Source organism: Pseudomonas sp. HMSC063H08 (genome assembly GCF_001813645.1).
Taxonomy (GTDB): Bacteria; Pseudomonadota; Gammaproteobacteria; order Pseudomonadales; family Pseudomonadaceae; genus Pseudomonas; species Pseudomonas aeruginosa.
Genome location: NZ_KV813346.1, coordinates 1 through 51,190, shown reverse-complemented (window position 1 = coordinate 51,190; position 51,190 = coordinate 1). Strand labels below are relative to the sequence as shown.

The 51,190-nt window shown below is 68.7% G+C and carries 38 protein-coding genes; 12 read left to right on the top strand and 26 right to left on the bottom strand.

The window, feature by feature from the left end; all coding sequences use genetic code 11:
- The 5 genes from migA to HMPREF2924_RS03635 form a co-directional block, all read left to right on the top strand.
- Positions 1–637 (top strand): alpha-1,6-rhamnosyltransferase (gene migA, locus HMPREF2924_RS03655; RefSeq protein WP_070700351.1); only part of this gene is annotated, 637 nt, incomplete at its 5' end.
- Between the two features lie 33 nt (positions 638–670).
- A complete protein-coding gene (locus tag HMPREF2924_RS03650; protein ID WP_003085401.1) occupies positions 671–1,291 on the top strand; it encodes a CatB-related O-acetyltransferase in 621 nt (206 codons plus the stop codon).
- A gap of 126 nt (positions 1,292–1,417) precedes the next feature.
- Complete coding sequence (locus tag HMPREF2924_RS03645) at positions 1,418–2,812, top strand: amidase (protein WP_003134433.1); 1,395 nt, start codon at positions 1,418–1,420, stop codon at positions 2,810–2,812.
- 70 nt (positions 2,813–2,882) lie between these two features.
- Positions 2,883–4,199, top strand: coding sequence for a citrate-proton symporter (locus HMPREF2924_RS03640; protein WP_023094978.1), 1,317 nt, complete (start codon positions 2,883–2,885; stop codon positions 4,197–4,199).
- A 78-nt stretch (positions 4,200–4,277) separates the two neighbouring features.
- Positions 4,278–5,183, top strand: a complete 906-nt coding sequence (locus tag HMPREF2924_RS03635; protein WP_003134437.1) for a sterol desaturase family protein — start codon at positions 4,278–4,280, stop codon at positions 5,181–5,183.
- On the opposite strand, the gene HMPREF2924_RS03630 is transcribed toward HMPREF2924_RS03635, so the two are convergent.
- From HMPREF2924_RS03630 to gspG, 21 genes are all read right to left on the bottom strand, one after another.
- Complete coding sequence (locus HMPREF2924_RS03630) at positions 5,166–5,831, bottom strand: helix-turn-helix transcriptional regulator (RefSeq protein ID WP_023094979.1); 666 nt, start codon at positions 5,829–5,831, stop codon at positions 5,166–5,168. The two genes, HMPREF2924_RS03635 and HMPREF2924_RS03630, sit on opposite strands and share 18 nt — an antisense overlap.
- Before the next feature lie 71 nt (positions 5,832–5,902).
- The gene (locus HMPREF2924_RS03625) at positions 5,903–6,889 is read right to left on the bottom strand and encodes a LysR family transcriptional regulator (RefSeq protein ID WP_003085384.1); all 987 of its coding nucleotides are present in this window, start codon (positions 6,887–6,889) and stop codon (positions 5,903–5,905) included.
- A gap of 9 nt (positions 6,890–6,898) precedes the next feature.
- Complete coding sequence (locus HMPREF2924_RS03620) at positions 6,899–7,324, bottom strand: hypothetical protein (protein ID WP_003134439.1); 426 nt, start codon at positions 7,322–7,324, stop codon at positions 6,899–6,901.
- Complete coding sequence (locus HMPREF2924_RS03615) at positions 7,324–8,268, bottom strand: peptidylprolyl isomerase (RefSeq protein ID WP_003134441.1); 945 nt, start codon at positions 8,266–8,268, stop codon at positions 7,324–7,326. The genes HMPREF2924_RS03620 and HMPREF2924_RS03615 overlap by 1 nt, the downstream gene beginning before the upstream one ends.
- A 4-nt stretch (positions 8,269–8,272) precedes the next feature.
- Complete coding sequence (locus HMPREF2924_RS03610; RefSeq protein WP_003098446.1) at positions 8,273–8,752, bottom strand: YbjN domain-containing protein; 480 nt, start codon at positions 8,750–8,752, stop codon at positions 8,273–8,275.
- 28 nt (positions 8,753–8,780) lie between these two features.
- The gene (locus tag HMPREF2924_RS03605) at positions 8,781–9,443 is read right to left on the bottom strand and encodes a hypothetical protein (protein WP_003085372.1); all 663 of its coding nucleotides are present in this window, start codon (positions 9,441–9,443) and stop codon (positions 8,781–8,783) included.
- A gap of 34 nt (positions 9,444–9,477) precedes the next feature.
- The gene (locus HMPREF2924_RS03600; RefSeq protein ID WP_003110840.1) at positions 9,478–11,184 is read right to left on the bottom strand and encodes a putative porin; all 1,707 of its coding nucleotides are present in this window, start codon (positions 11,182–11,184) and stop codon (positions 9,478–9,480) included.
- Between the two features lie 67 nt (positions 11,185–11,251).
- Positions 11,252–11,998 carry an energy transducer TonB family protein gene (locus HMPREF2924_RS03595; protein ID WP_003098450.1) on the bottom strand — a complete coding sequence of 249 codons (747 nt, stop codon included), beginning with the start codon at positions 11,996–11,998 and terminating at the stop codon, positions 11,252–11,254.
- 8 nt (positions 11,999–12,006) lie between these two features.
- A complete protein-coding gene (locus HMPREF2924_RS03590) occupies positions 12,007–12,426 on the bottom strand; it encodes an ExbD/TolR family protein (RefSeq protein WP_003085366.1) in 420 nt (139 codons plus the stop codon).
- Positions 12,427–12,436: 10 nt separating this feature from the next.
- On the bottom strand, positions 12,437–14,284 hold the full coding sequence (locus tag HMPREF2924_RS03585) for a DUF2341 domain-containing protein (RefSeq protein WP_003134444.1): 1,848 nt from the start codon (positions 14,282–14,284) through the stop codon (positions 12,437–12,439).
- Positions 14,285–14,307: 23 nt separating this feature from the next.
- Positions 14,308–15,942 carry a ShlB/FhaC/HecB family hemolysin secretion/activation protein gene (locus tag HMPREF2924_RS03580; protein ID WP_015503474.1) on the bottom strand — a complete coding sequence of 545 codons (1,635 nt, stop codon included), beginning with the start codon at positions 15,940–15,942 and terminating at the stop codon, positions 14,308–14,310.
- Between the two features lie 164 nt (positions 15,943–16,106).
- Positions 16,107–16,709, bottom strand: a complete 603-nt coding sequence (locus tag HMPREF2924_RS36870) for a transposase (protein WP_003085362.1) — start codon at positions 16,707–16,709, stop codon at positions 16,107–16,109.
- Between the two features lie 391 nt (positions 16,710–17,100).
- Entirely contained in the window at positions 17,101–29,634 is a 12,534-nt protein-coding gene (locus tag HMPREF2924_RS03570) for a filamentous hemagglutinin family protein (protein WP_004364190.1), read from the bottom strand.
- 199 nt (positions 29,635–29,833) lie between these two features.
- A complete protein-coding gene (locus HMPREF2924_RS03565; protein ID WP_004364192.1) occupies positions 29,834–31,012 on the bottom strand; it encodes a substrate-binding domain-containing protein in 1,179 nt (392 codons plus the stop codon).
- Positions 31,013–31,525: 513 nt separating this feature from the next.
- Positions 31,526–32,740 carry a type II secretion system inner membrane protein GspF gene (gene gspF, locus HMPREF2924_RS03560; RefSeq protein ID WP_004364195.1) on the bottom strand — a complete coding sequence of 405 codons (1,215 nt, stop codon included), beginning with the start codon at positions 32,738–32,740 and terminating at the stop codon, positions 31,526–31,528.
- On the bottom strand, positions 32,740–34,149 hold the full coding sequence (gene gspE / locus HMPREF2924_RS03555) for a type II secretion system ATPase GspE (RefSeq protein WP_004364198.1): 1,410 nt from the start codon (positions 34,147–34,149) through the stop codon (positions 32,740–32,742). Before gspE ends, gspF begins: the two co-directional genes overlap by 1 nt.
- Positions 34,146–36,557, bottom strand: coding sequence for a type II secretion system secretin GspD (gspD, locus tag HMPREF2924_RS03550; protein WP_004364200.1), 2,412 nt, complete (start codon positions 36,555–36,557; stop codon positions 34,146–34,148). Before gspD ends, gspE begins: the two co-directional genes overlap by 4 nt.
- Positions 36,554–37,147, bottom strand: coding sequence for a type II secretion system protein M (locus HMPREF2924_RS03545; protein ID WP_004364202.1), 594 nt, complete (start codon positions 37,145–37,147; stop codon positions 36,554–36,556). Before HMPREF2924_RS03545 ends, gspD begins: the two co-directional genes overlap by 4 nt.
- Positions 37,134–38,345 (bottom strand): type II secretion system protein GspL, encoded by a 1,212-nt coding sequence (gene gspL, locus HMPREF2924_RS03540; RefSeq protein ID WP_023094980.1) that lies wholly within the window; start codon positions 38,343–38,345, stop codon positions 37,134–37,136. Before gspL ends, HMPREF2924_RS03545 begins: the two co-directional genes overlap by 14 nt.
- Positions 38,342–39,307 carry a type II secretion system minor pseudopilin GspK gene (gspK, locus tag HMPREF2924_RS03535; protein ID WP_003085351.1) on the bottom strand — a complete coding sequence of 322 codons (966 nt, stop codon included), beginning with the start codon at positions 39,305–39,307 and terminating at the stop codon, positions 38,342–38,344. Before gspK ends, gspL begins: the two co-directional genes overlap by 4 nt.
- A 7-nt stretch (positions 39,308–39,314) precedes the next feature.
- Complete coding sequence (gene gspG, locus HMPREF2924_RS03530) at positions 39,315–39,764, bottom strand: type II secretion system major pseudopilin GspG (RefSeq protein ID WP_003085349.1); 450 nt, start codon at positions 39,762–39,764, stop codon at positions 39,315–39,317.
- A gap of 233 nt (positions 39,765–39,997) precedes the next feature.
- On the opposite strand from gspG, the gene gspI reads away from it, so the two are divergent.
- Positions 39,998–40,372, top strand: coding sequence for a type II secretion system minor pseudopilin GspI (gene gspI / locus HMPREF2924_RS03525; protein WP_003085347.1), 375 nt, complete (start codon positions 39,998–40,000; stop codon positions 40,370–40,372).
- A 2-nt stretch (positions 40,373–40,374) separates the two neighbouring features.
- Here the strand turns inward: gspI and HMPREF2924_RS03520 are convergent, their stop codons facing one another.
- Positions 40,375–40,806 (bottom strand): type II secretion system protein N, encoded by a 432-nt coding sequence (locus tag HMPREF2924_RS03520; RefSeq protein WP_004364205.1) that lies wholly within the window; start codon positions 40,804–40,806, stop codon positions 40,375–40,377.
- Between the two features lie 147 nt (positions 40,807–40,953).
- Here HMPREF2924_RS03520 and gspH point away from each other — a divergent pair, with 147 nt between their 5' ends.
- Complete coding sequence (gene gspH, locus HMPREF2924_RS03515) at positions 40,954–41,403, top strand: type II secretion system minor pseudopilin GspH (protein ID WP_003111910.1); 450 nt, start codon at positions 40,954–40,956, stop codon at positions 41,401–41,403.
- Positions 41,387–42,028, top strand: a complete 642-nt coding sequence (locus HMPREF2924_RS03510; protein ID WP_004364208.1) for a PulJ/GspJ family protein — start codon at positions 41,387–41,389, stop codon at positions 42,026–42,028. The genes gspH and HMPREF2924_RS03510 overlap by 17 nt, the downstream gene beginning before the upstream one ends.
- 9 nt (positions 42,029–42,037) lie before the next feature.
- On the opposite strand, the gene vreR is transcribed toward HMPREF2924_RS03510, so the two are convergent.
- From vreR to vreA, 3 genes are all read right to left on the bottom strand, one after another.
- Positions 42,038–42,997 (bottom strand): anti-sigma factor VreR, encoded by a 960-nt coding sequence (gene vreR / locus HMPREF2924_RS03505; RefSeq protein ID WP_004364210.1) that lies wholly within the window; start codon positions 42,995–42,997, stop codon positions 42,038–42,040.
- Between the two features lie 69 nt (positions 42,998–43,066).
- Positions 43,067–43,612 (bottom strand): RNA polymerase sigma factor VreI, encoded by a 546-nt coding sequence (gene vreI / locus HMPREF2924_RS03500; protein ID WP_003085329.1) that lies wholly within the window; start codon positions 43,610–43,612, stop codon positions 43,067–43,069.
- Positions 43,609–44,325 carry a TonB-dependent outer membrane receptor VreA gene (gene vreA / locus HMPREF2924_RS03495; protein WP_003120815.1) on the bottom strand — a complete coding sequence of 239 codons (717 nt, stop codon included), beginning with the start codon at positions 44,323–44,325 and terminating at the stop codon, positions 43,609–43,611. The genes vreI and vreA overlap by 4 nt, the downstream gene beginning before the upstream one ends.
- Positions 44,326–44,490: 165 nt before the next feature.
- On the opposite strand from vreA, the gene HMPREF2924_RS03490 reads away from it, so the two are divergent.
- Positions 44,491–44,811 (top strand): hypothetical protein, encoded by a 321-nt coding sequence (locus HMPREF2924_RS03490; protein WP_003116538.1) that lies wholly within the window; start codon positions 44,491–44,493, stop codon positions 44,809–44,811.
- 117 nt (positions 44,812–44,928) lie between these two features.
- Here the strand turns inward: HMPREF2924_RS03490 and pigA are convergent, their stop codons facing one another.
- Positions 44,929–45,525 carry a biliverdin-producing heme oxygenase PigA gene (gene pigA, locus HMPREF2924_RS03485; protein WP_004364213.1) on the bottom strand — a complete coding sequence of 199 codons (597 nt, stop codon included), beginning with the start codon at positions 45,523–45,525 and terminating at the stop codon, positions 44,929–44,931.
- Positions 45,526–45,776: 251 nt separating this feature from the next.
- Here pigA and imuA point away from each other — a divergent pair, with 251 nt between their 5' ends.
- From imuA to dnaE2, 3 genes are read left to right on the top strand one after another with little or no spacing between them, the layout of a single operon-like run.
- On the top strand, positions 45,777–46,382 hold the full coding sequence (imuA, locus tag HMPREF2924_RS03480; RefSeq protein WP_031690711.1) for a translesion DNA synthesis-associated protein ImuA: 606 nt from the start codon (positions 45,777–45,779) through the stop codon (positions 46,380–46,382).
- A gap of 7 nt (positions 46,383–46,389) precedes the next feature.
- Entirely contained in the window at positions 46,390–47,805 is a 1,416-nt protein-coding gene (locus HMPREF2924_RS03475; RefSeq protein ID WP_004364217.1) for a Y-family DNA polymerase, read from the top strand.
- Positions 47,781–50,876, top strand: a complete 3,096-nt coding sequence (gene dnaE2 / locus HMPREF2924_RS03470; protein ID WP_004364218.1) for an error-prone DNA polymerase — start codon at positions 47,781–47,783, stop codon at positions 50,874–50,876. The genes HMPREF2924_RS03475 and dnaE2 overlap by 25 nt, the downstream gene beginning before the upstream one ends.
- Positions 50,877–51,190 lie beyond the last annotated feature (314 nt).

The window sequence follows — 51,190 nt, the reverse complement described above, 5'->3', positions numbered from 1 at the left end:
TCTACTGGGTCAGTTTTCGGTCAGCGGCAACACCACGCCGGACCTGGACGACATCATGCTGCCACACTCGTTGAGCGTGCGCGCCGCGTACCTCGACCAGCACTCGGAAGTCGGCTGCGTCGGCGCCCTGGTGATCTACATCGACAGCGAAGGCCAGGAAACCAAGCGGCAGAACGGCAATCGCATCCGCCAGCTGGACTTCGACTACCTGCTCGGCAACGCCTACGTTTGCGGCGCCCCGGTGTCCCTGTACCGCATGGAGGCCCTGCGCGCAGCCGGCTTCTACGATCCCGAGATCAAGGTGCAGGACTTCCAGATGACCCTGCGCATCGCCAGCCAGGGCTACCAGATCCACAAGCTGCCGGTGCTGGTCACTCGCTACCGGCGCCACCCCGACAACCTGTCGCGGCGCTACAAGGTGCTGCTCGATGCCGACCTGCGCACCATCGAGCCCTACCAGTCGCATCCCGCCTACGAGCGCGGCCGCACGGAACTGGTCAACAAGGCCCTGAAATACGCCGTGGTCGCGGACAAGCGGCATGCCTGGCAACTGCTCCGCTCGCTGCCGCTGCGGCAGTGGAACCGCACCACCTTCCGCCGGTTGAAGCGCTTCCTTCTCCATCACGAGACCACCTGAGCCCCGCGGACTCCAAGGTGGCAAGGTAATTCGATGAAATTCCTGGAAAAACTGAAAAAACGCAAAGAGCGGAAGTACTTCCGTGGCTGGGAAAAGATCTTCAAGGCCCCGGAGAAGATCCGTCTTGCCTACCCACATTACGAGGTCGGCGTGGGCACCTACGGGATCCCGGAGGTCACCGAGTTCGGCGACAAGGCCACCCTAAGGATCGGCGCCTACACCTCGATCGCTGCCGGCGTGAAGATCCTCCTCGGCGGCGAGCACCATACCGACTGGCTCACCACCTACCCCTTCCCGAAGATGATCGATGAGGTCGCCGACATCCCTGACAGCACCACGACCCGCGGCGACGTGGTCATCGGTAGCGACTGTTGGATCTGCACGAACGCGCTGATCCTCTCCGGGGTCACCATCGGGCATGGTGCGGTAGTCGCCGCCGGCGCGGTGGTGACCCGCGACGTGCCGCCATTCGCCATCGTCGGCGGCAACCCGGCCCGGCAGATCCGCTGGCGCTTCGAGGAAGACATCCGCGAAGCCCTGCTGGCTTCGTCCTGGTGGGACTGGCCGGTGGACGAGGTGAAGCAGGTCGCCCGGACCCTGTGCAGTACCGACATGACAGCCTTCCTGCGCTACATCGAGCAACGCAAGGGCTGATTCCCCGGCGGGAACGATCGCCGGTCATGGGCTATACCTCCCCGATACACCTTGGTTTCGAATCGCCGCCCGACAACGGGTAGGCCGGCCGCTTGACGCCCGCGGCCGTTCTTCGAGGGAGCTTGAATGACCGCGCTGCACGACCTTCCGGGAACCCGCCTGCTGGCACTGTTCGCCCGCCGGGAACTCTCGCCCAGCGAGTACTACGAGCATCTGCTGGCCCACATCCAGCGCTGGGAACCGCATCTCAACGCGCTGTATCGCTTCGACCCGCAACGGATTCGCGAACAGGCCGCGGCGGCCACCGAGCGTTGGCGCAAGGGACAGCCCAAAGGCCCGCTGGACGGGCTGCCGGTAACCATCAAGGAGCTGATCGCCACCGCTGGCGAACCTATCCCATTGGGCAGCGCCGCCACCGCCCTGCAACCCGCGCCCTGCGACGCGCCGCCGGCCGCTCGGCTGCGCGAAGCCGGCGCGATCGTCCTGGCCAAGACTACGGTTCCAGACTTCGGCATGCTTTCATCCGGCCTCTCCAGCTTCCACGGAGTCACCCGCAATCCCTGGAACCTGGCCAACAATACCGGCGGCTCCAGTTCGGGCGCGGCAGCGGCGGCCGCCGCCGGCTACGGACCGCTGCACCTGGGCACCGACATCGGCGGCTCGGTGCGACTGCCGGCGGGCTGGTGCGGCCTGGTGGGCTTCAAGCCAAGCCTCGGGCGGATCCCCATCGACCCTTACTACACCGGTCGCTGCGCCGGTCCGATGACCCGCTGCATGGACGACTGCCTGCTGCTGATGCGCTACCTCGCGCAGCCCGACGCCCGCGACGCCACCAGCCTGCCGCCGGAAGTGCTGGACTGGAGCGCCGAGCCGCTGTCGGTGCGCGGCCTGAGGGTCGGCCTGCAACTCGACCCCGGCTGCGGCCTGCAGCCCGACGCGGAAATCCGCGCCGCGATCGAGGCCGCGGCGCGGCTGTTCGAGGAGCACGGCGCCCAGCTCAGGATCGTCGAACCGCTGATGGACCGGAGCCTGCTCGACGGCCTGAACGACTTCTGGCGCGCCCGCCTGTGGAGCGAACTGCTGCTCCTCGACGAGACGCGGCGGGCCAGGGTGCTGCCCTATGTCCACGCCTGGGCCGAGGGCGGCGCACGGGTCAGCGGGGTCGATGCGGTGCGCGGTTTCAACCAGACCTTCGAGATGCGCCGGCGCGCCGCCCGGCTGTTCGGCGAGATCGACCTGCTGCTGACGCCGACCAACCAGGTCGAGGCCTTCCCCGCCGACTGGGCCTCGCCGCTGAACGATCCGCAGCGGCCGTTCGAGCACATCGTCTTCACCGTGCCGTGGAATATGGGCGAACAGCCCGCGCTCTCGATAAACTGCGGCTTCACGGCCGCCGGCATGCCGATCGGCCTGCAACTGGTCGCGCCGCGCTTCGCCGATACCTGGCTGTTGCGCATCGGCAAGACCTACGAAGGCTGGCGCGGTCCGATCCACGGCTGGCCACGGCCGCCGGCTGACTGAAGCCGGCAGCCGCTCGTCGCTCGGCTCCAGGCCTGAGTGTTTCAGTCGTCACTCCGAGAGGGCCTTCGCCATGCGCTCCCCCACCCGTCCCCCGGCGGCCGCCGATCCGGCCAGCCGCCGCAGCGTCTTTGCCGTGGTCCTTGGCAACGCCGTGGAATTCTTCGACTTCGGGGTCTATGCCACCTTCGCGGTGATGATCGGACGGACTTTCTTCCCCTCCGACAGCGCCTTCGTCAGCCTGCTCCTGTCGGTCACCGCGTTCGGCGTCGGCTTCGTCATCCGCCCCCTCGGCGCGATCCTTATCGGCGCCTACGCCGACCGCGCCGGGCGCAAGCCGGCGATGCTCCTTACCCTGTTCCTGATGGCGCTGGGCACCGGCGGCATCGCGGTGCTCCCCGGCTACGACAGCATCGGCCCGGCCGCGCCGCTGCTGCTGGTGTTGACCCGCCTGCTGCAAGGCCTGGCCTGGGGCGGCGAGGCCGGGCCGGCGACCACCTACATCCTCGAGGCGGCACCGCCGCACAAGCGCGGCACCTACGCCTGCTGGCAGGTCGTGGCGCAAGGCATCGCGGCGGTCGCCGCCGGGCTGATGGGCTACCTGCTCACCCTCTGGCTCGACGAGCGCCAACTGCAGGAATGGGGCTGGCGGATTCCCTTCGCGGCCGGCCTGCTGGTCCTGCCGATCGGCCTGTACATCCGCCTCAACCTGGCCGAGACCTTTTCCGGACGCGGCCGCCAGGCCAGCACCCGGAGCCTGCTCGGCGAGTTGTTCGGCAATCATCGGCGGGCCCTGCTGCTCGGCCTGCTGATCCTCTCCGGAAGCACCATCACCCAGTACTTCCTCAACTACATGACCACCTTCGCCCTTACCGAGCTACACCTGCCGGCGGGCATCGCGATGCTCTCGACGCTGGTCGCCGGCGCCGCACTGGCGCTCTCGGCGTTGCTCGGCGGCGTGCTCTGCGACCGCTACGGGCGCCGCGCCGTGCTGATCCTGCCGCGCCTGGCGCTGCTCGCGGTGCTGTTCCCGGCACTGCAGGCAATGACCCGTCACCCCGAGCCGGCAGTCTTCCTCACCGTCCTCGCCCTGCTCTCGGCCCTGCATGGCATGAGCGGCGCGGCGCTGATCGTGCTACTGGTAGAAAGCTTCCCGCGGGCGCTGCGCTCCACCGGTTTTTCCCTGGTCTATGCGACCGGCGTCGCCGCGTTCGGCGGCACCGCGCAGATCGTGGTGACCTGGCTGATCGGCGTCACCGGCAATCCGCTGTCGCCGCTGGGCTACCTGCTGCTGGCCAACCTGGTCTGCCTGGTTGGGGCCTGGCTGGCCCGCGAGACCTGGCCGGGTCGCGGGGACATGGGAGGCGCGCCGCTGGTGCTGCGCGACTGAGAACTTGCGCGGTTCGTTCAAGCGCCGCCGGCCTGTCGCGGGCGACGCTGGGGACCTCATTCATCCGGAGGTCCCACCATGCAGTTCTTCCTGCGCTACGCCTACGCGCCCCTCTTCTGGTCCGGCTTCATCGGCCTGGCGACCTGGCAGGTCGGCTATCGCCAGGCTTCCCACGCCTGGCTGGTCGCCCTGTTCCTCGGGGCGCTCGGCCTGTCCTTTCTCGCCGAACGACGACTGCCCTACCAGCCACGCTGGAACCGGCCGCACGCCGACCGCCTGCGCGATGTCCTGCACGCGTCGGTCAACGAAAGCCTGAACGCACTTGGCATCCTCGCCCTGCCACTGCTGGCCGGAGTCCTGGGCTTCTGGCCGGTGTGGCCGCAGGCCTGGCCGCTGTGGCTGCAACTGCTGCTGGCGATCGTCCTGGCCGATCTCGGCATCACCCTGGTGCACTACGCCAGCCACCGTTCGGCGCTGCTTTGGCGGCTGCACGCGGTGCACCATAGCGTGCAGCGCCTGTACGGTTTCAACGGTCTGATGAAACATCCCCTGCACCTGGTCCTGGAAGCGCTCGGCGGCACCCTGCCGCTGTTGCTGCTCGGCGTGCCGCAGACGGTCGCCGCGCTGCTCGCCTTCGCCATCGGCATCCAGTTGCTGCTGCAACACAGCAACGTCGACATGCGCATCGGCGGGTTACGCCATGTGTTCGCCTGGGCACCGCTGCATCGCCTGCACCACATCCGCTACGGGCGCGCCGGCGACGTCAACTTCGCGCTGTTCTTCAGCGTCTGGGACCGCCTGCTCGGCACCGCCCTCCATCGTCCCGACTACCGCCTGGACAGCACCGACATGGGCATCGGCGACCAGCCTGACTATCCCCGCGACTATGCCGGCCAGTTGCTCGCGCCATTCCGCGACCTGCCACGCAGCAGGCACGTCCCACAGCCGCCGGAAGGATTGGGGCGTTCAGCCGGCCAGGCGTAGGTGCGGCAGCGACAGGCCGGCGCGGATACCGAGCAGGCTGCGTACGCTGCGCGACAGGTGCGCGGCGTCGGCGAAGCCGGCGTGATGGGCCGCCTCGGTCAGGCTGCGCCCCTGCAAGGCCAGGGCGAAGGCCAGGTACAGGCGGCGCCAGAGCACCAGGCGGCGCACCGACAGGCCGACCTGGACGGCGAACAGCCGCTCCAGTTGGCTCAGCGAAAGACTGGCGCTGCGCGCCAGTCTTTCCGCCTCGACCCGCGCCGCGAGTTGCTCGTCGAGCGCCGCCAGGGCCTTTTCGACGCGGCGGTCGAGCCGTCGACGAGGCAGCCGCGCAAGCCGCCCCAGCAACGCCTCGGGCTCGCCGGGAGCGTCCTCGAGAAGCTGATGCAGGTCGTCGCTGTCGAACGCCAGCGGCTCGGCGTACAGCGCCAGCAACGGCTGCGACGCGTCGACGCGATGGGCTTGCAGCGAGGGCACCAGCAAGCGCCGGGCCTCCAGTACCTGGCCAGCGACGCGCACCCGCAGCGGCGTCTCCGCCAGCAGCAACTGGTGGGCATAGTGAGCGTGCTCGCGGGTATCGCCGTTGACCCCGGCGAACAGCGCGTGGTCCCGCGCCAGCCAGACCTCGCCCTGCCAATGCCGCTCCGTCATCGCGTACCTTCCGTCAACCGTTCCGTGGCGAAACGGTGTCGGCTATGGCGACCGCCGTCAAGCCCGCAAGGTCAGCGTCCGAACCAGTCGCGCCGGTCGTCGAAGGCGTGCTCGATCAGATCGAGCAAGGCACGCACCTCCACGCGGTTCTCCGCTTCCGGCTGCACGCTCATCCAGACTTCCCGCCGCATCGGCTCGTCGAAGACCTGCGGCAACGCCGCCAGGTTGCGCTCCAGGCGTCCGGCGTAATGCGGCAGCAGGCCGATGCAGGCGCCCCAGAGGATCGCCTGTAGCAGCAGGTCGTGGCTCTGTACCTCGATCACTCCCGACTGGCGAGCCGCCACCCGCCGGTTCCAGGGTGCCAAGGCGGCGCTGGCGGCCTGGCCGTGGAGCTGCGCCAGCAGGTAGTCGTCCAGCTCGTCCTCGCTGGCCGGCCGCGTGCGCTCGCGCGAATAGCGCTTGCCGATGTGCGGCTGGTACTCCAGCTCGGCGATGCGCGTCGGTGCGGCGAAGTGGCCTTCCATCGCCGGATGCGGCTGCCCCGGATCGGCGATCCAGATGGCGATCTCCGCCGGCCCTGCGCTTTCCGGCCAACCCTCGCGCAACTCGGCGAGGGCTACGCGCAGGTTGGCGTTCTTGCGCAGGTAGCCCCACAGCTCGCGACTGAGCACATCGTGCAGGACGCTTTCGGCCACCGCCAGGCGCACCAGCGGCTGTTGCCGGTGAAGATCGGCGTGGCTCTGGCTGTCCTCGACCAGGCGCTGCCCGGCGGCCTGGACGATGCGGCCCTCGCGGGTCAGCGAGAGGGCGTTGCCCTCATGCACGAACAGATGCAGGCCGAGGCGCTCCTCGAGCCGGGCCAGGGTCTTGCGCAGCAGCGTCGGCTTGACGTCCAGGCTGCGCGCAGCCTGCATGAAACAGCCGCAACGGGCGGTGACCAGGAAGAAATGCACCACCTCCAGGGAGCCGAACAGCTCGTGCCAATAGGCACGGTCGTCGCGTCCCTGCGCGGGCCTGAGCAGTGCCGGGCGCTGCCCGGCGGACTCCGATAGGGCCATGCTTCCTCGCTAGCGTCCAGGCATGAGGCGAATCCGCAGTTCGATCGGCTGCGGCATGTGTTCCGGCGGCGGCAGGCGCAACGAACGGTCCATCAGCGCGCGCCGCAGTTCATTCTCGATCGGCTCGGCGTCGCTGCGCAGGCAAGCGAGACGGACGATCCAGCCGCGTTCGTCGAGCCAGACCCGCAGGTCGATGTCGGTATTCGGCAACTGCCCCGCCGCACGCCGCGACTCCAGGAAGGCCAGCAGCCGCGGCGCGGTTTCGGCATCTTCGCCCAGGCGCTGCTGGACCTGTTCGCCGAGCCATGCGGCGTAGGCGACCCAGAGCCGCTGGCGTTCGTCGCGGAACCGTTCGGGCTCGCCGAACAGCCAACTGCGCAGGTGCCGCCAGCGGCTCGCGCGCGGCCCATGCCTGGCCTCCGGCGTGCCGCCCATCAGTGCAGTTCCGCCAGGGTCTTGCCGAGCAACGCGCCGTCGATGCTCAGGGTAGCGTTGTTCACCAGGCCATCCAGGTAGGCCTTGGCGATCTGCTCCTGGCGTTGCGCGCGCAGGCTTTCGCGCAGGCGACCACGGACCTCGTCGAGGGTGGCGAGGCGAGCGTCGCGACGCTCGGTCAGCTTGACCAGGTGGAAACCGTTGGCGCCCTGGATCGGCTCGGACACCGCGCCGACCTTCAGCCGTTCCAGCGCCGGACGGATCGCCGGCAGCAGTTGCGCCTGCGCCAGCAACCCACCGATGTCGCCGCCGTTGCGGGCGGTCTGCGGGTCGTCGGAATGCTTGCGCGCCAGTTCGGCGAAGTCGCCGTCCGCGGCCTGCCGGTAGAGTTCCTGGGCGCGCTTGCGCGCTTCGGCAAGCCCGCCGGCCGCAGAGGCGGCGATGAAGATCTGGCTGACCCGGTACAGCGCCGGTACAGCCAGTTGCGCCTTGTTCGCCTGGTAGGCGGCCTGCAGTTCGGCATCGCTGGGGTAGTCCTCGGGCACCGTGCTCACCGACTCCAGGTAGGTACGCAGGACGATCTGCCGCGCCGCCGCATCGATCAGCGTCTTCACCTGCGGACGCTGTTGCCAGTCCTGGGCGCTGGCCTGCTCGTAGAGCGCCTTCTCGGCCAGTCGCGCACGCATCCAGCGCTCCAGCGCGTCGCGGTTCTCGCTCAACTGCACGCGGGTTTCCGCCGGCACCTCGGCCAGCAGCACCTTCAGTTCGTCCGGCGCCACCTGCAAGGCGCCGAGGCGGGCCACCGCGGGCTCCGCGGCGGCGCTGGCAGATGGCTTGGCAAGCGCGGCCTGGGCCTGGCCCGCGCCGCCGTCCTCGCGCTGGCCACAGCCGGCGAGAACGGCAAGCGCGAACGCCAGGACACCGCAACGAAATGCCGGCCGCATCGGCTCAGGCCTCGCCATCGACGGGTTGACCGGCATCCTGCGCCATGCCCTGTTGCTCCGCGGCCAGGCGGCTGTAGTCGCGCAGGTAGGCGATGAACTCCTGCAGCAGGCGATCCCACAGTTCGATATGGCTACGCAGGTTGGCCGGGCTGACGCCGCCGGCGACGATCACGTCCATTTCCATCACCAGGAACTCGCCCTGCTGCGACAGGCGGCCGAAGCGCCGGCTGAGATTCCAGCGCTCGGTCAGCCCGGCGGGCAACTCGCCCTGCACGCGCAGGGCGCAGCTGAAGGTGAAGTCGAGGTAGCTCGCCGGCGTCGCTGCCGGATTGCCGAAGCGCACCGCGTAGCCGATTCCCTGGCTGGCGCTGAGCAGTTGCACGACGCCGTTCTGCTCGCTGCGGTTGACCCGGTAGCCGGCCTCCTGCAAGGCCTCGGTCAGGCTGTCGACGGAAAGGTGTTCGATCAGGGTGATGTCGTTCATGTCCGGGTTCCTGGTTTGCTATCGGATTTCACTGGGCGAGCGCCGCCTGGCGGTTCTCGACCTGGGTCTTGTAGAGGTCGTCGCCGAGCTTCTGCGCCATCTCTTCGAATTTCACCCGCGCACCGCTGGCGAACGGTTGGCGGATCTTCATCACCTCGGCGACGCTGACGTTCTCGTAGGCGCCGAGGATCTCCTTGGCCACGCCATACATTTCCCGGTTCTTCGCGGTGCACTGCTGCAACTGCTGGTCGTGCTCGCGGAACGCCAGGTCGAGCTTCTGCCGCTCGGCCTCCTTGGCTCGCGCCATGACCAGCAACTCGTCGTAGGCCTGCTTGTACTTGCCCAGTTGCTCGTTGCTCGCCTCGACCATCTGCCGCGCCCGGTCGTGCAAGCCCTGTTGCTGGGCCGAGAGCTGCTCGGCCTGGCCCTTGGCCCGGGCCAGCTCGGCGCTCAGTTGCTTGACCTGGGCCAGCGCCGCATCGCGCTGGCTTTCCAGCGCGGCTTTCGCCGCGGTGGCCTGGGCCTGTTCGGTCTGCAGCGCCTGGAGTTGCTGGGTGGTGCTGCGCAACTGGGCGCGCAGGCGTTCCTCCAGGCTGTCGGCGTAGGCCGCCTGGCTGGCGTAGGCGGCGAAGGCGGCCCCGGCGAGCAGCGCCTGGGCCCAGATCGGTAATGAGAAAGGTCGCGTGTTCATGGTCTGCCTCTTCATGGTCTGCCTCGAGGAGCGCTCAGAAGCGCGTGTTGACCTCGAGTTGCAGGACGTCGATGGAGAACGGTGCGCCGTAGACCTCGTCGGAGCTGAGCCAGCGCGCGGTACCGTAGACGCGCTTGTCGAAGCCATAGCTGGCGCCGAGGATGTAGCCCTTGGCGTTGGTCCCGCCAAGGTGGAAGGTGGAATCGTTGAAACCGTCCGGCAGGGCATCCGGCTGGATGTACTTGTAGGCGGCGAAGACCTGCCAGTCGCCGGCGTCGCGCATGTCCAGGGCGTTGCCCAGGGTGAACTGGAGCATCCAGGCGTTCGCCCCGCTCTTGATGTCGCCATCGGAGCCGAGGTTGTTGGCGATCTGCGCCACACCGCCGGCGCGCTTGCGCATGTCGCCCTCGTCGTAGCCCAGGTTGTGCACGTAGTTGCCGGCCACCCGCAGCTTGAAGTCGTTGGGCAGCTCGGCATCCCAGCCGAGGTTCAGGTCGAGCAGGTTGAACTCCGAGGCCAGGCCGACGTACTGCGGGTTCGGCGTGTTCGCCGGGTCGGCCGGGTTGGGCACGATGTCGCGCAGGAGGAACACCGTGTTGCCCTTCTGCATGAAGGTCGGACGGCTGCCGTCGGTGTCGCACTCCGGATCTCCGGCCCAGGGCCGGCAGGGGCTGGAACGCCGCCCTTCGATATCGTCGAAGCGGTAGTAGGCCAGCGCGCCGGTAAGGCTGTGCTGCGGGTTGATCTTCCAGGTGGCGCCCAATTGCGCGCCGTACATCCACTTGTTGTCGCTGTCTTCCTTGTCGAAACCGTTCGACGAGGCGGTGTCCGAGCTGTACTCCACGGGGAACGCGCCGACCGTGCCGAACAGCGAGACATCGCGGCTCAGCGGCTGGTTGAAGATCGCCGCCACGCCGTCGAAGTTGAGGTCGTTGGAATACAACAGGTCGGTGGACAGGAACGGATTGGCGATCCGCCCGCCGGTCAGGCTCAGGCGCTCGCTGGGCTTCCAGGTCAGGTAGCCCTGGTCGAGCCAGAGGTCCTTCTTGCCGAAGCCGCCGCCGAGGGTCTGGGTGGTCGACACCGGGTTGTTGTCCGAACCGGTGCCGATGCGGATGCCGGCGCTCCAGCTTTCCGACAGCGCCGCCTTGAGGCCGAAGCGCGCGCGCAGGCGCAGCAGGCTGTCGCGGTCCTCGCGGGTGTTGAGCAGCGGCGGCAGGCCCGAGCTGGTATTCGGGTTGACGTCGTACGGACCGTCGTCGTTGAGTTCGGCGAAGTCGGTGATCTGGTTGCTGTTGCCGTTGCCGAAGGAGCGCGACTCGTAGCGCAGGCGCACGTCGCCGTCGAAACTGATGCGCGAGGCCCAGTCCGGGAAGGCGTTGGGCTGCGCCCAGTTCTCCGCCTTGGCCTGGGTCATTACCTCGGCCTTCACTTCGTCGCGGATCTGGTCGCGCACCACCTGCGGGATATAGGGTACGCGGACCTCCCCGGGGACCGCGGCGACGGCCGCCGCGGGCGCCACGGCCTGGCGCGCCTGCTGGGCCTGCAACGCCTCGGCCTCGGCCTGCCTGACCAGCGCATCGGCCTGTTCCTTCTTCAACACGCCCTGCTGTACCAGCAGGCGGATCAGGTTGATCGTGGCGTTCTCCGAGGGCGCCGGCGGCTGGGCCTGCGCCTGGCCGGCCAGCGCGGCGAGCATGACGCCCATCCCCAGCGCCAGTCGGTTCACTTTCGCGTTCATCTGTGTACGGCTCCTAAGGTCCTTCAAGGCAGTCGCCTGCCGGAAATCGTTCTGGGTTGGCGTCTTCTCATCCCGGCCGCTTGCCCTGCAGGGCGATGCGCACCGGCAGGGTCAGCGAAGCCGGCGGGCGTTCTTCCAGGCGGCCGGCGGCGCGCAGCGCGGCCAGCACCTTCTGGTCGGTCTCGGGGTCGCCGCTGGAGCGGGTCAGTTCGGCCCGGGTGATATCCCCCGAGGAACTCAGCCAGATCTCCGCCTGCAGGCGGAACGCCAGGTTGCGCAGCTCCGGGTTGTCCCGCAGCAGGCGCTGGAAGGCGTAGGCCAGGTACTGGCTATAGCTGGCGTTGCCGGCGCGACCGCCGCCGGAACCGGCCATCCCGCCGCCCTTGCCGGCGCCGATGTTGAAAGCGTCGGAGCCGGACTGGGCGTCGCCATCCATCTGCATCGGGTCGGCCAGGTCGTCGGCCGGCGACGGCGGCGCTTCCTCCTGCGGCTTGACCTCCTCCAGTTCGGGTTGCGGTTCCGGCTCGACGATCTTTTCCTCTTCCACCGGCTGCTCCGGTTCCGGCGGTTTTTCCGGCGGCGGCGGAGGCGGTGGCGGCAGCGGGATGATCGCCGGCACCTTGGGCGCCTCGCGGCGCACGCCGCTCATGTCGTTGGCCCACTCCCAGACCAGCCAGGCGAGGCCGGCGAGCAGCAGCGCGCCGAGGCCCCACTTGAGGTAGCGCAGGGTCGGGTTCGCCGGGCGGCCGTCGATGGACAGCGGCGCGGCATTTTTCGGCTCGGGGGTGTGCTTGGGATCGGCGGACATGTTCATCCCGGGCCTCAGGTCGGTTTGCCGGTGACCAGGCCGACCTGGGACAGCTCCAGGCGGCGCAGCAGGTCGAGGACCTCGATGACCTTCTGGTACTGCACCGTGGCGTCGCCGCGGACCACTACCGGGAAGTCGGGGTTGAGGGCCTTCTCCGTACGCAGGCGGTCCTCGAGCTCGGGCAGGGTCACCGGGTAGGCGTCGAGGAACACCTGGCCGGCGTCGTTCACCGAGATCGCCTTGGTCTTGGGCTGCGACAGCGCCACGGTGGCACTGGCCTTCGGCAGGTTGATCTGGATCCCGGCGACCTGGGCGGTGGCGGTGAGGATGAACATCACCAGCACCACCATCAGCACGTCCACCAGCGGGGTGATGTTGATGCTGTCGACGGCGCCGTCGTCGTCATCGTCGTGGCTGCTGTTCACGGAAGCCATGGCGTTCTCCTCAGGCCGGCAACGGCTGGCCGTTGCGACGATGGGCCACTTCGCTGAGCTGGCTTTCGCCATGCACCTCGGCGAGGCGGGTGACGAACTCGTCGACGAACACCCGCATGTCCGCGCTGACTTCCTTGTTCCGCGTGACCAGGCGGTTGTAGCCGAACAACGCGGGGATCGCGACGAACAGGCCCATGGCCGTGGCCAGCAGGGCGGCGGCCATGCCCGGGGCGATGGCATTGATGTTGACGTCGCCGGCCATGGCGGTGCCGAGGAACACCACCATGATCCCCAGCACGGTGCCGAGCAGGCCGATGTAGGGGCCGCCGGCGATGGCGTTGGACAGGCTCGACAGGCGCGAGCCGAGCTGCTGGTTCTCCTTGGTGCGCACGCCGTCCATGGAGGCGCGGATCGCCTCGATGGTGGCCGCGGAGACGGAAGAGGTGTCGGCGCCCTGCTCGCGGCGGGTGCGGATCTCCTTCACCGCCACCTGGTACAGGCGCCACAGCGAGGAGTGTTGCAGGCGGGCAGCCAGCTCGCGGTCGTCGGCGAGCAGTTCCAGGCGCGTGCCGACCTCGGCGAAGCGCTCGCGGAACAGCCCGTTGGCGCGACTGACGCGGCCGACGTTCTGGTTCTTGCGGTACATGATGACCCACGACTGGACCATCATCAGCGCCAGGATCGCGATGATCACCCAGGCATCCAGCGGCACTGCGTTGAGCAGGAAGCCGAGCTTGCCGAAGCCGAAGCCGGACTGCTTCTCGTCGACCCCGTAGGCCACCAGGCGCGACTCGGCGCCCTGGGCGGTGGCGTCGGCGAGGAGCAGCGCCGCCGGGCGGGCGATCTTCGACAGGCGCAACTCGTCGATGGCGCCCTGGAAGGGTTGCAGGGTCGGCGCCGCGGCGCTCGCCTCACCTTCCCCGCTTGCCGCCTCGGTGGCGGCCGCAGGCGCGGCCTGGCCTTCCGCGCCGATGGCGATCGCGCCGCTGAACGCCGGCAGCGCCGCCGCCAGGCTGGCGACTTCGCGACCGCCGAGATACAGCGCCAGCCGGGTACCGTCGGCGACCAGCGCCAGGTGCTGCCATTGCCCCTGCGCCAGGGCCTGGCTGGCGGCAGCGCGCTGACCGTTCAGCTCGACGAAGGGCGCGCCCTGGGCCAGGCCGACCAACAGGGCGTTGCCACCTTCGCGGCGCGACAGCAGGACCTGTTCGCCGGCCAGTTGGTCGGGACGCACCCAGCCGCTGAAGCTGAAGGTGCCACCGGCGCTCACCGCCAGCGATGGGCTGGCCGGCAGCAGCAGCGGCTGGCCCAGCAGTTGCGCGGAGCGACCGATGACGCCCTCCACCGGACTGCCGGCGGCGGTCTGCGCATTGTTGGCGTAGGCGGTGGAGTCCCGCGGCGGAGTGCCCGGCGCACCGTCGAAGTGATAGACCAGGGTGTAGTCCGGGTCGAACACCGACTGGCCGTTGCCGCTCTCCGGCGCCTTGGCGTTGCCGTAGTACATCCAGATGTCCTGGCGCTGGCCACCCTCCACCCGCGGCACGTCGACCCAGATCAGGGCCATGCCCATCAGCGGGTCGAAGCTCTCGACCTGGTGGCGCAGCACGGTCTTGTCGTCGGCGGCGACGAAGCGGATGTCCGAGCCGTTCTCGTTGACCCCGTCGAAGGTGAAGTTGCCGGTATGCAGGCGCACCAGCAGCGGCAGGCGACCGAGACTGTCGTTGATCGCCGCGCCTTGCGGGGTGGTATCGACCGAGACCTGCTTGCGGTACTGCCAGTCGTCCTGCCACCAGGCACTGGCGCTGGCCGGGGCCAGCAGGCCCAGGCAGATCAGCGATGTCAGCAATAAGCGATACATGTGGGGTTACTCCGGGGTCAGCGTCAGAAGCTCGCCTGCACGCTGAAATGCAGGCGCGAGTCGTGTTTGTCGGTGTTCGTCCCTTCCAGCAGCGGGAAGGCCCAGTCGAGGCTGCCGGACAGCCAGTCGGCGAGTTGCGCGCGGGTGCCGATGCCGACGCTGGCCAGGCTGAAGTCGTCGTCCTGCTCGGGCAGCGCATCCTGCAGGCGCAGTTGCGCGCCCTCGGCGAACACGTAGAAGCGCCAGTCGTTGACATAGCTGCCGGCGCGCTTGCCGAGGAAGCGTCCGAGGGACGGCGTACGCCATTCCTGGGAGAGCAGGTAGCCGTCGTCGGCGGTGTTCTCCGCCGCCAGGTAGCCACGCACGCTGGTGGCACCGCCGGCAGCGAACTGTTCGTTGGAGATCAGCGGCCCGGAGGCGAGCTGGAAGGCCGCCTTGGTCGCCACCTGCCAGTCGCCGCCGAAGGTCAGGGTGTGGTTGAGATCGCCCTTGAGCACACCGAAGCCGGACTTGGCGCGATAACGCTTGCGGTCGAATTCCTCGTCGTCGTCGCCGTAGCCGAGGAGACTGCCGGTACCGGCCACCAGGCTCAGGCCGAGGGCCAACTGGGAACGTTCGGTGTAGCGGAAGCCGTTGTAGCTGAGGGTCAGCGGGGCGTACTTGATCGGCACCCTGTCGTTGTTGCCGCCGATCCGGGTCTGTTCCTCGAAGTCCTTGAAGTCGACGCCGAAGGAGAACGAGTGCGACCAGAGGCCGGTGACCGGCAGGCTGTAGATCGCCGCGACGCCATAGGAATGGCCCTGGCCGACCACATTCATGCTGCCCACCGTGGCCACGTCGCTGTCGGACTGGTAGCCGGACAGCTGCACGCTCCAGCGCTGGCTCAGCGGCGCGGTGTAGGAGCCGGACCAGACCTTGGCGTTGTCCTGGTCCTGCGGCGCGGTGAAATAGGTCAGCGAGATGGCGTGGCCGAGTTGCCAGAGGTTGTCGTAGCCCAGCGAAACCACCGAGCGCAAGTGACGGGTGTCGGCGCTGTAGTCGTTGTTCAGGCCGATGCTGGCGTGCCAGGGATTCTTGTCTTCCACCTGCAGGTCGACGTCCATGGTGCCGGGCCGCTGGCCCTCGCGCACCATCGGCAGCACCTGGCGGCCGGGGGTGCGGTTGACCTGCGCCAGCTCGCGCTGGACCTGGGCGAAGTCGGGTACCTTGCCCTCCTCCAGGGCCGGCACTTCCTCGCGCAACTCCACCGGCGAATAGTGCTTGGCACCAACCACCCGGACGCGACCGACAGTGGTCTCGGTGACCTGCAGGTAGACCACCCCGCCGCTCACCTGCTGCTCCGGCAGCTCGACGTAGACCGACTGGTAGCCCTTCTCCTGGTAGGCGGCCTGCAGCGCATCGCGCGCCCCCTCGATGTCGCCCAGGCTGCGCTGCGGTCCAAGGAAGGGATACACCGCCGCCTCGATGGCGCGGTTGTCCAGCACGGTGTTGCCGCGTACCACGTACTCGTTGATGTCCACCAGACGCTGGGGCTCGGCTCCCGCCGCGGCGGGAGGGGCCTCGTCGGCCAGCGAAGCGCACGACAATGCGACAGCCAGGCAACCGATCGACCAGCGCTGGCGAAACGGGTGCGCACAATTGAACAGCGAACGCTTCACACGGTCCCCCGAAGTTCCATCGGGACTTATTGTTCTAATGCAACAAGTCCGTTCATCGAACAGTTCTATGAAAGACAACAAACTAGCGATGACGCATGAACAACCTGTTAAAAACAGCGCCCCGCCCTTATGAAATTTCGTTCTTCTCTATTTTCACTTTCGCGCTAGATATTCAGCCGTCGCGCTCCGCCATGGCGCGCTTGCCATGTATGCAACAAGGCGAAGTTCAGGGAGAATTCCGGCATCTGCATGAGATCCCCGGAAATCACTTCCCCGATAATCCTGCCTATTATCCTTACCGCCTCCGCGCTGTTCAGCAGGACGGTTATATCGCCGACGAAAACCGGAAAACTCCAGATCTTCTGCTTCATTTCCAGGCCGACGAACCAGCGATACAGCAGGTTGTAGTTCAATTGCTCGTACAACTGCTGCTCGCTGGGAATCGCGTACAGCAGTTGCAGCAGCAGCGCATGGATCAGCGGCTCCGGGGCCAACTGCATGCCATGTTCGCGGGCGAGCGCCGAGAGGACTTTCGCCTCTTCGCCAAGGAGACTTTCTATTTGCGGTTTCAGCAACGCCAGGGAATGTCCCGGCGGTATATAGCTGGACACTTCCTTGAGCGCACCCTGCCAATCTTCCTGGGACACTATCCAGACCCATGGCGCCCCATATCGATAAACCGATACCGGTTTCTTGCGTGCGGCTTCGACGATCTTCGATAGGCGCTGGTCAAGTTCCTGCATACCGACTTTCGAGTAACTTTCCATCAATACTCACCGTCCTTCGCCGTATTCACCGGTGTGACCACGGCCGTTAGCGGATACTGTTCTCTTGTTTCAGAGCGGAACGCGTCTTGCTCGAACGACACGCTCATTTCCAGCAACCGGTCAGCGCAACCGGGAAATGGCCGATTCCTTTCGTTCCCGTCCCTGCCTTTCACCACTGAATTCCGTTTTCCTCATTCACACCTGTTTGACGGCAACCCCGCCGCACCACCGAACTTTTGTCATGAAAACTTCATGCGACCGGCCGTTCGCGCGCCGCCGGCGGGGACGAACGGGCATTCACCCGAGAATCGACCAGCACCTCGGAAGTTCGCCGAAAAAAAGGCCCTCCGTGGGGAGGGCCTGGCGGGTATCGTGCCTCCGCGGCGGTGCCTTACAGGATCAGGTTGCCGCGCTCTTCATCGGTCAATTGGCTGCGCGCCTGTTCGCCGAGGGCTCCGGCGCCGAGCACCTGCACGGCGCTGTCCGGGTTGTAGCCCGGCGAACGACTGGCGCCGTCGCGCGAAGGCTCCAGGCGCTCGTTGCCGAACCCGAGCACCTGCACCGTGATCACCGACGGCATGCGCTGCCGCGCGGCGGCCTGCTGCTGGCGACTGACGTCCTCCGCCGCCTGGGTCGCGGAACTCGCCGCGGCGCTGGCGGAGGTCAACGCACCGGTATTCACCGAAGCCACCAGCGGAATGCCGCTGGACTGGCCCTGGGTCTGGATGTTCGCCGCGTTGACCACCTGCAGCGCCGCCACGTTGACGTTGCCGGAGACCCGGATGCCCGCCTCGCCGGCATCGATGGTGCCGAGCGGGGCGATCAGGTCGATGTCGCCCGGCGCCACTTCGGGAATCGGGTTGAGGGTGGCGATACCGGCGCCGGTGCTGGGCACCTGCGGCGACAGGCTGACGTTGCCCCAGGCGTCGTAGATGCGCCGCGGCGGGGTGTACACCACGGTGGTCTTGCTGCCGCGCCCGGCGTTGATGTCGCCCTCGGCCGACCAGATCTGGATATCGCCACCGAAGGTGGTCATCACCCGGCTCTGGCCGAGCAGGATGCTGCTAAGGGCGTAGGAACGGATATTGCCAACGCCCTGGGTCACCACACCGGCGGTGGACGGCGGCGCCTCACCTTCGATACCGAATACCTGCTGCCCACCCGGGGTGAGCAACTGGATGTCGCCACCGAAGTTGGTATGCACGCCGGCACCGCCGTACATGACGATATCGCCTTCGTAGCTGATCGGATTGCCCGCCGGATCGCGGTCGGGGAACAGCGCGGCGATCGCGTTGCGCCCGCGCAGGTAGCTGCCCTGGCGCACTCCGCCGACCTCGTTGTACTCGCGGCCGCCGGCCTTGAGCTCGGCGAAGTACACCTCGCGGGCGAAGATCCGCTGCTGCTCCGCCGAGAGGCCGGCGAGGAACTCCCGCGCCTGCTGGGCGTCGCCGCTGAAGCCATAACGCCCGCTCAACCATTCGATCAATTCGTTTTCGTAGGTCCGTACCACCTTGCCGGGCTGTTCCGCCAGGGGCGTTCCTGCCTGCGCCAGGTTGTCGAGCTCCAGGTAACGCCGGAGGAAGCCGGAGTAGTCCGCCTGGCTGGCGCCCGCCTGCAGGACGATGCTGGCGCCGGAGCGCGTGTCGCCCGCGGCGACCGCCCCCAGGCTGGTGACCGCCACCTCGTCGTTCATCAGCAGGTTGCGTCCGGCGCTGATCTCCAGGCTGCCCGGTCCCGCGACGTTGAAGTTGCCGTAGAGGATGTCGCGCCCCGCCTGCACCAGCGACACGTCGGTAGCCGAGGTATTGACGAACAGATTGCCGCTGCTGGCGTAGACCCCCATGTTGTCGCTCGCGGTCCGCTCGGAGCCCAACCTGGTGCCGCTGCTGACGATGTCACGGCCGGCGATCATGCGCACCGCACCATGCCCCTCGTAACGCAACTGGCCGAAACGCACATCGCTGGTCCCGGTGTAGCGCAGCAGCCGGCCACTGTCGACACCGACCAGATCACCCGCAAGGGCGTAGAAGCGCGACGGTTCCAGCGCCGCCCCCCATTCGCCGGAGACGCTGTTGGCGCCGAAGGCGAACAACGGGAAGTGGTTCGTGTCGGCGCGGCTGCCGTCGCTGGACAGGTTGTCGACCTGCCGCGTGATCCCGGTATAGCCCTGGTAGCTCGGATTCAGCGGCGTGGCCAGGCTGCCGGTGCTGGCGCCGGAACGGCTGATGCTGTAGCCGCCGGCGTAGATGGAGTCGCCGGCCAGCAGGTCGAGACGGCCCTGACTCGACGGCGCCAGGACCAGCGCGGTCCTGTCGCTGCGAGCGTTTTCGCGGAGTGTCGCGTTGCCATAATAGAGGCTGCCGGTCAGCGCCACGGCCGACAGCTTCGCCGGATAGACCAGCGCGGAATCGGTGTCCTGTTCCGTCCTGCCTTGGGAAACCGGGGTCAGGTTGCCTCCCGCCGATGTCAGGTCGATCGCCGTGCGTTCGGTCCACAACGAGAAACCGCTCAGGCCGTAACCCTCGACACCGCTGGCGCTGGTATAGGGGGTGCCGTTCATCAACGGCGTCCGCCCGGGATCGACCACCCCTTGCAGCACCAGGTCACCCAGGCTGTTCAGGCTGAAGGTGGCGTCGCCCGGCACCAGCGTCGGCCCGCCGTTGGCCAGGCCGAGGGTCGAGACGAAGGGATCGTAGGCGCGCCGTTCGCCCGGAACCTGATCGCTATCCAGACGACCATAGATCAGATCGATACCACCCAGGCTCGTCGCCCGGACCTGAGCATTGCCGCGCAGGTTGACCATCGCGCCGTACAGTGAACTGCCCTGATCGAAGGGCGTCAACGGGTTGAGCGCACCGCCGATACGTACGTCCATGTCTCCGCCGCCGCTCAGGGTCAGTTGGCCATCGGCGCCTACCCGGCCGCTACCGCCCACCGCCAGCACCAGCCCCTGGCTGCGCTGCGACGTTTCCTGCGGAACGCTGGACGTGCGCGCCTCGATGACGCCCGCATCGCCCGCTACCTTCAGGCTCAGATCGCCACCGCCCAGGGTGCCGATGCCGGTGAAGCCCACCTGCTGCGTGGCGGCAGCCGCTCCATCGCCGCCCGGCTGGCGCGCATAGGTGCCGAAATTGATCCACCAGGCGGTGCGGTCGGCCGTACCGGCGGTCGAACCGCTGCCCTGGCGCCAGAGCCAGTTGCCGACGGCCGCCGAGTCGTAGCCGGCGTTGGGTACGGCGCCGGACAACCGACCCAGCACATCGCCGCGCAGATCGCCACCGACCGCCAGCGTCAGGTTGCCGCCCAGGGTCGGGTACCAAGCGCTGTAGAGGCTCTGTTCGCCGCCGTCCACCCATTGCTCGTAACCGCCCAGCGCCGGATCGCGCAGAACGCTGCCGCCGTCCCTGGCACGCGCCAGGTTGTAGCTGGAATCGACCGCGCTCGCGGTACCGGCGGTGTAGACTCCGAATGGCGAATCCATACGCAGGTTGCCGGCGGCGAACAGGTCGAGATCGCCAGTGCCGGTGCGCAGCACGCTGAAGCGCGAAGCGTAGGGTTCGGCTTCCAGCGCATAGTCGTCGCTGGACGCAGCGCACCAGGTCGGGAAATCGTCACAGATGGTCGGGTAGCCCAAGGCCTCCGGGTCCAGTGGGTCGCCCGGCTTGATGCCGGGGTCGCCCCATCCTGCCACCCCTTCCTCGGTCCACACCATGCCGCCCGAACTCGCGGCGCACCAGGTCGGGAAATCGTCGCAGATGGTCGGGTAGCCCAAAGCCTCCGGGTCCAGTGGATCACCGGGCTTGAGGCTAGGATCGCCCCAGTTATCCACCCCTTCCTGGGTCCATACCAGCCCACCACCCGCCGCCGGTATGCGCCGCATGCCGTAGTGCGTATCGGCGAGGCGCATCTGCCCGCTGGAACGCGGATCGGTCAGCCGCGGATCGGCCGCCTGCAGATCGGCGCCAGCCACCAGGCGCACGCTCCAGGACTGCGAGCCGGCCGCCAGCATCGGCGCGATGGCCCAATTGTGCGAAACCGCACCGGCCGGGCGTACGTCCACCGACGCGGCGCCATCGGGCAGGCGGATATCGCTGCCGGCCGGCAAAAAGGCCCCGGCGCGCAAGGCCAGTCCACCGGCCAGGCGCACGCCGTCGACTTCGCCGCTGGCCAGCGTGGCGCGGCCGGGCAGCGGCACGCCGCCCGGCCAGGTCATCCCCGTCACGGGCGTCGCCAGCGGCAGACGGCTGCCGGCGCCGAGGCGGGTGCCGGCGGGCAGGTCCAGAGCCTCGCCGAGCAGACTGCCGGCCGGCCGGAGCAGGTTGCCGGCGGCATCCAGCAACGCCCCCTCGAGCACCGTCCCCGCCGGCAGTTGCAGCGGCTGGCTGAGCACCGCCTCGACCGGCAGCCGGGTACCGGCGGCCAGGGTCATGGCCTTGATCGGCAGTTCGAAGTTGAGCGTCTTGCCGGCCGGGAAGAAGCTGTCGTCGTCCAGCCGCACGCCAGCCGTCGGCACCACCCGATCGCCGCCCAGGTGATCCTGGCCGGCTAGCAGCAACCAGCCCTGATCGTCGTCGGTTTCCGGCGGCGGGGCGAAACCGTCGGTGACGCTGCCGTAGATGTTCAGGTCGCCGCCGGCGCGGATCGCCAGCGAACCGGCCTCGCCGGAGCCGTATACCGAGGTTTTCGCCGTCCGCGGGTTGAGGCTGGCGTAGCGATGGCCCGACAGGTCCAGGTCGCCTTGCACCACCAGATCGCCATCGGCCGTGGCGCTGACGATCTCCAGCCCGGGGCGCAGGTGGAAAGCTTCCGCGTAGGCGGCATTGTTCAAACCGGCCAGCTTGCCGTCGAGCAGGGCGCTATTGGCCAACGCCGCCTGCATGAACAGTTCGCTCTGCTGGTGCTTGCCATCCAGGTAGGCCTGGGTGATCTCCTGGTACGGCCGGCCGTTGCTCGCCGGCAGCGCGGCGACCGGCGCGTCGTCGTAGCGCTGCACGGCGCTGAGGGTGATGGCGCGGGCACCGAGGATCTGCAGCGGCCCCCCGGCGTCGATGGCGATATCGCCCGCCGTCGCCCCGCCCAGACGCGGCGCGTACAGGTCGAGGGTGCCGCGGGCGACGCCGTCGTTCTGCCCGGGCGCGCTTCCCGCTGCCGCCTCGGTGCCGTGGCGCAGGTCGATACGGGCACCGGCGCCGAGGCTGAGCAGCCCGTCTCCGGCGTTCAGCTCGATCAGCGCGCGGTTCGGCGAATCGATGATCTTGCCGTAGCTGTCCACCCGCAGCCGCCGCCCATGGGCATCGAGCAGCGCCTCGCCACCGATGCTCAGGCCCTGCTTGGCGGCCAGGCGGATACTGCCGACCTGCTCGCCGCTGGCGTCAAGCACGCCGTTCACGCTCAGATGGCCACCATCCAGCGACACCTCGATCGTCGAGGCCCTGACGTCGTTGCCGATGTTCAGGTCGCCCTGCTTGATCTGGAAACTGCGCGCACCGAACACCTGACCGGCATTCAGGCGCTGGTTGAGAGCGGCGAACCGGCTGTCTGGCGTACCGTCCTCGCCCAGCCGCTGGGCACGGATCTCGACGCTGCCCGCGGCGTATGGCACCAGGGTGCCGCCAGCGTCGTATTCGCCGCTGCTCGCCGCCAGGATCTGCCCTTGTAGGTCGACCACGCCGGCCGCGCTGTCCAGCGCCACCGCCGTCAGGCTACCGGCCTGGTTGTTGCTCGCCGACAGGTCGATGCGCGAAGCGCCGGCCTGGCGGATATTGCCGCCGTGGCTCAGCAGGTTGACTTCGCCACCCCAGCTGTAGCGGATCACGTCGTCGAAACGCAGCGCGCGCCCGGCTAGGTCGAGCTGGGCGCCGGCGCCCAGTTCCAGGTCCTCCTGCGCGGTCAGGCTCAACTTGCCGCTGGGCAGGCCGACGCGGGTGTCCAGCAGGAGGCTGGCGCCCTCCAGGGCCAGTTCGGCGCCCAGTGCGCCGTTGGCCAGTTCGACCGGGGTGGATGCCGCGCCGCCGCCCCCCGCGCTGACCCGCAACGCACCACCCGCCAGCAGGCTGTTGCGCGAGCCGGCCTCGCCGGTGAGCAAGGGTGTGATCAGGTTGAGATCGCCGCCGCTGTATGCGTAGCCGCTACCAGCCCGATACTCGCCCTGGCTCTGGTAGACCGCGAGGCTACCCTTGTGGTTGGCGGTGATCCGCTCGCTGGCCGCCAGGTTGACCGTGGCGAAGCCCAGCGCCAGGCGCTGGTAACTGTCGATGGCGCTGGGCTGGCTGAAGGGACCGTAGCCGAACTCCAGGCGTTCGCTGCGGATGTCCAGCGTGCCCTGGCCACTGCCGGCGCCGCCGGTGATGACCCCGGCGGCCGGCGTCTGCGCGCCGTTCCAGATCAGGTTGGAGGTGCGGATCGAGGCGACGCTGTCGCTGTCGCCGTAGCCATAGATCGCCGGGGTGCCCAGCACCAGGCGCGACAAGCGGGAGCGACCGCTGCTCGGATCGTAGGAATCGAGGCTGACGTCGCCGTAGAAGTTGAACGCGTCGCGGGCGTTCAGCACCAGCGTCTCCAGGGGCGGCGCGCCCTCCGACGCATCACCCTGCAGCAGGCGGTCGAGCACTTGCTGGTCGAGCGCCAACCCGGTCGGCAGCACACCGCGCTCGGCCAGTTCGGCCAGCAGCGCCTGCTCGCCGACATTGAAGCCGCCCGCCGCCAGGGTCAGGTTGCGGGTGCCGTAACGCACGCTGCCGTCGAGCACGAAGCGCTTGTCGGTGGCCGCGACCAGACTGCCCTCGGAATACAGCCGGGTTTCGCCGGCCACACCATCGGCAGCGGGAACGCCAAGCAGGATGTCGCCGGGACCACTGTCCGGCGTTCCGGCTTCCGGTGGCAAGACGTTCAGCACGCCGTTCGACAGGGCGAGCATGGAACGCCCTCCCGACGCATACAGGAAGCCATCCCGTGCATCGTAGGCAGCAGCCCCCCGCCCTAGGGTGACAATGGCGGCACCTTGTTCAAGGCTGATCGCCTCCCCCGGCCGATTCGCCAGGAGGAACACCTCGGGTGCGGCCAGTTCGGCGCCATTGCGCAGGACGATGCTTTGCGCGCCATCGGTGATGTCGAAGGTGACGTAATTGCCGCCTTGCCCGTAGAGCACTGCTGGCGTCGAGCCGATCACCATGCGCGCCGCACCGAAGGCGTTGAGATCGTCGGCCCGCAGCGTCACGCCCTGGAACCCCTCGCTGGCCTGCGCGCCGGCGCCGACGATCTCGATCCGCTGGTTGTTGCCCAATACCACCAGACTACCGCCATAGCCGCCTCTGGCGGCCTGGAACAGCCCGGTGCCGTCGAACGCCAGCGCATCGGCACCGCCACCGGCGAGCAGGTCAAGGCGCAGGCTGCGCGCATCCACCGGCAGCATCGGCCGCGGGATGCCACGGCGAGCAGCATCGGCCATGGCGAAGTCGCTGTAACTCGTTTCGTTGTACTGCGAATGGCGCCGCAGCACATCCGCCGGGGTCAGCAGCACCTGGCGGAACAGTTCGTCGCGCACCCCGGTGCCGACGAGGGACAACTGCCCGGCCAGCGACCAGGAGCCGCTGCGCATGAGCTGGGTGGGCGCTGCCCGTCCCAGCCCGGCCTGGCCGTTGAGTTCGACCCGGTACGCGCCGGGCAGCAGGGCGTAGGTCGACGGCAACAGGGTGTAGGTTCCCGCCGACAGGCCGGGCACGCCGCTACCGATGCTGATCTGCTGGCCGACCAGCGGGTCGACGGCGCCGCCTTCGGCGGCCACCGGCGCGATGCGCTGAACCCCGGGCACAATGGCGTAGATCGGATTGTCGGCCAATCCCGGCAGGTCGAAGCGGCCCTCCTCGTCGAAACGCACCAGCGGGTTGTAGCGCGCATCGGTGGAGCCACCGCGGCCGGAAACGAAACCGGCGCCGAGCAGTTCGCCGCCGCCGGAAAGATCCAGCGTCGCTCCGGACACCACCCGTACGGAGCGGCCACCCAGGTCGACCCCGGTATCCATTATCCCCCTCTCGTTGAAGCTACCGCCGACGCCGGTCAGGGCGATTTCCTCCCCGGCATAGCGCCAGACCTGGCCGTCTACCGTGCCGCCGTAGGGCAAGGTCAGGCCGGCGCCGCTGACCGAGGTCAGGCTGCCAGACAACAACTCGACCTTGTCGGCGTTCTGGCCGATTTCCAGATAGCCCAACGGAGCGCGCACGACGCCGCCCTGAACGACGCTCGCCGCCCCCAGCGACAAGCGACCGAAGACCGCCAGGGGCTGCTCTGGCGTCGTCGCGTCGCTGCGCTCGATACGCAAGCTGCGCGCCGGGTCGAACGCCGCAGCGGCGCCATCGGCCTGGTAGCCGTAGCCGGCGAGAATCCGCGCGCCCGCCCCGGTGCCCGGATAGAGCTGCGCAGCGCGGATGAGCAGATCGCCGCCACTGAGCACCTGGGTGTTGATGCGCTCTACGGGCGTCGCGTTCCCCGCCAGCAAACGCATGTCGCCCGTGCTGGACAGCTCGACCCGGTCGAAGCCACGCCGGTCAATCGTCTGCGTCCCGCCACTGGCGTCGCGGAAACTGCCACGCGAGCCGAAGACCAGGCTGTCGCGGATATCCAGCACCTGCGCGCTGGCTTCGAAGAGCGCCTCGCTAGGTTGCCTGGAAACCTCGAACAGGCCGGTCGACAGCGGCTGGGTTTCGTTGTTCTCCGCCGCTTCGTTGACGAATGCTCCCGCCAACAGCAGGGACGGTGCCGACAACCTGACCCGGCTATCGCCGGCGGCGCCTTCGCCAAGCCCCAATGCCCCGCTGTAGAGGCGCAAACGTTGCGCCAGGGACAGCTCCAGATCGCCGGCGAAACTCAGCAGGCCGTCGCTGAACAGGGTCAGGTCACCGAACCCGCCATCCTGTACCTGGCTCGCCGCCAGGCGGCCATGGCCGTAGGCATAGTCTCGCCCTTCCCCGGCGGCTTCGCGCTGCTGGCCGACGATCAGCTCGCGCGGGCGCAGCACCTGGTCGGTCGCCAGGCTGGTCAGGTAGTTCGGCGTGGCCAGCGCCAGCGTCAGGCTGCCGGCGGCGGCACCTTCCCCGCCGGCGAAGGCGCGCAGGTCGCCATCCAGGTACAAGCCATTGGCCGACGCCAGGGAGATACTGCCGCCGGCGCTGCTGACCCGGGTCTGGCCGACTCCGGGCACGTCCAGAAGCGCCTGGGTGCCGGAGGCATCCAGCAGGCTTCCCGGGCGCAGGTCGATGAACAGTTCGGCGGCATCGGCCTTGCCGCTGGCATGTTCGACCGTGCCGCCGATGACGATGCTGCCACCATCGACCACCTGGCCGTAGCGCCGCCCCTGGAAGTCCAGCGCGGTCGCAGCGCGTGCGGCGACATCGAGCACACCCTCCTCGCCAACGCGGATGGCGCGCTGGTGGCCGACGCTCTCGACCTGGTCGCGCACCGGATCGGGCAACGCCACGCTGCCCAGTTCGATCGAGCCGCCCCAGGCGTTCAGGCGACCATCGACGTTCAACTGGCCGACGCTGCGCAGCTCGATGCGCTGGCCGGGATCGACCTCCAGCAGGCTGCCATGACCGATGTCGAGGACGCTGTCGGCCACCTGCCCGGCACCACTCTGGCGGCTGCCGGCCTGCAGGAACAGGCTGGCGCCGGGACGCTGGCGCAGTTCGCCGTCGGCCGGCCGCTCCTCGTATAGCGGCGTCAGCCAAGGCTCCAGCGCGAGCAGCGGGTCGGCGCCGCTGGCGACGCTGATGGCGTCGTCGCGGAAACGGTACAGCGGACGCAGCACCTTCACCTGTGCGCCTTCCGCCACTTCCAGTCCCTGCTCGCCGATCACCTGATAACTGGCGAAGCCCTTGTCGAAGAACCCGGCGGCCAACGCCAGGGTGCCGTCCTGCGCCGCCGCGCCAATGCTCACCCGCGGCGCCTGGACGCTCAGGGTGCCGGCGCCGGCGACGCCATGGCCGGCCAGTTCACCGCCCAGTTGCAGGCGGCCGTCACCTGCCGCCGAGCCGGTGTTGGCCGACAGCGTCAGGTCGCCGCCCTTGCCGCCCACCTGTTTGCCATCGGCGAGCAGCGCGGCCCCGGACGACACGTCGATCCGGCTGCCATCGCCCAGCGACAGGTCGCCGCTGCTACGCAGGGAAATCCGCCCGCCGTCGAGATAAGCTCGGTCGGCATCCACGCCGCCCTGCATCTGGTTGCTCCAGAGGCCACGCGCATCCAGCGTCACGCCATCGCCCAGGGTCAGGGCGGCACGTTGGCCGGCGGCGGGGGTGAGATAGGTATCGATCCGCTCGCCACGGGCCACCTCCACCTGCTCCAGCACGTTGCCCAGGCGCAAACTGCCGGCGCGCGCCGTGAGGTCGGCGTTCACCTCGACCTCGGGCGCGTACAGGACGATCTCGCCGCCATCGCCGACCTGCAGGGCATTGTCCACCGCGATCCGCTCACGGGCGGCCACGCGCAGCGCCCCCAACTCGAAACCCGACAGCCGTTCGCTGTCGAGCAGGAGGACGCCCCGCTGTTCCTCGGCCAGCGCGGTATCCAGGTCCAGGTTCGCCGCCAGCGGCTCGCCGCCATCGGCCAGGCGCACCTGCTGCAGGGTCGGCGCAAGGTTGTACAGCACGTTGCCGCTGGCACTTTCGTAGCGCGGGGTATAGCTGCCCACGATCAGCTCGGCGCCGCGCGCCACTGCGTTCTGCGCCTGCTGGTAGCCATCCGCCCCCGGCTGCGGCGCGCGCACCTGGCGCTCGCCCTGGAATACCTTGCCGAGCAGGTCGCCCTCGAGCACCGCCGAAGCGGTGCCGACCACCAGGCGGCCAGCATCGCGGCCGACCATGTAGCCGCTCTCGTAACGGCTTTGCGGGGCGATCAGCGGATTGTAGAAATAGCGCGTCTGCCCCCAGCGCGGGCTGCTGTCCTCATAGCCGCGGTAGATGCCCTCGTAGAGCAGGTCGCCGGGGGCGCGGGAGATTTCGTAGAGACGTCCGTCGCTGCCCTTGAGCCAGGTCTGCCGGATCAGGCCGCCCTGCACATCGAGGGTCCCGCCGGAGAGGTTGACCGTCGAGCCGGGCTGGCTCACCAGTTCGCCGCCGGTGAAGGTCAGGGTGCCGCCCTGGGCCATCCACTCGCCGGCCGAATGGTTGCGCGTGCCAAGGTAGCCACCCAGTTCCAGCAGGCCGCCGGCGGTATACCAGCGATCGGTGGCGTAGCCGTTGGTGCCGGCCGGAACCAGGACCAGTTCGCGGGCATCGACCCAGACATCATTGCTGGCCAGTCCGCCGCCGTCGCGGTTGACCGGCGCGTCGCGCTGCTCGTTGCCCTGGACATTGATCTGGATGTTGTTGCTTTCCATCGCCACCTTCACCCCGACGGCGCCGGCGACGTCCACCTGCGCGCCGTCGCGCAGCAGGCTCCGGCCCGCCGCGCTGACCGCCACCTGGCCGCCGCTGGCCAGGGTCAGCGAGCCGCCCTGGAAATCCACGCTACCGCCGCTGATGATCTCGACCCGCGACTGCTCGCTGCGATCGGCGACCCGGCTGAGGTTGTCGAAACGACCGATCACGTTGTTGGTCGGCGTGGTGCCATCCAGCGCCTGCTGGGCGGCATCGCGCTGGCTGTCGAGGGCGCCGGCGCCGCTGGCGTCGACCAGCACCGCGGTGGTGCTGCCCTCGCCCAGGACCACGCTGCCCCTGGCGTCGCTGGCCGAGTTGAGCAGGTGGATGGTGCCGCGCACGTCGGTTGAGCTACTGGACAGGGCGACGCCCTCCTGGCGGACCTGGCGCCCGGTCAGGGTGATGTCGCCGGTGGCGGCCTGGATCAGCCCCTGGTTGACCACCCGGCCGGCGGCGCTGTCAGCGGCCAGGGAGGTGGCCACTTCATTGCCGCGGGTGGTGGAGCGCAGGTTGCCATCGGTGCCGACGCCACGGCGAATGTAGAAGCTGTCGCCCGCCGCCAGGGTGGTCTGGCCCTTGGGCGTGACGATCTGCCCGGCGTTCTCCACCTCGCTGCCGAGCAACAGCACGTAGCCGCCCGCCGCGGTGGAGCTGGCCGGATTGGCGGTCTGCAGCAAGGCGCCCTGCTCCACCCGCACCGCGCCGGCGGCGTCGGTGAAGCTCGGCTGGCTGCCGTTGGCGTCGAAATACAGGCCGCGTTCGCGGAACTGGCTGTCGCTGATGCTGGCGGCGGCAGCCACCAGGTTGCGTACGTTGACCTGGCTGCTGCCGCTGAACACCACACCGTTGCGGTTGGCCACCATCACCGTGCCGTCGGCCTTGATCTGGCCCTGGATCTGGCTCGGCCGGGCGCTCGGGTCGTTGACCCGGTTGAGCACCGCCCAGTTGCTCTGCTGGTCGAACTGCAGGGTGGTCTGCCGGCCGATGTTGAAGGTTTCCCAGTTGAGGATCGCCCGATCCGCGGTCTGCTCTACCGTCACCGTGGTACGCCCGTCGGCCTGCGACTGCACTGGCGCCTTGGCGTTCTGCCAGGCCTGCTCGAAAGGCAGGGAAGCGTCCACTTTCAGGCCGCCCTCGCCCAGGCCGTCCGGGATGTCCGTCGGCGCCGCCAGCGCAGCCTGGCGTCCCGCCGCCTGGGCGGCCTGCTGCGCGGCGATGGCCGCCACGGTGTTGTTGAGGTTTTGCAGCGAACGCTGCAACTGCTGGTTGACCTTCTGCTGCTGGGCCAGCGGCGGTGGCGTCATGCCCGGCAACTGCGCGCCCGGACGCGCCGCCCCGGCGCTCTGCTGGGCGCCCTTGGCGGCGAACCAGGCGGCGCTGAACGGCTGGGAAGCCTGGGCGCCACCTGCAACCATGAGCAAGGCGATGATCTGTGCCAGCGGTTTCAGCCGCGGCAAGCCGCCATCGAGCGAAACGGTGACGGGGGACGACGGCACGAACGGACGAGACGGCATGACGCGAGATTCCTTGGGCGTGTTCAACTCGACGCGTCGGCTTGCCAACGCGCATTCCTGATAGAAAGACAGCCCGCAACAGGGCGGGCCGAAGTCTTGTCACGGAAAGTTCATGGAAAGCGGCTAAGCGCCGGAAAAAAAGAAACCGGCAGTGCTTGCGCACCGCCGGTCTCCGCTATCGCCCGTGGGCTGGAGCGTCTTAGAGCGGACGGCCGATGCCGTTGCAGACGTTGGAATGGCCGATGTACAAGTTGTTGGTGGAGGTCAGGAACGACTGGCGTACGGCAAGCTTCCAGGAAGCCGGCAGCGGCACGAAGCGATGGTTGGTGATCGCGGTGTCGTTGTTGGCGGTGGCGCCGTAGTGACGGGTGAAGAAGTCGCGCACCTGCTGGGTCTGGGTGGCGTTGGCGTAGCACTGGCTGAAGATCAGGTTGGTGAAGCCGAGGATCGGGTAGCCGCTGGTCGGATACGGACGCACGCTCGGGTCGTTGGGGTTGGCGGTGGCAGCGAAGACCGGTACCCAGTTGTTCGGATCGGAACGCTGGGCAGTAGTCGGCGGAGTAACGGCGCCGATGGCCGCCGAAACGTTGGCCGGCGCCGGGGATACGCCGCGAACCTGGGCGACCTTGGTGGCGTCGTCGAGACCGGCCAGGGTCGGCGCGGCGAAGTCCGGGCTCATGTAGGTGATGCGGCCTTGGGCGGCGTTGAGCGCATTCATCACGGCCTGGCTGCCCTGGGCCGATACGGCGCCAGCCGGCAGGCCGCCGGAGAAGCTGCTACCGAAGCTGGTGGTGATGGCGAAGGTGCCACCTTCGAGGGTGCTGGAGCAGGAGGCGTTGAGGAAGCGGGTGAACAGTTCGGTGGTGCCGCTGCTCTCGGAACGGTAGACCACTGTGATGGCGCCGCTACGGCCCGAGCCAGGAATCTGACTCCAATCGGTCAGACGGCCGGAGAAGACACCGCAAAGGGTGTTCACGTCTGCGAAGTTGACGGCGTTGCTACCTGACTTGTTGAACGGCAGAGCGACCGAAGTGGCTACCGACGGCACCTGGATCAGCGGACCCCAGGCGGAGCCATGGGCGCTCAGATAGGGGTTGGTTTCGTTGGTCTTGCTCAGTTTGGAGTCGCTACCAGCCCAATGCACGTTCTTGTTGGTGGTGCCGGCGACGAACTTGGTGTAGTCGTTGTTCAGGAAGGCCGCCTTGCCGTTGCCACTGCCTACGCCGATGTAGGCGGCAAAGCCGGCGGTCAGGACGCCGGGCTCCTGGTACAGCTGTTGCGGCAGGGTGGCGCCACCGCCGTTGATGTCGGCCATGGCTTGGGCGGATACGAGGGCGGCCACGCTCAGCGAGGCAGCGATCAGAGAGCGCTTGAACATGAAGAATCTCCTTTCATCGTGGTGTTGGTACGTTGAGGAAGTCGTCTTGCATGAGGCGGCGCCGTGCTTGCCGGGCTTTGCATCCCTAGCCGGTCGAAGGGGCCGCTGGGGATAAAACTCGCAAGTTCCGGTGACAGATCGGGGAAAAAATCTCGGGAGCATCGAATTGTTTTCGCAGCCTTTCCTCGGGTGTTCGCAGGCTCTGCGCCGGGCCTTTTCGCGGGACCTGCGAGGTTCCGCGAGCGCCTCCCGGCGGCCGGCCCGCGACGGCCATGGCGCGCCCTCGGGGCAACCTCGCTGAAACATGCACCCGAGCCCTGGCGAGAGGCCACACGGGTTGATGACAGCGAGAGGAAGGCCTGCTTGCACAGGCCCCTCCCGTAGGGCGGATTACGCCAGCGGCGTTATCCGCCGATACCTCTCTTCGGAATACTGCTGAGACGCCCCATCCCCACGGCGGATAGCCGCGAGCGGTTAATCGCCCAGCACGGGAAGGGCTTGTTCAGGCACGGACTACTGGACCAGTTGGTTCATCTCGATGATCGGCATCAGCACCGCCATCACGATGGTCAGCACCACCCCGCCCATGACCACGATCATCAGCGGCTCGAGCAACGCGGTCATGCCCATGGCGCGGCGCTCGATGTCGCGCGACAGGGTCTGCGCCGCGCGGTCGAGCATCGGCGGCAGCGCACCGGTCTTCTCGCCGCTGGCGATCAGGTGGGTGAGGATCGGCGGGAACACCTGCCGCGTGCGCAGCGCCGAGGCCAGCGAGACACCTTCGCGAACCTGCGCGGTGGCCTCCTCCACCGCCTGCGCGAGGCAGTCGTTGGCCAGCGTCTGGCGCGCCGCATCGAGCGCGCGCAGCAGCGGTACGCCGGCGCTGCCGAGGATCGCCAGGGTGGAGGCGAAGCGCGCGGTATTCACCCCGAGCACGAAGCGTCCGAGCAGAGGCAGGCGCAGCACTCGCCGGTGCCAGCCGAGCCGCGCCTGCGGGTCGCGCAGGTACAAGCGCCAGCCCCAGTAAGCGCCACCGATGGCGCCGGCGCAGAGCCAGCCCCAGGCGCGCACGAAGTCGCTGGCCTGGAGCATCGCCCGGGTCAGCGCCGGCAGGTCCTGGCGCGCCTGGGAGAAGGCGCTGACCACCTGCGGCACCACGTAGCCGAGGAGGAAGATGACGATGCCGATGGAGACCATGCCGACCACCGCCGGGTAGATGAACGCGGTGAGGATCTTGCCGCGCAGGGCGTTGCGTTCCTCGATGTAGTCGGCCAGGCGCTCCATCACCTGGGCCAGGTCGCCGGACTCCTCGCCCGCCGCCACCAGCGCCCGGTAGATTTCCGGGAAGTCCCGCGGCCGTGCGGCAAGGGCGTCGGCCAGGCGCATGCCGCCGCGCACGTCGCTGCGCACGGCGCTCAGGGTCTGGGCGATGTGCTTGCGCTCGGCCTGGTCGAGGGTGGCGCTCAGCGCCGCCTCCAGCGGCAGGCTGGCGGCCAGCAGGCTGGCCAGCTGGCGGGTGGCCCAGGCCAGGTCGCCGTCGGACAGGCGCGGGGCGAACAGCGCGCCCGCCCCTTGCCCGGCCCCGCCGCCAGCCTGTTCGCGGACCTCCAGCGGGGTCAGGCCACGGGCGCGCAGTTGGCCGAGGGCGCCACGCTGGCTGTCCGCCTCCAGGGTGCCGGTCTCGATCCGGCCCTGGGCGTCGGCGGCTTCGTAGCGGAAGGTCTGCATCAGGCGTCCCGGGTCACGCGGAGGATTTCCTCCAGGGTGGTGGAGCCGCTGGCGATCCAGCGCTCGCCGTCCTCGCGCATGCTGCGCATGCCGGCGGCGCGGGCGGCTTCGCGGAGATCCTGCTCGGCGCGGCCCTGGTGGACCAGGCGGCGGATCTCGTCGTCGATCACGAACAGTTCGTGGATGCCGGTGCGCCCGCTGTAGCCGGTCTGGTTGCAGGCCGGGCAGCCGACCGCGCGCCAGCCGCCGTCCTCTTCGACCCGGCAATGCGTGCACAGGCGCCGCACCAGGCGCTGGGCGAGTACGCCAAGCATCGACGAGGCGAGCAGGAACGGCTCGACGCCCATGTCCACCAGCCGGGTCACCGCCGACACCGCGTCGTTGGTGTGCAGCGTGGCCAGCACCAGATGTCCGGTGAGCGAGGCCTGCACGGCGATCTGCGCGGTCTCCAGGTCGCGGATCTCGCCGATCATGATGATGTCCGGGTCCTGCCGGAGGATCGCCCGCAGGGCTACGGCGAAGGTCATGTCGATGCGCGCGTTGACCTGGATCTGGCTGATCCCCGGCAGATCGTACTCCACCGGGTCCTCGACGGTGAGGATGTTGCTGGTGCTGGCGTCGAGCCGCGCCAGGGCGGCGTAGAGGGTGGTGGTCTTGCCGCTGCCGGTGGGCCCGGTGACCAGCACGATGCCGTGCGGCTGGCGGATCAGGTTGTCCAGCGGCGCCAGCACGCCGGGAGCCATGCCCAGGATCTCCAGCCTCAGGCGCCCGGCCTGCTTGTCGAGCAGGCGCATCACCACCCGTTCGCCGTGGCCGGTGGGCACGGTGGAGACGCGAATGTCGATCGGCCGCCCGGCTACCCGCAAGGCGATGCGGCCATCCTGGGGCAGGCGTTTCTCGGCGATATCCAGCTGCGCCATGATCTTGATCCGCGACACCAGCGCCGCGTGCAGCGCCTTGCGCGGCGCAACCACGTCGCGCAGGGCGCCGTCGACGCGGTAGCGCACCACCGAATGGGTCTCGAAGGGCTCGATGTGGATGTCGCTGGCCTCATCGCGCGCCGCCTGGGTCAGCAGCGCGTTGATCATGCGGATCACTGGCGCGCCATCCTGGGTGTCGAGCAGGTCAGTGACCTCGGGGATATCGTCCATCAGGCGGTCGAGGTCGACCTCGCTCTCCGCCGCGCCGACCACCGCCGCGGCGCTGCCGGTATCGGAGTAGGCGCTGGCCAGCAGGGTGTCGAGTTCGTCGTCGCGGACGCTCTCCAGGCTGGCCAGCGCATGCCGCTGGCGCACCTCGCTGATCGCCCAGCCGGGCGTGCGCGGGCTGACCAGCAGGGTCGCGCCATGCTCGCCCGGCCGCAGCAAGGCGCGCTGCGCCTTGGCCCAGGCGTAGGGCAGCAGGCTCATAGCGGCGCCGCCTCGCCCAGCGGTACCGCGCGCAGCGGCCGCGGACTCGGGCGCAAGTCGTAGGCGGCCTGCGGGATGCCCTGCTGCGCCGGCGGCAGCACCGGAGCCTGCATGTCGCCGACGCTCCAGTCGTGGCGCGGCTGCACGCGCTGCTGGGCGCGGCGGATGAAGTCGTAGCGGTTGAGGGTGATGCTGCGCCCGGCGGCGGCGTCGCGGACGATGTAGGGACGCAGGAAGACCATCAGGTTGGTCTTGGTCCGCGAGCGCTTCTGGTAGCGGAACAGCGAGCCGACGCCGGGGAGGCTGGAGAGTCCGGGAACGCCGTCGGTGTTGTCCTGCACGTTGTCCTGCAACAGGCCGCCGAGGACCATGATCTGGCCGTCGTCGAGGAGGATGCTGGTATCGATCGCGCGCTTGTTGGTGACCACCCCGGCGGCGGTGCTGGCGCGCTCGTCGACGCTGCTGACCTCCTGGTAGACGTCGAGCTTGACCGTGCCGCCCTCGGAGATCTGCGGACGGATGTTCAGCTTCAGGCCGACGTCCTCGCGCTGGATGGTCTGGAACGGGTTGTTGCTGGTACCGCCGCCGTCGGTGACGTACTGGCCGCTGACGAAGGGTATGGTCTGGCCGACCATGATGCTCGCCGACTCGTTGTCCAGGGTCAGCAGGTTCGGGGTCGACAGGACGTTGGTGCCGCCGCGGCTCTTCAGCGCCCGGGCGAGCACCTTGAGGTCGAGGATCTTGCCGATCCCGGGGATGTCCACGGTGCCATCCACCAGGCCGATGTTGAGCCCCTTGGGCAACACGTCGATGGTGTTCTTGCCGGCCGTGTTCAGCGCCGACTGGCCGAAGTTGACCCCGCCGAACACGCCGTTGCCGCCGAGGTTGCCGGCCTGCCACTGGATGCCGAACTCGCTGGAGTCGTCTTCGCTGACCTCGACGATCAGGCTTTCGATCACCACCTGGGCGCGGCGCTGGTCGAGCAGGTCGATGACTTCGCGGAGGTTGCGGTACAACGGCTCGGGTGCGGAAATCAGCAGGGTGTTGGTGGTGGCGTCGGCCTGTACGGTGACCCCGCCGGCGGAGAACGCCGAGTTCTCCTCGCCCATCGCACCGGGTCCGGCGCCGCCCTGGCCGCTGCCCATCGCACCATAGGCGCCGCCGCTGCGGTTGCTGCCGCCCAACCCGCTGGAACCGCTGCCCGTGGTATTGCCGCTGCTCCCCAGGCCCTGGCTACCAGTACCGCTGTTGCCGCCACCGAGCATGCCGCCGCCGCTCAGGCGCGCGCGCTGCTGGTCGCCCTCGTTGCCCTCGCCGCCGCTGTCGCCGGTGATCAGCCCGCGCAGGGCCTGGGCCAGGCGGGTCGCCTGGGCGTTGCGCAAGTAGACCACATGGAGGTTGCCGGGATTGCTTTGCACGCTGTCCAGCTTGCCGATCAGGTCGCGCGCCAATTGCGTGCGCTCGGGGCTCGGCGAGCGGATCACGATGCTGTTGGAGCGTGGGTCGGCGAGCACCACGGTCTTCTGGCCCTGCTCGGCGCCGCCGCTGCCCTGGCTGTCGAGCAGTTCGGAGACGGTGCTGGCGATGTCCACCGCGATGCCGTTCTGGATCGGCATCACGTCGGTGTCGCTGGCGCTGGGGATGTCGATGCTGGCGATGATCCCGGCGACCCGGTCGAGGTTTTCCGCGTAGTCGGTGACCACCACGGTGTTGTTCCCCGGATAGGCATTGATCGGGTTGTTCTGCGCGACGATCGGGCGCAGCACCGGGATCAGGTTCACCGCGTTCTCGTAGCGCAGGCGGAAGGTCCGCGTGACCATGCCGTTGGCCGCCGGCCGGTCGGCGCCGTAGACCGGCCCGCCGAGCAGCTTGGCGTCGGCCTCCGGCACCACCTGGCTGACCCCGTCGACGTCGACCACGCTGAAGCCCTGCATGCGCAGGGCGCTGGTGAGCATGCGGTAGGCGGTGCGCGCCGGCACCTGGCCTTCGGAAACCAGGGTCAGCTTGCCCTTCACCCGCGGGTCGACCAGGAACTGCCGGCCGGTGGCGCGCGACAGCGCGCGCACCACCGCTTCCACCTCGGTATCGACGAAATTCAGGCTGACCGGCTGCTCGCCGAGTTCGGCCGCTGTCGCTGAGACCGGAGCCACGGCACCGGAGCGCGCCACGCCGCGTCCGGCACTCAGCGCGCGGCGGGCCTGCTCGGCCTGGGGCCGCTCGCGGACGTCGGCGCTGCGCAACGGCGCACCGGAGCGGACACTGCTCAGCGGCCGGCCGACTTCCTCGTCGGCCGGGGGCACGCCGGGGACCTTCGGCGTCTCGCTACACGCCGCGACCAGCAGCGCGCCCAGCGCCACGCCCAGTACAGGCCAACGACGCCGGGCATGGTGGAAAGCTGATTGCCTCATGGGGAATCCTTGGGAGCGGAAGACGACTGCAAATGGATCGAGGCGGACACCAGCCCGCCGGACGGCTCGCTCGAAGAGCCAGAGCGCTCCTCGGAAGGAGCGTCGAGACGCGTCACCTGCGCCTCGCTGACGCTCAGGCGCAACGCCGCCGGACTGCGCGCCAGCCAGCGCAGCAAGGCCTCGCCGGACACGCTGGCGAAGTCCAGTTGCCATTGGCCCGGTTGCGGGGCGTCCAGTTGGAAACCGTCGAGTCCCTGATCGCGCAGGCTGCGACGGATCGCCTCGGCGTCCGCCGTACCGCTCAGGGTCGGACCGCGCAACGCCTCGACCTCGCGCAACACGCCGTCCACCGCCGCGGCCTGCGCACGCAGGCGCGGCAGCTCGGCTTGCCAATGCTCGATCCGCGCCAGCGGCGGATCGACGAACACTTGCCAGGTCAGCGCCAGGCATAGCGCCAGGCCACCGCCGGCGAGAATCTTGCGCTCGCGCGGCGCCAGTTGCCGCCAGTAGGCCTGCAGCCGCAGCAGCAGGGGACTCCAGCGCTGCGCCGGGGTATTCAGTAGGCCCGCCAGGCGCTTATTCATCTTCATCGGCAGCCGCCTCGGCAGTGCCACTGTCTGCCGCGCCAGCGGCCGGCGCTGGCGGCGCTTCCATGGCGCGCACCTGCCAGCCCTTGTCGGAGGCATCGGCCTGCAACCCGTGCTTGCCCAACTCGCCCTGCCAGGCAGCGGCATCGCCGCCTGGCGGTCCCGGCAGCAGCTCCAGGTCCAGTTCGCCGGCGTGGTAGTCCAGTCGTTGCAGGCGTCCGGCGAGGAACGGCATCGCCTCGCCGGCGCCATGCAGCAGCGCGGCCAGCCCCGGTACGGCATCGCCATCGGCCTTGCCGGCCAGATAGGCGTCGCGTCGCTCGCGAGCCTGGCGCAACGGATCGAGCACCACCGGCAGTTCCGGGAAGGCCTGCTGCACGCGTTGACTGCTCTGCCGTTGCAAGGACTGGCCCTGCCCGGCCAGTTGCCCGGCGTACAGGTTCAGACCGGCGACCCACACCAGCAAGGCCAGGGCAGCGCAGAACAGGGGCATCTTCCAGGTGCCGTTGCCGGCGCTCGTCGCCGGCGCTTTCAGCGCCAATCCCCACGGACTGGCGGGCCCGCTCCAGCGCAGCGCTTCGTCCAGCATCTCGGCCCGCTCCAGGGCTGCGGAGCGCCACGCCGGACGCTCGCCCAGCCAGAACAGTCGCAACTCCTGCGGGACCTCAGCGAGGCCCTGCTCCGGCAAGGGATGGACCGCAGCGTCGCTCAGCGAGCGGCGCAACAGCAGATGGCCGTCCCACTCGCCGGCCACCCAACCGTCATCGCGCAACGGCAGGAGGAACGGCGCGGCCTGCACCTCCCGCACGTCGAGCCGCAGCCGCTGCACGGCCTGCTCCAGCGAGGCCAGCGCCGACGCCTCCAACCACCCCAAGGTCAGGCGCCCGTCGGCGCCGCGCGGGCCGTGGGCCAGGCGTAGCTGCGCCGGATCGCCGAGGACCAGCGCCTCGGCCGCGCAGTTCACCGCGGCGGCGAGCTTCGCCGCAGGCAGCGCCGGCAGTTCGAGACTGACCAGGCGGCAATCGCGCGGATGCAGGAACAGCGCCACCGGCAACCCCTGGCGTCGCCGCGCCAGTTCCGCGAGCGAGGCCTCGATTCGTTCCTGCACCGCGCCGCGCGCATCCAGGCGCAGGCAAGGCAGCGGCGCCGCCTCGGCGAACTCGCTCAGCGGCGGCAGCAGGCAACGCCAGGTGGCTTTCATGAGCCCACCCTCACCCAGTTGACCGCCGTGCTTTCACCGGCCTTGCGCTGCACCAGGGCTTGCAGGCGCACCTCTTGCCGGTCGCGCCGAGCATAGGCGGTGAGCAGGAACCAGTCGCTGGTGATCCCGACCTTCACCGACTGCGCCTGCAATTGCGGCATGTTCAGGCGGTTGACGAAGTCGCCGCGATTGAGGAACCAGCGGCCCCGGTCGCGCTCGCCGAGCACCCGCCGCGCCTGGTCCAGCCCGAGGCCGGGGACACAGGCGGCGAGCACTTCGGCGCGCGCGGTGTTGCCGTTGATCCAGGTGGTTTCGGGCAGGATGGTGACGTAGGGCCGCAGGCGTTCCAGGGTCGCCGGCGGAATGCCCAGCCGGGCCAGGTCGTCGAGACGCCTGAGCGCCGGCATGCGCGCCGGAAGCGCACGCAACACGGCGCCCGGCGAAGTCTCGCGGCCGCTGTCGAAGCCTGCGGGTTGCGTCTCGGCCGGCGGCGCTTCGGCGGGCAGCCGTGCATAGGAATCGAGTACCCGCTCGACGATCAGCCGCGTCTCCTTCGGGCGCACGCCGAGCAGACCGGCGAGGCGTTCGAAGTTCGCTCGCTCCTGGAGATCGGGGCGCTGGTCGACCAACAGGTTGCGCAGGTTGAACTTGCCCTGCTCGTCTTCCAGTTGGCCGTTGAACGGCAATTCGGCGCTGCTCAGACGCAAGCCACGCATCGGTTGCGCCCAGCGCTGGTCGAGGCGGGTCAGCGGGTCGCGGCGGCTGTCCTCGAGCAGCAACTGGCGGCTCCATTCCAGGCCGCCGCGCAGCATCCAGCCGGCCTGGATGCGTAGCTGCTCGCTTTCCAGGGCGCGGATGAATGCGCTCTGGCGGGCGATCAGGCCGGCGGCTATGACCGCAACCACGGTGACGATCAGCAGCGCGCTGATGATCGCCATGCCGCGCTGGCGATGACCGTTCATGGCGCGCTCAGAGCTGCCAGGAGCCGATGTCGGCGTTGATGCCCTCGCCGCCCGGCTGCCCGTCGGCGCCGAGGGAGAACACGTCGATCTCGCCGTTCACGCCGGGATTCAGGTACTGGTAGGGCTTGCCCCAGGGGTCGTTGGGCAGGCGCTCCAGGTACGAGCGCCAGTTGCTCGCCGAGGCATCGGCAGGACGCTCCGCGAGCACCTTCAAGCCCTGCGCCTGGCTCGGATAGCGGCCCTGGTCGAGGCGGTAGAGCTTGAGCGCCTGCATCAGCCCGGAGATGTCCTGGCGCGCCGCGGTGGCACGGGCCTGGTCGGGACGGTCGAGCACCTTGGGTACCACCATCGCGGCGAGGATGCCGAGGATCACCACCACCACCATGATCTCGATCAGGGTGAAGCCCCGCTGTCCCCGATGTCCTTTCGGGCTGGAGCTGAACTGCACGACATCCATCTCGACACTCCTCGGCATGGTTCGATTCGCCGCGGATTGTTTCAGGAAGATATGTCAACGATATTGAAAATCCTCGGGTGCGCCGCTCTTCCGGAGGCGCCCGCAAGGCCCTGGAGCCGGGCTTTCCGGCAGGCGCCGGGGATGGCTCGCGGGAGCGCCCTCCCGAGCTTTTGTCAGGGATCGGTCAGATTTCCCGGCTAGCCTGGAAGTCCCCTTTCGCCGACCTTTCCGCGATGTCCACGCGCCTGTCTTCCCGCGGTTTCACCCTGATCGAAGTGCTGGTCGCGCTGGCCATCGTCGCCATCGCCCTGGCCGCGGCGATCCGCGCGGTGGGCCTGATGACCGACGGCAATGGTCTGTTGCGCGACAAGTCGCTGGCCCTGCTGGCAGCGGAGAGCCGGCTCGCCGAGCTACGCCTGGGCGTCGGCGCGGCTCCGGGAAACAGCGATTTCGAATGCTCCCAGGGCCGCCTGCGGTTGTACTGCGAACAACGCGTCGAGGCCACCGACGACCCCGCGCTACTGTGGGTGGAAATCCGTGTGCGCACGCAGCGCGAACAGGCGGTGCCGCTGGCGCGCCTGAACACCCTGCTGAGCCGCTCCCGGTGATCTCAACCGCGCTTGAGGGTAGCCAGCGGCGGCGGTTCGGCGAGCCGCTGCATGGCCACCCGGCGAACCTCGCCGTTCTGCTCGATGAGCACCGCGTCGGCCTCGATCCGCCGCACCTTCGCCGCACGTGCCAGGACCTCGCCCTCGCGATAGGCCTGGGCCGGCGCGCCGTTCACCGAGAGGATGGCGATCGCCGCGGGACCACCGCTGATCAATCCCGCCAGTTGCACCTCGACCTCACCGGAAGGCGCCGCGAACCAGCGTTGAGCGGCGTCCTCGCCGCTGGGCGGCGGAACGGCGGCGACCTCGGCCTGGACCACGCCGGGAATCGGCGCCAGCAACAGATAGCCCCAGAACAGCAGGCCGGCGAGGATCGCCAGCACGGCGGCGAACTGGACCAGGCGGGGCGGATCGATACGGGGCATGGCCGGCATGGCGGGGCTCTCCTGGCGTATGGGCGACGGGCGCCACGAACGGCGCCCCGGCACCAGCCTAGCGCGGAATTCTCTCCGTTATGTTTCACACGCCGATCATCTTCGTCGGGCACTCTGGAAACCTCTCTCTTCGCGGAGCGGCATCCGGTGAGGCGACCCCGGCAAGGCGGTTTCACCCTGATCGAACTGATGGTGGTGCTGGTAATCGTCGGCATCGCCACGGCGGCCATCAGCCTGAGCGCCCGCCCCGACCCGACGGGCCTGCTGCGCCAGGATGCCGCGCGCCTGGCGCGGTTGCTGGAAATAGCCCAGGGCGAAGCACGGGTACGCGGTACGCCGATCCTCTGGCAGCCCAGCGCCAAGGGCTATCGCTTCAGCCCGCAGGCCTATCGCGGCAAGACCGACGCCTTCGCCGCCGACACCGAATTGCGCGCGCGCGACTGGCAGGCCGCGCCGCTGCGGGTCAGCGTGCGCCCGCCGCGACCGGTGTTGCTGGACGCCGAATGGATCGGCGCGCCGTTGCGGATAACGCTCTCCGACGGCCAACACAGCGTCACCGTGCTGCGCGAGGCGAACGGCCATGTCCGGGTACACTGAACGCGCGACGACGCGGCGCCGGCAAGCCGGCTTCACCCTGATCGAGGTGATGGTCGCGATCATGCTCATGGCCATCGTCAGCCTGATGGCCTGGCGCGGCCTGGACAGCATCGCCCGGGCCAGCGCGCACCTGGAGGACAGCACCGAGCAGGGCGCCGCGCTACTGCGCGCGCTGAACCAGCTGGAGCGCGACATCGCCCTGCACAGCGCCATCCGGGAGGAGACCGGCCTGCCCAGCGGCGACGAGCCGATCCGGGCCGGCGACAGCCTGCCGCCCGGACTCGCACTGAAGCGCCTGAGCGAGATCCCATTGCGCCTGGACATCGTCCGCGCCAGTACCGAGCCAGGCGCGCCGCTGCAGCGCGTGCGCTGGTGGCGACAGGGCAAGGTCCTCTACCGCGCCGCCTCGCCCAGCGGCGACCGCCTGCCGTTGCCGCCGCTGGCGGAGCGGGTGGCTGTGCTGGACGACGTGAGTCGGTTCGAGATCCGTGCCTGGGTGCCGGGAAAGGGCTGGACGCGCCTGCCGGCACGCAGCAAAGTCCGCGCCAGCGGACTGGAGATCAGCCTGGCGCGGGTCACCCGCAACGGCGTGGAGCGCTATCGACGGGTGGTGGCCCTGCAATGAAGCGGTGGCTCAGCCGAGCAGCACCACCCCGCCCGGCAGGCGGGTGACCTCGATGCCATAGGCATCGCGGATCAGGGTCGCCACGTCGGCCAGTTGGTCGAGGCTGAAACGGGCCTGGACCCGGCGTCGGCCAAGGGCCTTGTCCAGCAGCAGGAGCATGCCGGGACGGTAGCGGTTGATTTCGTCGATCACCGTGGCCAACGGTACGTCGTTGAACACCAGCATGCGCTCGCGCCAGGCCATCACCTCGGCAACGTCGAAAGGCACCGGCGGACCGTTGCGTCGCTCGTCGAAGGTCAGTTGCTGGCCGGCCTGGAGGTCCAGGCGCTGGCCGAGGTGTTCGAGCCGCACGCTGCCCTCCAGGCAGGTCACCACGCAAACGTCACCGCTGCTGCGCACATTGAAGCGGGCCCGGCTGGCGCTCAGCCAGGCGCTCCCGGCCATCACCCGCAGGCTGCTCTGCGGCGGGTGGCTGGCGATGATCTCGGCCTCGCCGCCGAGCAGTTCGATGGTTTCCTGCTGCTCTTGATTGAGCCGCACGTTCAGGCGGGTGCGGGTGTTCATCTCGATCCGCGTCTCGCCGCTCACCTGCACCTGGCGTTGCTCGCCGACCGCCGTGACATAGTCGGCGCCGCCCAGGCCATGGTCGAGCAGCGACGGGCGCAAGACGAACAACGCCACCGAGGCGGCCAGCGCACCGCCGACGAACCAGCGACGACCGAAACGCCTCGGCGCGATCTGCGCCACGGCCGGCGGCTCCAGCGGCAGAGCGGCGGCACTGCCGAGTGCCTGCCAGAGATCGCGCGCCTCGACGAACGCTCGCAGGTGTTGCGGGCTGCGCGCACACCACTGGCGGAAGGCCCGCGCGTCGCCCTGGGTGACGCGTCCGGAGGTCAGGCTGATCACCCAGGCGTGCGCTTCGTGGCGAAGGTCGCCGGTTTCATCGGCGGCGGAGTCTGAGGCTGTCATGACTGTGCTGTACGGACACCGGAATGGCTCATGGGATGGATATGGCGGCGGTTTTCCACCTGCTTATGCTTATGACGGTTTTCCGGCCCCGGGACCGAACCTCTGGATGACTTTTCTTTCCAGGCGCTCCGCGCAGAACCACAGGGCGGCCTTGAGTTCCTTCTCCACGGTGCGGGTGGAAATGCCGAAGCGACGGGAGATTTCCGCATGCGGCGTCTCTTCCAGGCGCGAGGCGATGAGAATCTGCCGACGCCGCGCCGGCAGTTCGCAGAGCGCCTCCAGCAGGCGACGGATCTCGGCATGACCGCCGACGATGCGCTCCGGGTCGAGGCCTTCGTCGGCCACCTGCAACAGCTCCGCCACCTCCTCCCCGGTGAGCAGGCGGGCGTCGCCCTCGCGGCGGTCGGCGGCAATGTTCAGGGCAATACGGAACAGGTAGGCCTGAGGCTTCTTGACCTCCAGGGCATCATCCAGCCGGTCGACTCTCAGGTAGGTTTCGTGCAGCACGTCGCACGCCAGGTCCTCGGAGCCCAGGCGCCGTTTCAGGCGCGCCTTGAAGTCGTCGTAGGAGGCGAGGAACAGCTTCACCATCGCGCTTTGCCGCGAATCGCTCATGACCCTCCCACTCCCTCCGTCAGCTTGCATTCCATGGCCTTGCCCGTCGTCTTCGGCAGCAACAGGATGGTCAGCGGCTGGGCCAGCGTAGCGGGCGTCGCCTGCATCACCCGCACGCCGCGCAGGCTTTCCACCAGGGCGCTGTCCCGCTGCGGGTCGCCGGTCGAGCCGAGCAGGCGACTGTGGCGAACCTCGCCGAAGCGACCGATCCAGAGTTGCAGCACCGCGCGATAGGTACCCGGACGAGTGCGCGGCGAGCGGCACAACTGTTCTTCCAGCGCCGCCTGGACCGCTCCCGCGTAGCGCCGATCCAGCGGCTGCTCGACCTTCGGCATCTCTGCCGGCAGCGGCGCAGCATTCCTGACGGCCTGCGCCGGCAGCAGGGTGAACGCTTCCTGGCTGGTGTAGCGCGCCATCAGGCCGGTTCCGCCGAGCAGTCGGGTCAGGGCGTCGCTGGCGGTGAAGCGCCCCTGCAAGCGGGCCGAGCGCCGTCCACGGGCCAGCTCGCCATCCACCAGAACCGCCATTCCCGTCACCCCGCTGTAGGTCACCAGCGCCGATGCCAGGCTCTGCGGAGGAATATCGAACGCGTGCACCGCCAGGCGCAACGGCGGCCTGCCGCCATCGCCCGGCACGGCGCCGGACGCCGGCAGCAGCATGCCGAGACCGAGCAACGACACTGCGCACGACCTTGCCACCCCGAGGATCGACATCAACGGATTCCAGTCCGAACTACCCGGTTCAGGCCAGATGGCCATCACCCAGGAGGGACATCCTGATGGCACTGTGTGACTGTGGTGTGACGGTACCTGCGGTGACATGTTTTCACCGATTGCCGTATAAGCGGGAAACCACCATCCCAGCGCGGGAGAATCGCCATGCACCGTTCATCGCAGGTTCTGCCGGCCCTGATCCTGGGCCTGGCCATGAACGCCACCCTGGCCGACGAGCCGACGCCGCCGGCGAACTGCATCAACACCGAGGTCAACGGCTACCAGGCTTTGTCCTATGAATGCCTGAGCCAGCAGATGGCCGATCCTGACAGCGCGGCCAGGGCCCGCCGCGAACAGGAGCTGGATTCCGCCGCCATCGTCCGGCGTCCGCCAAACCAGCTCGGCCTGTACAACCAATCGGCGACGCGCATTCGCCTGGGCACCTCGTTCGGCAACTCAGTGGAAGCGCAGCGGCCGCCTCGCTAAGGACCTCCGCAGGTCCGCGCTCCTGGCCGGCGGCGCAAGACAGAAAACCCCGGCAACCAGGCCGGGGCAATCGTCGTCGGCGAGGTTGGCCGCCGATCAAAGGACAAGGAACGCCCCTCAGGCGAAGGTACGCTCCAGCAGGTCGCCGAAACGATTGAAGGCATCGCTGGCGCCCTTGGCGGCCAGGCGCTCTTCTTCCTCGTTCAGCTCGATGCCGTCGAGGATCGCCACGAAGCTCTTCCAGCCTTGCGCGCGGCCGCCTTCCGGCTCGGCCAGATGGCGGGCGCCGAAGTTCTCGTCGAGTTCGAGCGCGGCGGCTTTTTTGAACAGGAACGCAGCGCCCAGCTTCGAACCTTCGGAAACGAACAGCCAGCCCAGTGCCTCGGCCAGGCTCAGGTCGGCCTCGCGCACGCTCTGGTCGCCCTCCGGCACCGGATGGCCGAGGTCCGCCAGGTCTGCACGAGCGGCGTCGTCGCGGGCGCGGGAAGCCAGGCCGGGGAACAGGCGGGCCAGCGCTTCGTTGCGATAAAGCAGCTCCAGGTCATGCTGGAAGAGGTACTGGGCGGCGACGAAGCGGGCGAAATTGTCCCGGCTGGCGAAGGGTTCCTTGCTCTTCACCAGGCTCTCCAGGCGCTGGTGCGGCTCGTTGGTCAGCAGGTTGAGGCGTTGCGAACGCAGGTTTTGCCGAGTGGATTCAGGGGCCAGGGTATCCATAGGGGAATTCCTTTCGAGGGACGGAACGCACTGGGCCGACATAGCATGCCCAGGATCAATAACGATTCTCAATTATATTCGTTATTGAATCTCAATGTCACATGAAAGGATGCCGACCGACTGCCATTGACCAGAAAAGGACTACAGCAAATACTGTATTTACATACAGTATTCGGGTTATTTCCTTGGCCTCCCTTTCATCCGTAGCCGACATCACCCCACCCGCAGCCGTCGCCGGACGAGGCAATGGCATAGCGCTGAGTGCGCTGCTCGACGCACGTAGGATCTGGAAAGGCCAGTCCGCCGTGCCGGCCGGCGCTTCCCTGCCCACCGGGCATGCGCGCCTGGACGCACTGCTGCCCGGCGGCGGTTGGCCGGAGCATGCCCTGAGCGAAATCCTCCATGCCCGCGACGGTGTCGGCGAACTGCAACTACTGATGCCGACCCTCGCTCGCCTGACCCAGGCGCAACGTCGCGTCGTACTGGTCGGCGCACCCTACGTACCCTATCCGCAGGCCTGGCTGGCCGCCGCGGTCGACCTGCGCCACCTGGTCCTCTTGCAGGCCAGCGGACGCGACGCCTTGTGGGCTGCCGAACAGTGCCTGCGCTCGGGCAGTTGCGCCGCTGTGCTGTGCTGGCCGCAGCAGGCCGACGACAGCGCCCTGCGCCGCCTCCAGGTCGCCGCCGAAAGCGGCCAGGCCCTGGGTTTCGCCTATCGTCCCCTGCGCGAAGCGGTCAACCCTTCGCCGGCAGCGCTACGCCTGTGCATCGAAACCCGCCCCCCACGCCTGCGCATCCTCAAGTGCCGGGGCGGCCTCGCGCCGGCGACCGCCCTGCCAGCCAGCGCCTGGCAATGAGGCGGCCATGCTCTGGGCTTGCATTCTCCTGCCGCAACTGGCCATGGACAGCGCGCTGCGTCAACGGAACAATCCCGACGCACCGCTGGCGCTGCTCGGCGGCCCAGCGCAGCGCCGGCAGTTGCAGGCGGTCAACCCAGCGGCACGCGCGCTCGGCCTGAGGCCCGGTCAATCGCTGATCGCCGCCCAGGCCCTGAGCCGGGACTTCGCCACGGCGGAATACGACCTCGCCGCCGTGGAGCGCTGGCAGGCCTTCCTCGCCGCCTGGGCCTACGGTTTCAGCTCGCAGGTCAGCCTGCACTATCCGCGCGCGCTGCTGCTGGAAGTGCAGTCCAGCCTTGCCCTGTTCGGCCCCTGGCCACGCTTCGAGGCCCGCTTGCGCAAGGAACTCACGGCGCTGGGCTTCCGCCATCGCCTGTGCCTGGCGCCGAACCCGGTGGCGGCGAGGGTCCTGGCGAACAGCCACGACGGCCTGGCCATCGAGGACGAGACAGCGCTGCAACGCCAGTTGTCCGCCCTTCCGCTGGACCGCCTGGGACTCTCGCGGGAGCTGGCCGTCGCCCTCGGACGCATGGGACTGCGCCATCTGCGCCAGGTCCTCGAGTTGCCGCGCGCCGCCCTGGCCCGTCGCTTCCCGGCCGAACTGCTGTTGCACATCGACCGCCTCTGCGGCCGCAGCCCGCTGGCGCTGGAGCACTACCGGCCGCCGGACACCTTCGACCTGCGCATCGAACTCAATTTCGACGTGGAATCGCACCAGGCCCTGCTCTTCCCCCTGCGACGGCTGAGCGCCGATCTCGCCGCCTTTCTCGCCGGACGCGACAGCGGCGTGCAGCGCTTCACCCTGCATCTGGAGCATCACGGGCGCGCCGACAGCCAGGTCACGGTCGGCCTGCTCAGCGCCGAACGCGAGGCGGCCATGCTCTTCGAACTGACCCGCGGCCGTCTCGAACAGCTGCAACTGCCCGCCCCCGTGCATGCCGTGCGCCTGGAGGCCCGCGAGCTGCCTCCTTTCACGCCGCAGCACCGCGAACTGTTCGACGAGCGCCCACAGCAGTATCTCGGCTGGGAACAGTTGCGGGAACGCCTGCGCGCGCGGCTGGGCGACGAGGCGGTACAGGGCCTGAGCGCCGTCGCCGAACACCGTCCGGAGCGAAGCTGGCGGCCGCACAGCTGCGACAGGGCGCAATCGCCGGCAGCCTGCGGCCTCCGACCCGGCTGGCTGCTGGCGGAGCCACGCCCCCTCGGCGAGGCCTTGCCCACCGTGCTGGCCGGCCCGGAGCGGATCGAGTCGGGCTGGTGGGATGGCGAAGACATCCGCCGCGACTATTACCTGGTGGAAACCCGCAGCGGACAACGTGCCTGGGTCTATCGCGAGGTGGGCAGCGAAGGGCCGCTGTGGCTGCATGGCTGGTTCGCATGAGCGCCTACGCCGAACTGCATTGCCTGTCCAACTTCAGTTTCCAGCGCGGCGCCTCCAGCGCCGCGGAACTCTTCGCCCGTGCAGCGCGCCTGGGCTATCGGGCCCTGGCGATCACCGACGAATGCAGCCTGGCCGGTATCGTGCGGGCCTGGCAGGCGGCGCGGGAGCATCAGGTACAACTGATCGTCGGCAGCGAAATCCGCCTCGAACAGGGGCCCAAGCTGGTCCTCCTGGCGGAGGACCTGGAGGGCTACCAGAACCTCTGTCGCCTCATCACCCGCGGCCGGCGACAAGCCGACAAGGGCCACTACCGGCTGCTGCGCGAAGACCTGCAACAGCCGCTCGCCGGCCTGTTGGCGATCTGGTTGCCGAACGACCATGAGGACGAGCAGGCTGCCTGGCTCCGCGAACGCTTCCCCCAGCGCCTTTGGCTGGGCGTCGAGTTGCATCGCGGCGCCGATGACGATGCCCGCCTGGACAAACTGCTCGCGCTCGCCTCGCATCTCCGGCTACCGCCCGTGGCCTGCGGCGACGTCCACATGCACGCCCGCGGCAGGCGAGCCCTGCAGGACTGCATGACAGCGATCCGCAACCATCTGCCGGTCAGCGAGGCCGGCGCCTATCTCTTCCCCAACGGGGAACGCCACCTGCGTACCCTGGAGGCCCTGCAGGGTATCTACCCGCAAGCCCTGCTGGCGGAAACCCTGAAGATCGCCGAACGCTGCCGGTTCGATCTGGAACAGCTGAAATACCAGTATCCACGCGAATTGGTACCGGCCGGACACGACCCGGCGTCATGGCTCCGCCATCTCACCGAACAGGGCATCGCCAGGCGCTGGCCGAACGGCGCGAGCGCCAAGGTCCGCAAGCAGATCGAGAGAGAACTCGAGCTGATCGCCGAACTGGGCTATGAAAGCTATTTCCTCACCGTGCAGGACATCGTCGCCTTCGCCCGGGGCCGAGAAATCCTTTGCCAGGGCCGCGGCTCGGCGGCCAATTCAGCAGTGTGCTTCGCCCTCGGCATCACTGAGTTGGACCCGGACCGGACCAACCTGCTGTTCGAGCGCTTCCTTTCCCGCGAGCGCAACGAACCACCGGACATCGACGTGGATTTCGAACACGAGCGCCGCGAGGAGGTCATCCAGTACGTTTTCACACGCTACGGACGCCAGCGCGCGGCGCTGACCGCGGTGGTCAGCACCTACCACGGCGCCGGCGCGGTGCGCGACGTAGCCAAGGCCCTGGGTCTGCCGCCCGAGCAGGTCGACGTCCTGGCCAACTGCTGCGGCCGCTGGAGCGACCAGGCCCCCAGCGCCGAACGCCTGGAAGAGGCCGGCTTCGATCCGCAGAGTCCGATCCTGCGCCGGGTGCTGGCCCTGACCGGCGAGTTGATCGGTTTTCCGCGCCACCTCTCGCAGCACCCCGGCGGCTTCGTCATCTCCGAGCAGCCATTGGACACCCTGGTCCCGGTGGAGAATGCCAGCATGGCCGAACGCACGGTGATCCAGTGGGACAAGGACGATCTCGACGCGGTCGGCCTGCTCAAGGTCGACGTCCTCGCCCTGGGCATGCTCAGCGCCCTGCGCCGCAGCTTCGACCTGATCCACGCGCTGCGCGGCGGCAAGCGGTTGAGCATCGCCAGTATCCCGAGCGAAGACCCGGCTACCTACGAAATGATCAGCCGCGCCGATACCATCGGCGTGTTCCAGATCGAGTCGCGCGCCCAGATGGCCATGCTGCCACGCCTGCGCCCGCAGAAGTTCTACGACCTGGTGATCCAGGTCGCCATCGTCCGCCCAGGGCCGATCCAGGGCGACATGGTGCATCCTTACCTGCGCCGGCGAAACGGAGAAGAGCCGGTGGCCTATCCGTCAGCCGAACTGGAGGAAGTCTTCGAACGAACCCTGGGCGTCCCGTTGTTCCAGGAACAGGTCATGGAACTGGCGATCGTCGCCGCCGACTACACGCCGGGCGAGGCGGACGAACTGCGTCGCTCGATGGCCGCCTGGAAGCGTCATGGCGGCCTGGAACACCACCGCGAGCGGCTGACCCGAGGCATGCTCGCCAACGGCTACGAGGCCGACTTCGCAGCGCGCATCTTCGAGCAGATCAAAGGCTTCGGCAGCTACGGTTTCCCTGAATCCCACGCCGCCAGCTTCGCCCTGCTCACCTACGCCAGCAGTTGGTTGAAACGTCACGAGCCGGCGGCCTTCGCCTGCGCCTTGATCAACAGTTGGCCGATGGGCTTCTACAGCCCCGACCAGTTGCTCCAGGACGCCCGCCGTCACGCCCTGCAGACACGCCCGGTGGATGTCCGCCACAGCGGTTGGGATTGCAGCCTGGAGTCGTTTGGCCAGGCGCAACCGGCCATACGCCTTGGCCTGCGGATGATCCGAGGCTTTCGCGAGGAGGATGCCAGGCGTATCGAGCAGGTCCGGGAGGCCGAGCCGTTCCTCGACGTGCACGATCTCGGCCGACGCGCCAGGCTCGACGCCCGGGCCCTGGAGTTGCTGGCCGATGCCGGCGCCCTGCGCGGTCTCGCCGGACACCGGCACAAGGCGCGCTGGGCCGTCGCCAGCGTCGAGCCGCAATTGCCGCTGTTCGCCGAAGGGACCGTCATCGAAGAGAGCACGGTCAGCCTGCCACTGCCTTCGCGCGGCGAGGAACTGCTGAGCGATTACGCTCTCCTCGGCACCACCCTCGGCCCGCATCCGCTGAAACTCTTGCGTGGACAGCTCAAGGCCCGCCGCTGCCGCGACTCCCGCGAACTGGCGAAACTGGGACATGGGCGACCGATACGGGTCGCCGGCCTGGTGGTCGGCCGGCAGCGCCCACAGACCGCCAGCGGCATCACCTTCATCACCCTGGAAGACGAGTTCGGCATGGTCAACGTGGTGGTCCGACACGACCTTGCCGAACGGCAGAGGCGGCCATTCCTCGAGTCCCGGCTGCTACAGGTGGAGGGCATCCTGGAGTCCTCCGGCGAGGTGCGCCACGTCATCGCCGGGCGCCTGCATGACCTGACCCCTCTACTCACCGGCCTGGACGTCCGCAGCCGGGATTTCCATTGAGACAAAGAAAAAGGCAGCTCGAGAGACGAGCTGCCTTGGGATGGCCAACAGGGATGGCCACGAAGGGGGGAGCGCTCAAGATACTGTTTATTCATACAGTAAATCAAGCGATTCCCTTCATCGGAAGCCATCTTTTGTCTTTCTCCTCGAAGCGAGGCTCTAACTCGCGGATCGGGATCGGTACGGCGAACGCAAGAGCGCCAGCGCCATGCGGATCCGCCCGGACTCTCGCTACGCTAGACGCGAAAGAGGACATGCCAGGAGGGGTTTGGCAAGGTGAACAGGAAGCACGCCTTTTTCCGCGCGCAAAAGCA

Bases quoted from the DNA above. Each gene is read 5' to 3' on its own strand.
- HMPREF2924_RS03620 (WP_003134439.1), bottom strand. From the start codon at position 7,324: ATGGGCGGCACGCCGGAGGCCAGGCATGGGCCGCGCGCGAGCCGCTGG.
- vreA (WP_003120815.1), bottom strand. From the start codon at position 44,325: ATGTCGATCCTCGGGGTGGCAAGGTCGTGCGCAGTGTCGTTGCTCGGT.
- gspD (WP_004364200.1), bottom strand. From the start codon at position 36,557: ATGAGGCAATCAGCTTTCCACCATGCCCGGCGTCGTTGGCCTGTACTG.
- HMPREF2924_RS03490 (WP_003116538.1), top strand. From the start codon at position 44,491: ATGCACCGTTCATCGCAGGTTCTGCCGGCCCTGATCCTGGGCCTGGCC.
- HMPREF2924_RS03510 (WP_004364208.1), top strand. From the start codon at position 41,387: ATGTCCGGGTACACTGAACGCGCGACGACGCGGCGCCGGCAAGCCGGC.
- HMPREF2924_RS03545 (WP_004364202.1), bottom strand. From the start codon at position 37,147: ATGAAGATGAATAAGCGCCTGGCGGGCCTACTGAATACCCCGGCGCAG.
- gspL (WP_023094980.1), bottom strand. From the start codon at position 38,345: ATGAAAGCCACCTGGCGTTGCCTGCTGCCGCCGCTGAGCGAGTTCGCC.
- HMPREF2924_RS36870 (WP_003085362.1), bottom strand. From the start codon at position 16,709: ATGGAAAGTTACTCGAAAGTCGGTATGCAGGAACTTGACCAGCGCCTA.
- HMPREF2924_RS03595 (WP_003098450.1), bottom strand. From the start codon at position 11,998: ATGAACATGTCCGCCGATCCCAAGCACACCCCCGAGCCGAAAAATGCC.
- gspK (WP_003085351.1), bottom strand. From the start codon at position 39,307: ATGAACGGTCATCGCCAGCGCGGCATGGCGATCATCAGCGCGCTGCTG.
- pigA (WP_004364213.1), bottom strand. From the start codon at position 45,525: ATGGATACCCTGGCCCCTGAATCCACTCGGCAAAACCTGCGTTCGCAA.
- HMPREF2924_RS03565 (WP_004364192.1), bottom strand. From the start codon at position 31,012: ATGTTCAAGCGCTCTCTGATCGCTGCCTCGCTGAGCGTGGCCGCCCTC.
- HMPREF2924_RS03600 (WP_003110840.1), bottom strand. From the start codon at position 11,184: ATGAACGCGAAAGTGAACCGACTGGCGCTGGGGATGGGCGTCATGCTC.
- gspG (WP_003085349.1), bottom strand. From the start codon at position 39,764: ATGGATGTCGTGCAGTTCAGCTCCAGCCCGAAAGGACATCGGGGACAG.
- HMPREF2924_RS03585 (WP_003134444.1), bottom strand. From the start codon at position 14,284: ATGTATCGCTTATTGCTGACATCGCTGATCTGCCTGGGCCTGCTGGCC.
- HMPREF2924_RS03570 (WP_004364190.1), bottom strand. From the start codon at position 29,634: ATGCCGTCTCGTCCGTTCGTGCCGTCGTCCCCCGTCACCGTTTCGCTC.
- HMPREF2924_RS03630 (WP_023094979.1), bottom strand. From the start codon at position 5,831: ATGACGGAGCGGCATTGGCAGGGCGAGGTCTGGCTGGCGCGGGACCAC.
- gspI (WP_003085347.1), top strand. From the start codon at position 39,998: ATGTCCACGCGCCTGTCTTCCCGCGGTTTCACCCTGATCGAAGTGCTG.
- HMPREF2924_RS03640 (WP_023094978.1), top strand. From the start codon at position 2,883: ATGCGCTCCCCCACCCGTCCCCCGGCGGCCGCCGATCCGGCCAGCCGC.
- HMPREF2924_RS03645 (WP_003134433.1), top strand. From the start codon at position 1,418: ATGACCGCGCTGCACGACCTTCCGGGAACCCGCCTGCTGGCACTGTTC.
- HMPREF2924_RS03625 (WP_003085384.1), bottom strand. From the start codon at position 6,889: ATGGCCCTATCGGAGTCCGCCGGGCAGCGCCCGGCACTGCTCAGGCCC.
- HMPREF2924_RS03635 (WP_003134437.1), top strand. From the start codon at position 4,278: ATGCAGTTCTTCCTGCGCTACGCCTACGCGCCCCTCTTCTGGTCCGGC.
- HMPREF2924_RS03650 (WP_003085401.1), top strand. From the start codon at position 671: ATGAAATTCCTGGAAAAACTGAAAAAACGCAAAGAGCGGAAGTACTTC.
- vreR (WP_004364210.1), bottom strand. From the start codon at position 42,997: ATGACAGCCTCAGACTCCGCCGCCGATGAAACCGGCGACCTTCGCCAC.
- HMPREF2924_RS03610 (WP_003098446.1), bottom strand. From the start codon at position 8,752: ATGAACGACATCACCCTGATCGAACACCTTTCCGTCGACAGCCTGACC.
- vreI (WP_003085329.1), bottom strand. From the start codon at position 43,612: ATGAGCGATTCGCGGCAAAGCGCGATGGTGAAGCTGTTCCTCGCCTCC.
- HMPREF2924_RS03520 (WP_004364205.1), bottom strand. From the start codon at position 40,806: ATGCCGGCCATGCCCCGTATCGATCCGCCCCGCCTGGTCCAGTTCGCC.
- gspE (WP_004364198.1), bottom strand. From the start codon at position 34,149: ATGAGCCTGCTGCCCTACGCCTGGGCCAAGGCGCAGCGCGCCTTGCTG.
- HMPREF2924_RS03605 (WP_003085372.1), bottom strand. From the start codon at position 9,443: ATGAACACGCGACCTTTCTCATTACCGATCTGGGCCCAGGCGCTGCTC.
- HMPREF2924_RS03590 (WP_003085366.1), bottom strand. From the start codon at position 12,426: ATGGCTTCCGTGAACAGCAGCCACGACGATGACGACGACGGCGCCGTC.
- gspF (WP_004364195.1), bottom strand. From the start codon at position 32,740: ATGCAGACCTTCCGCTACGAAGCCGCCGACGCCCAGGGCCGGATCGAG.
- HMPREF2924_RS03475 (WP_004364217.1), top strand. From the start codon at position 46,390: ATGCTCTGGGCTTGCATTCTCCTGCCGCAACTGGCCATGGACAGCGCG.
- HMPREF2924_RS03615 (WP_003134441.1), bottom strand. From the start codon at position 8,268: ATGCGGCCGGCATTTCGTTGCGGTGTCCTGGCGTTCGCGCTTGCCGTT.